This is a genomic window from Sporosarcina sp. P7 (assembly GCF_002743425.1).
Lineage (GTDB): Bacteria > Bacillota > Bacilli > Bacillales_A > Planococcaceae > Sporosarcina.
Map to the genome: position 1 here is coordinate 1 of NZ_PDZF01000013.1, position 57671 is coordinate 57671.

50 protein-coding genes, 1 pseudogene and 1 riboswitch (1 of these 52 running past the window's edge) are annotated in these 57671 nt (G+C 40.8%); of the genes and pseudogenes, 13 read left to right on the top strand and 38 right to left on the bottom strand.

Annotated features, from left to right (window positions below; translation table 11 throughout):
* Window positions 1-141 precede the first annotated feature (141 nt).
* Entirely contained in the window at window positions 142-528 is a 387-nt protein-coding gene (locus tag CSV60_RS12370; RefSeq protein ID WP_099627268.1) for an HsmA family protein, read from the bottom strand.
* Window positions 529-819: 291 nt separating this feature from the next.
* Window positions 820-2202: an aspartate aminotransferase family protein gene (locus CSV60_RS12375; RefSeq protein ID WP_099627267.1), complete on the bottom strand. Its 1383-nt coding sequence runs from the start codon at window positions 2200-2202 to the stop codon at window positions 820-822.
* A gap of 252 nt (window positions 2203-2454) precedes the next feature.
* Here CSV60_RS12375 and glnH point away from each other — a divergent pair, with 252 nt between their 5' ends.
* From glnH to CSV60_RS16260, 6 genes are all read left to right on the top strand, one after another.
* Window positions 2455-3261 carry a glutamine ABC transporter substrate-binding protein GlnH gene (gene glnH, locus CSV60_RS12380; protein ID WP_099627266.1) on the top strand — a complete coding sequence of 269 codons (807 nt, stop codon included), beginning with the start codon at window positions 2455-2457 and terminating at the stop codon, window positions 3259-3261.
* 74 nt (window positions 3262-3335) lie between these two features.
* Complete coding sequence (locus CSV60_RS12385) at window positions 3336-4004, top strand: amino acid ABC transporter permease (RefSeq protein WP_085132774.1); 669 nt, start codon at window positions 3336-3338, stop codon at window positions 4002-4004.
* On the top strand, window positions 4001-4723 hold the full coding sequence (locus CSV60_RS12390; RefSeq protein WP_099627265.1) for an amino acid ABC transporter ATP-binding protein: 723 nt from the start codon (window positions 4001-4003) through the stop codon (window positions 4721-4723). The genes CSV60_RS12385 and CSV60_RS12390 overlap by 4 nt, the downstream gene beginning before the upstream one ends.
* A 35-nt stretch (window positions 4724-4758) precedes the next feature.
* Window positions 4759-5547, top strand: coding sequence for a nitrilase-related carbon-nitrogen hydrolase (locus CSV60_RS12395; protein ID WP_233189623.1), 789 nt, complete (start codon window positions 4759-4761; stop codon window positions 5545-5547).
* A 26-nt stretch (window positions 5548-5573) separates the two neighbouring features.
* Window positions 5574-6446, top strand: coding sequence for a MurR/RpiR family transcriptional regulator (locus tag CSV60_RS12400; RefSeq protein ID WP_099627264.1), 873 nt, complete (start codon window positions 5574-5576; stop codon window positions 6444-6446).
* Between the two features lie 265 nt (window positions 6447-6711).
* Window positions 6712-6999 carry a BCCT family transporter gene (locus tag CSV60_RS16260; RefSeq protein WP_099627263.1) on the top strand — a complete coding sequence of 96 codons (288 nt, stop codon included), beginning with the start codon at window positions 6712-6714 and terminating at the stop codon, window positions 6997-6999.
* A gap of 68 nt (window positions 7000-7067) precedes the next feature.
* On the opposite strand, the gene CSV60_RS12410 is transcribed toward CSV60_RS16260, so the two are convergent.
* From CSV60_RS12410 to CSV60_RS12440, 7 genes are all read right to left on the bottom strand, one after another.
* Window positions 7068-7289 (bottom strand): hypothetical protein, encoded by a 222-nt coding sequence (locus CSV60_RS12410; RefSeq protein WP_099627262.1) that lies wholly within the window; start codon window positions 7287-7289, stop codon window positions 7068-7070.
* Window positions 7290-8053: 764 nt separating this feature from the next.
* Window positions 8054-8611 (bottom strand): competence protein ComK, encoded by a 558-nt coding sequence (locus CSV60_RS12415; protein WP_099627261.1) that lies wholly within the window; start codon window positions 8609-8611, stop codon window positions 8054-8056.
* A gap of 146 nt (window positions 8612-8757) precedes the next feature.
* Window positions 8758-9801 (bottom strand): DNA sulfur modification protein DndB, encoded by a 1044-nt coding sequence (locus tag CSV60_RS12420; protein WP_099637207.1) that lies wholly within the window; start codon window positions 9799-9801, stop codon window positions 8758-8760.
* The gene (locus CSV60_RS12425) at window positions 9791-10897 is read right to left on the bottom strand and encodes a DNA sulfur modification protein DndB (protein WP_099637208.1); all 1107 of its coding nucleotides are present in this window, start codon (window positions 10895-10897) and stop codon (window positions 9791-9793) included. Before CSV60_RS12425 ends, CSV60_RS12420 begins: the two co-directional genes overlap by 11 nt.
* Before the next feature lie 389 nt (window positions 10898-11286).
* Window positions 11287-11538: a hypothetical protein gene (locus tag CSV60_RS12430; RefSeq protein ID WP_099637209.1), complete on the bottom strand. Its 252-nt coding sequence runs from the start codon at window positions 11536-11538 to the stop codon at window positions 11287-11289.
* Window positions 11539-11824: 286 nt separating this feature from the next.
* Window positions 11825-13105 (bottom strand): nucleotide sugar dehydrogenase, encoded by a 1281-nt coding sequence (locus tag CSV60_RS12435; RefSeq protein WP_099637210.1) that lies wholly within the window; start codon window positions 13103-13105, stop codon window positions 11825-11827.
* Between the two features lie 148 nt (window positions 13106-13253).
* Entirely contained in the window at window positions 13254-14387 is a 1134-nt protein-coding gene (locus tag CSV60_RS12440) for an O-antigen ligase family protein (RefSeq protein WP_099637211.1), read from the bottom strand.
* Window positions 14388-15656: 1269 nt separating this feature from the next.
* Here CSV60_RS12440 and CSV60_RS12445 point away from each other — a divergent pair.
* Window positions 15657-16794 (top strand): annotated as a pseudogene (locus tag CSV60_RS12445) (IS3 family transposase).
* 139 nt (window positions 16795-16933) lie between these two features.
* Here CSV60_RS12445 and CSV60_RS12450 read toward each other — a convergent pair.
* The 9 genes from CSV60_RS12450 to CSV60_RS12490 form a co-directional block, all read right to left on the bottom strand.
* Window positions 16934-18151, bottom strand: a complete 1218-nt coding sequence (locus CSV60_RS12450; RefSeq protein WP_099637212.1) for a polysaccharide biosynthesis protein — start codon at window positions 18149-18151, stop codon at window positions 16934-16936.
* 47 nt (window positions 18152-18198) lie between these two features.
* A complete protein-coding gene (locus tag CSV60_RS12455; protein ID WP_099637213.1) occupies window positions 18199-19470 on the bottom strand; it encodes a glycosyltransferase family 4 protein in 1272 nt (423 codons plus the stop codon).
* The gene (locus CSV60_RS12460; protein WP_099637214.1) at window positions 19463-20458 is read right to left on the bottom strand and encodes an ATP-grasp domain-containing protein; all 996 of its coding nucleotides are present in this window, start codon (window positions 20456-20458) and stop codon (window positions 19463-19465) included. Before CSV60_RS12460 ends, CSV60_RS12455 begins: the two co-directional genes overlap by 8 nt.
* 62 nt (window positions 20459-20520) lie before the next feature.
* The gene (locus CSV60_RS12465) at window positions 20521-21696 is read right to left on the bottom strand and encodes a GNAT family N-acetyltransferase (protein ID WP_099637215.1); all 1176 of its coding nucleotides are present in this window, start codon (window positions 21694-21696) and stop codon (window positions 20521-20523) included.
* A gap of 3 nt (window positions 21697-21699) precedes the next feature.
* A complete protein-coding gene (locus CSV60_RS12470; RefSeq protein ID WP_099637216.1) occupies window positions 21700-22827 on the bottom strand; it encodes a DegT/DnrJ/EryC1/StrS family aminotransferase in 1128 nt (375 codons plus the stop codon).
* Between the two features lie 91 nt (window positions 22828-22918).
* A complete protein-coding gene (locus CSV60_RS12475) occupies window positions 22919-24751 on the bottom strand; it encodes a polysaccharide biosynthesis protein (RefSeq protein ID WP_099637217.1) in 1833 nt (610 codons plus the stop codon).
* A gap of 81 nt (window positions 24752-24832) precedes the next feature.
* Window positions 24833-25600, bottom strand: coding sequence for a tyrosine-protein phosphatase (locus tag CSV60_RS12480; protein ID WP_099637218.1), 768 nt, complete (start codon window positions 25598-25600; stop codon window positions 24833-24835).
* A gap of 57 nt (window positions 25601-25657) precedes the next feature.
* Window positions 25658-26377 carry a CpsD/CapB family tyrosine-protein kinase gene (locus CSV60_RS12485; protein WP_199175287.1) on the bottom strand — a complete coding sequence of 240 codons (720 nt, stop codon included), beginning with the start codon at window positions 26375-26377 and terminating at the stop codon, window positions 25658-25660.
* Entirely contained in the window at window positions 26355-27101 is a 747-nt protein-coding gene (locus CSV60_RS12490; RefSeq protein WP_099637219.1) for a YveK family protein, read from the bottom strand. The genes CSV60_RS12485 and CSV60_RS12490 overlap by 23 nt, the downstream gene beginning before the upstream one ends.
* A 118-nt stretch (window positions 27102-27219) precedes the next feature.
* On the opposite strand from CSV60_RS12490, the gene CSV60_RS12495 reads away from it, so the two are divergent.
* The gene (locus CSV60_RS12495) at window positions 27220-27699 is read left to right on the top strand and encodes a VanZ family protein (protein ID WP_099637220.1); all 480 of its coding nucleotides are present in this window, start codon (window positions 27220-27222) and stop codon (window positions 27697-27699) included.
* Window positions 27700-27736: 37 nt separating this feature from the next.
* Here CSV60_RS12495 and CSV60_RS12500 read toward each other — a convergent pair whose 3' ends face one another.
* From CSV60_RS12500 to CSV60_RS12570, 14 genes are all read right to left on the bottom strand, one after another.
* The gene (locus CSV60_RS12500; RefSeq protein WP_099637221.1) at window positions 27737-28609 is read right to left on the bottom strand and encodes a hypothetical protein; all 873 of its coding nucleotides are present in this window, start codon (window positions 28607-28609) and stop codon (window positions 27737-27739) included.
* A 238-nt stretch (window positions 28610-28847) separates the two neighbouring features.
* A complete protein-coding gene (locus tag CSV60_RS12505; RefSeq protein WP_099637222.1) occupies window positions 28848-30062 on the bottom strand; it encodes an S-layer homology domain-containing protein in 1215 nt (404 codons plus the stop codon).
* Window positions 30063-30337: 275 nt separating this feature from the next.
* Window positions 30338-30628 carry an S-layer homology domain-containing protein gene (locus tag CSV60_RS12510; RefSeq protein ID WP_099637223.1) on the bottom strand — a complete coding sequence of 97 codons (291 nt, stop codon included), beginning with the start codon at window positions 30626-30628 and terminating at the stop codon, window positions 30338-30340.
* A 50-nt stretch (window positions 30629-30678) separates the two neighbouring features.
* Window positions 30679-30860, bottom strand: a riboswitch (cobalamin riboswitch).
* A 215-nt stretch (window positions 30861-31075) separates the two neighbouring features.
* Window positions 31076-32086 (bottom strand): S-layer homology domain-containing protein, encoded by a 1011-nt coding sequence (locus tag CSV60_RS12515; protein WP_158233179.1) that lies wholly within the window; start codon window positions 32084-32086, stop codon window positions 31076-31078.
* Window positions 32087-32534: 448 nt separating this feature from the next.
* Entirely contained in the window at window positions 32535-36239 is a 3705-nt protein-coding gene (locus tag CSV60_RS12520; RefSeq protein ID WP_099637225.1) for an S-layer homology domain-containing protein, read from the bottom strand.
* A gap of 859 nt (window positions 36240-37098) precedes the next feature.
* Window positions 37099-37809 (bottom strand): WecB/TagA/CpsF family glycosyltransferase, encoded by a 711-nt coding sequence (locus tag CSV60_RS12525; RefSeq protein ID WP_099637226.1) that lies wholly within the window; start codon window positions 37807-37809, stop codon window positions 37099-37101.
* A complete protein-coding gene (locus tag CSV60_RS12530; protein ID WP_099637227.1) occupies window positions 37806-39098 on the bottom strand; it encodes a nucleotide sugar dehydrogenase in 1293 nt (430 codons plus the stop codon). Before CSV60_RS12530 ends, CSV60_RS12525 begins: the two co-directional genes overlap by 4 nt.
* A gap of 654 nt (window positions 39099-39752) precedes the next feature.
* Window positions 39753-40940 (bottom strand): S41 family peptidase, encoded by a 1188-nt coding sequence (locus CSV60_RS12535; protein WP_099637228.1) that lies wholly within the window; start codon window positions 40938-40940, stop codon window positions 39753-39755.
* A gap of 89 nt (window positions 40941-41029) precedes the next feature.
* Window positions 41030-42280 carry a CAP and S-layer homology domain-containing protein gene (locus tag CSV60_RS12540; protein WP_099637229.1) on the bottom strand — a complete coding sequence of 417 codons (1251 nt, stop codon included), beginning with the start codon at window positions 42278-42280 and terminating at the stop codon, window positions 41030-41032.
* A 709-nt stretch (window positions 42281-42989) separates the two neighbouring features.
* Window positions 42990-43970 carry a nuclease-related domain-containing protein gene (locus CSV60_RS12545; protein WP_099637230.1) on the bottom strand — a complete coding sequence of 327 codons (981 nt, stop codon included), beginning with the start codon at window positions 43968-43970 and terminating at the stop codon, window positions 42990-42992.
* A 943-nt stretch (window positions 43971-44913) separates the two neighbouring features.
* A complete protein-coding gene (locus CSV60_RS12550) occupies window positions 44914-46740 on the bottom strand; it encodes a mucin-associated surface protein (RefSeq protein WP_099637231.1) in 1827 nt (608 codons plus the stop codon).
* 1 nt (window position 46741) lies between these two features.
* Window positions 46742-47464 (bottom strand): hypothetical protein, encoded by a 723-nt coding sequence (locus tag CSV60_RS12555; protein WP_099637232.1) that lies wholly within the window; start codon window positions 47462-47464, stop codon window positions 46742-46744.
* Window positions 47465-48386: 922 nt separating this feature from the next.
* Complete coding sequence (locus CSV60_RS12565; RefSeq protein ID WP_099637234.1) at window positions 48387-48836, bottom strand: transcriptional regulator; 450 nt, start codon at window positions 48834-48836, stop codon at window positions 48387-48389.
* A gap of 157 nt (window positions 48837-48993) precedes the next feature.
* A complete protein-coding gene (locus CSV60_RS12570; protein ID WP_099637235.1) occupies window positions 48994-49326 on the bottom strand; it encodes a hypothetical protein in 333 nt (110 codons plus the stop codon).
* A 166-nt stretch (window positions 49327-49492) separates the two neighbouring features.
* Here CSV60_RS12570 and CSV60_RS12575 point away from each other — a divergent pair, with 166 nt between their 5' ends.
* The 4 genes from CSV60_RS12575 (at window position 49493) to CSV60_RS16065 (ending at window position 54322) form a co-directional block, all read left to right on the top strand.
* Window positions 49493-49918 carry a helix-turn-helix domain-containing protein gene (locus CSV60_RS12575; protein ID WP_099637236.1) on the top strand — a complete coding sequence of 142 codons (426 nt, stop codon included), beginning with the start codon at window positions 49493-49495 and terminating at the stop codon, window positions 49916-49918.
* Between the two features lie 90 nt (window positions 49919-50008).
* A complete protein-coding gene (locus CSV60_RS12580; protein WP_099637237.1) occupies window positions 50009-51583 on the top strand; it encodes a hypothetical protein in 1575 nt (524 codons plus the stop codon).
* Window positions 51580-54177, top strand: coding sequence for a DEAD/DEAH box helicase (locus CSV60_RS12585; RefSeq protein ID WP_233189618.1), 2598 nt, complete (start codon window positions 51580-51582; stop codon window positions 54175-54177). The genes CSV60_RS12580 and CSV60_RS12585 overlap by 4 nt, the downstream gene beginning before the upstream one ends.
* Window positions 54113-54322, top strand: coding sequence for a DEAD/DEAH box helicase (locus CSV60_RS16065; RefSeq protein ID WP_233189619.1), 210 nt, complete (start codon window positions 54113-54115; stop codon window positions 54320-54322). Before CSV60_RS12585 ends, CSV60_RS16065 begins: the two co-directional genes overlap by 65 nt.
* Window positions 54323-54373: 51 nt before the next feature.
* Here the strand turns inward: CSV60_RS16065 and CSV60_RS15885 are convergent, their stop codons facing one another.
* The gene (locus CSV60_RS15885) at window positions 54374-54532 is read right to left on the bottom strand and encodes a hypothetical protein (RefSeq protein WP_158232908.1); all 159 of its coding nucleotides are present in this window, start codon (window positions 54530-54532) and stop codon (window positions 54374-54376) included.
* 334 nt (window positions 54533-54866) lie between these two features.
* Window positions 54867-55280: a single-stranded DNA-binding protein gene (locus CSV60_RS12590; RefSeq protein WP_099637238.1), complete on the bottom strand. Its 414-nt coding sequence runs from the start codon at window positions 55278-55280 to the stop codon at window positions 54867-54869.
* 244 nt (window positions 55281-55524) lie between these two features.
* On the opposite strand from CSV60_RS12590, the gene CSV60_RS12595 reads away from it, so the two are divergent.
* Window positions 55525-55977, top strand: a complete 453-nt coding sequence (locus tag CSV60_RS12595; RefSeq protein ID WP_099631272.1) for a YwpF family protein — start codon at window positions 55525-55527, stop codon at window positions 55975-55977.
* 8 nt (window positions 55978-55985) lie between these two features.
* Here CSV60_RS12595 and CSV60_RS15785 read toward each other — a convergent pair whose 3' ends face one another.
* From CSV60_RS15785 to fabZ, 4 genes are all read right to left on the bottom strand, one after another.
* Window positions 55986-56456: a hypothetical protein gene (locus CSV60_RS15785; RefSeq protein WP_143565345.1), complete on the bottom strand. Its 471-nt coding sequence runs from the start codon at window positions 56454-56456 to the stop codon at window positions 55986-55988.
* A gap of 30 nt (window positions 56457-56486) precedes the next feature.
* On the bottom strand, window positions 56487-56867 hold the full coding sequence (locus CSV60_RS12600; RefSeq protein ID WP_099637239.1) for a hypothetical protein: 381 nt from the start codon (window positions 56865-56867) through the stop codon (window positions 56487-56489).
* 90 nt (window positions 56868-56957) lie between these two features.
* Complete coding sequence (locus CSV60_RS12605; protein ID WP_233189620.1) at window positions 56958-57353, bottom strand: hypothetical protein; 396 nt, start codon at window positions 57351-57353, stop codon at window positions 56958-56960.
* An 81-nt stretch (window positions 57354-57434) separates the two neighbouring features.
* A protein-coding gene (gene fabZ / locus CSV60_RS12610) for a 3-hydroxyacyl-ACP dehydratase FabZ (RefSeq protein ID WP_099631269.1) crosses the window boundary here: on the bottom strand, window positions 57435-57671 show its 3' portion. It continues 201 nt past the right edge of the window; only the last 237 of its 438 coding nucleotides appear in the window; the start codon falls outside the window, past its right edge; it ends in the stop codon at window positions 57435-57437.

A 57671-nucleotide genomic window follows, 5' to 3' on the forward strand; every position in this document is an offset into this window, starting at 1 on the left:
CAAAGAAATACGTAGCCAAAAACGCTTAGGTTATTTGTCTCCCGAAGCATTCCTGGCTAGGTATTTGGAAAGTGCATAACACACACAATTGTACATAAACTTTCGTGTCCATTTTTAAGGGGCTTGACTACTGGCACCGATTCAAATAACCCCAATCCCAAGCAAAATACCCAGCACAAACGAAATAACCCAAAGCGTCCATACACCTAAACTAAACTTGTGAAATTGTCGCTTCGCTTTTTCATCGCCTTTGTTATAGACCCAAATCGCCCATACCAAGTGAAAAGCCATTAATACAAGTGCGGCACCACCCGTAATTTGATGAAGTCCAAATGTCGAACCTCCGTCTTGCGTAGCAATTCGGTTCATAAGCGTAGTGCCGATCGTATCGAATATCAGCCCACCTACAAAGAATATTAGATGTTTAAATTGAATCGTACCACTGATTTTCTCACCGAATACGCCAATACTATATAAAATGAGAGCGACTACCATTGCAGACGATGCAACCATTAATAATGTACTCATGTTCTTCATCTCCATTCATTCTGTATAGTTATATCCTATACGGCGAATATGAACAGAAGATAAACTATTTCGAAATATTGAAACTATATTTTCAACTCTATCTAATTGCCAAGTAATTGTGTGAGAATTGTGTGGGGACCTGGTACCCTGGCTGTTTCATTATAGAAAAAACTTTTAATACGAACACAGCCGCCACTTTAAAAATGGCGACTGCGTTTAATATATGTTGAATTGTAGAAAAGGCATATGCGTAAAAAACAGCCATACATGCATTCAATCCGAAATGACATATTAAAATAATTTATTCAACGTTAATTTGAACGCTTCCAACGTCTTGTCAATTTCTTTCATTCCATGAACGGTAGATAGACTATAACGATTGAGAGGCTTTGTATAAACTCCCTTAGTTAATAAGTGATAATCAATTTCCTTTCGTAATGCGAAATTAGATTCTTGTAAATCTCGATAATTATGAACGTTCTCTTTCTCTGTAATAATAATATTGAAGATTGACCCCATACCTATCGTTTGTACATTAATTCCTTTTTGTGAAAACAAGTCACAAATTCCGGATTTTAATTGTTCTGTACTTTTGAAAACATGTTGAATTTCTTCTTCAAGCACATCAATCGTCGCCAAACCGGCCGCAAGAATAGTAGGATGTCCATTGTAAGTACCACTATGGAATAGCACATCTTTTGCTCCCGATTTTTTGCTTTGACTATTATCGAAAACATCTGAAGCTGCCGTAGGTGCGCTCATTTCCATTATTTCTTTCTTACCACCGATAATTCCTACTGGGAACCCTCCACCAACAACTTTCCCCAACGTTGTCAAATCGGGTGTAATACCGTAAATCTCCTGTGCTCCACCCAGTCCCAAACGAAAGCCTGTCTTTACTTCATCGAATATTAGAAGAATGCCTAGTTTCTCAGTAATTACCCGCAAACCATCCATAAATTCCTGTTCAGCAGGAATGAATCCACCCTGTATTGGCTCTAAAATAACAGCCGCGATTTCATCTTTATGTTTCGTTAAAATTTCTGTTGTTGCTTCCAAGTCATTAAAAGGCAATATAACAGTATGTTCCTTGTGATAAGGATCTACACCTTTTGACTCCGCAATAGCATTCGGTCTCTTTGCCGGTCCCGCTTCGTTAACGGAAGGATTCACACTAAGTAAAACCTGATCATACCCTCCGTGGTAGTGACCTTCAAATTTTGCGATTTTATACTTTTCTGTATAAGCATATGCCATCCGGATGGAAAGTAAGGTTGCTTCTGTTCCTGAATTCGTATAGCGCAGCTTTTCAATACTTGGATACAATTCTTTAATTTTCTGCCCCATTTTGACTTCCAAATGGTGTGGGGTGCCAAATAGTAACGTTCCCTCTTCTTCAAGCTGGTTACGAATTCCTTCTAATACTTTAGGATGTCCGTGACCTGTCATCAATGCACCATAGGATAGAAGATAATCTATATATTCGTTTCCATCCAAGTCTGTCAGGTATGCACCAGAACCTTTTTTCATTATAAGTGGGTACGGTTCAAAAAATTTAATATTCGCAGTGACACCTCCTGGCATAACTTCCTTTGAGGTTTTCGAAAACTCCAACGACTTAGGGGTCATTTTTTTATACTCTTCAATTCCGGAAAGAACTTTATTTTGCGACATAGTTTTCACCCTTTTAGAATTTTTTATTTCATTTTTTATATAAATGAAATATTTATTTCAACTATACATAACCCAATGCATATTGTAAACAAATAAAAAGATTATTTTAACTATTTAATACAAAGAGTTTTATTAATATATTGTCAATATGAAATAAATAATTTTTACATTCTGTTTTATGAAATAAACATTGCACATTAAGCGGGATTAGAATATTATGAATACTACAACTAATTTAGAGGAGGAAATAAAATGCAAAAAAGAACTTTTATAAATGTAATAGCAGGTACAGCATTAGCTAGCAGCTTACTATTGTTTGGCTGTAGTTCAGACAAAAGCTCTTCAGAAACATCAGCAAAAGAACCATCAGAAAAAAAGGTATTGATAGTAGGGACAGACACTAGTTACGTACCTTTTGAGTTTTTAGATCAAGAATCAGGTGAGTACGTTGGATTTGATATTGACTTATTGAAAGCGGTTTCAGAAGAAGCTGGATTTGAATATGAACTTAAACCGATGGATTTCACAGGTATTATTCCCGCACTTCAAACGAAAAATTTAGACTTAGCTATCGCTGGAATTACTATAAAACCAGAACGTGAAGCGATTATTGACTTCAGCGCACCGTATTATGATGCGGGAACTGCTATTCTTGTCAGAGAAGATGAAACCGAAATACAAAGTGTAGCCGATTTAAAAGGTAAAGTTGTTGCCACAAAACAAGGAACATCCAGCTATGATTATGCATCTGAAATTGAAGGACTAAAAGACTTAGTACCCTTCCCCAACATAGACCAAGCCTATATGGAACTTGAAAAAGGTTCTGCAGATGCTGTCATTTTCGATTTACCAAACATTCAATATTACATTAAAACGAATGGACAAGGTAAAGTGAAAACAATAGGTGATTTACTTGAAGGTCAATCATTCGGAATTGCAATGCCTAAAGGCAGTGAACTAAAGGAAGATGTTGATAACGCTTTAACAACATTGATGGAAAATGGAAAGTATGAAGAATTGTATAAAGAATGGTTTGGAGAAGCACTACCTAAAAAATAAGATCGACCAACAGAGAGTATATAGTTATTTCTACATTACGTTTATACAAAGTTAGTTGAAAGGAGTGATAGTTTATGAATACTGGTTTCACACTGGACTGGTCATTTGCAATTGAAGCTTTGCCTTTTTTACTTAAAGGAATGAAATATACCGTCCTCATTGCAATTGTCGGTATTTTGATTGGTTTCATCATTGGTATAGTCGTTGGATTAGGGAGGCTTTCCAAAAGTAAAATCCTCTTTAGTTTATCCACTGTCTATGTAGAAATTATACGTGGAACCCCAATCATGGTTCAGGCACTTTATATTTATTTTGCATTACCGTTGATGTTGGGCATTAAAATTGACCCACTTGTAGCTGGTGTCGTAACTATCGCACTGAACGCAGGTGCATATATTGCAGAAATAGTTCGTGGAGCAGTTGAAGGTGTAGATAATGGACAAATAGAAGCTGGAAGATCCCTTGGTCTTACAAAACTTCAAACTTTATACCGGATTACATGGCCACAGGCATTTAGACGAATGATTCCGCCATTAGGCAATCAGTTCATCATTAGTCTCAAAGATACATCTTTACTAACAGTAATTGGAGTAGGTGAACTTACGCGTCAGGGAACGATTGTAGTTTCTTCTAACTTCCGTGCCGTTGAAGTGTATACTGCAGTTGCAGTTTTATACTTAGTGCTCACTCTCTCCATTTCAATAGGTTTACGTTTTGTTGAAAGGAGGTTGCATGTTAAATGATACAAGTGAATGATTTACATAAATACTACGGTGAATTAGAAGTATTGAAGGGTATTTCATGCGATATTAAACCTAAAGAGGTAATTTCAATAATCGGACCATCCGGCTCTGGAAAAAGTACTTTTCTTCGTTGTTTGAATTTATTAGAGGAAGTTACATCAGGTGAAATTCTGATCGAAGAGGTTTCCCTAACTGATAAAAAAACAAATATTAATAAAATACGCAGTGAGGTGGGCATGGTGTTTCAACAATTCAACCTCTTCCCCCACATGACCGTTATTGAAAATATCATATTAGCTCCCATGATCGTTAGTAAAAAAAACAAGGCAGATGCCCATGAAAATGCTATAAAACTACTTGAAAAAGTGGGTCTTGCCGACAAAGCAAATGTATACCCTGAGAAACTTTCCGGTGGTCAAAAACAGCGTGTCGCGATTGCACGCAGTCTTGCAATGAATCCGAAAATCATGTTGTTCGATGAACCGACTTCAGCCTTAGATCCTGAATTGGTAGGCGAAGTATTAGAAGTGATGAAAGATCTAGCTAAAAGTGGAATGACTATGGTGGTTGTAACACATGAAATGGATTTTGCCCGTGACGTATGTGATCGTGTTATATTCTTCGACCAGGGTATCATTATGGAGCAAGGTCCTCCTGAAAAGATATTCACTAATCCTGAAAATGAACGAACAAAATCTTTTTTACGTAAAGTGTTATAATATAATAGAAAAAGGAAGTGTTTGGATTGGTTAAAGTGGCTGCCCTGCAAATGCATTCAAAGCCCAATCTTAGGGAGGAAAATATAACTCAAGCAATGGCTATGATTTCCGAAGCTGCAAGCCAAGGAGCAAAGCTCATTGTATTGCCCGAACTATGGATAAGCGGCTATTATTTATCAACAGAAGAATTTACTGCTTTTGCTGAAACACCTCAAGGTAAGACAATATCTCTTTTCCAGGAAGCGGCAGCAGAACATAACATCTTACTCGTCGTTCCATTCGTGGAAAAAGAAGGCGGTAATATTTACATTTCCACCGCTGTAATTGAGAATACAGGCGAATTATTAACCACCTACAGGAAGTCCTTCCTCTGGGGAAGAGAAAAGAACCATTTCGCAGCAGGTGAACGAAAATACAATGTTATTCACACATCTATTGGCAATATCGGTATTCTAATCTGCGCAGATATTGAGTTCCCTGAGCCAAGTCGGATTTTAGCTTTACAAGGAACACAACTTATTATTTGCCCTTCTGTCTGGAGTATTCCAGCGCAATCTAGATGGGATATCCAATTACCAGCTCGTGCATTAGATAACACAGTGTTTGTACTTGGTGTAAATACAGTCCACGAAGGTAGCTGTGGTAAAAGTAAGCTCGTCGCACCAAATGGAGAAGTCCTAACTGAATCGCCTTCTGACGAGGAACACATCCTGATTTATGATATGGACCTTTCCCTCATCAGTCAAACGAGAAGTGTTGTCCCATATCTCGATGACTTGGATCGCAGCTTACTACCAGGCAAGGATCCAATCGTTAATTACTAAAATACAGCTCAAGGATTTGAACGAGTATGAACAAAACAAATGTTTTTCAACATGTCGCTGAAAATATTACTCAATTAAGCAAATCGCATAGAAAAATTGCGAACTATATATTAAAAAACGTTAATACTGTACCCTTTTTCAATGTAGCAGAATTGGCTGCAAAAGCTAGCGTAAGTGAAGCTACCGTTGTGAGGTTTGCCACAGCACTGGACTACTCAGGCTATCCGGAATTGCAAAAGCAAATGCAAAACTCCGTCAAGGAACAACTAACTACAACCGAACGGCTTAAGATGTCTTCCAATGTGTATGACGATAAAGAGCAGGCAATCTATGACATTTTCAATGATGATATTAATAATATAAGGGCGTCTCTAGAGTCTTTGGATATTAAATCCTTTCATAAAGCTGCCGATCTTCTTCTTAATGCAAATAAAATCTATATTTCTGCAAATAGAAGTACGGCTTCACTTGGAATATTCTTGCACTATTATTTAAATATCATTCTGGATAACTCTGAAATACTGGGTTCGTTTGAAATTATTCCTGAACAACTTCATTCACTCACTAGCAAAGATGTTGTGGTCGGGATAAGTTTTTCACGTTATTCCAGCAGTACAATTAACACTATTGCGTTTGCAAAAGAGATGGGAGCCAGTACTATTGCGATTACTGATAACTTGTTGTCTCCCCTTCTGCCCTATTCGGATATTACATTGACTGCTTCCAGTGATATGCCATCGTTCATCGATTCTTTCACAGCACCTTTAAGCTTGATTAATGCTCTAATTGTCTATTTAGGTAAAGAACGTGAAGAGAATGTTGAACAACGGCTCAATCAAATGGAAGACATATGGGGTAAGTTCGGAGTCTTTTATAAAAGAGATTTGTCGAATGATTAACATGAGCGCAGGAATAAACAAGAACGTACAAAGGTTTGGTGTACAGGCATCTTGAAACTACTTAATTACTTAGTGCGAATGTACAAATTCTTAGTAAAGCAAAAAGAGTCTTCTGATGATGAGTTTCTCAGTCATCAGAAGACTTTTCTTTTTGCAACTCATTAAGTGCATACATGAGCCATTTCGTTTCCATAAGCTCAGGTATAGGGCCTTTGCAAATAATGCGCTGAATATGTTTATATTACTTAAATAACTGCCATTTACGATGTTTATGAGTATCATAAACATTATTTTATTTGCTTTGCTCTTCATTACGAATACAGAGACAGTTACATTTGTATTGGCAATACTGAGCAAAAATGGAGACTTGTATCCCGACAAAAAAGTTAAAGCAACGTGGGGAATTTATATGGCCATAGTGATAAGTCTTCTACTAGTAACAGGCGATTTGTCCATTATTCTAACGTTGGCGATCATCACCTTGTTCCCACTAACTATATGTGGCAACATGGTACCTACTTTTGCCGCCAGTATCGACAAACCTTCCAAGTAGACTAGCAATCAAAAAAACCCATGTCCATGAAGACATAGGCTGCACATAATTTAGTTTATTTACCCATCTTAGAAACGAATGTCTGCAAAACCTGTGAAGTCTACGTCTACAGGAATAGAATCCTCCACCATCAAGTCACGTAATGCAGTTAATGTAATGGATACATCAACATCTAATAGCTCTTCATCGTCATAGTCAGCTTTTAAAGAAGGGACATTCCTAACAACATATAAACTATCCTCAATTTGCCAATGAATGTCTTTCTTTAGCAAAGTTGTTTCCCGGTCCATTGACTGAACCTCCCTGTTTATGATTAGCATGTGAAGTCTCCCCTTTCATTAAAACTGCCCTTACGTCTATGATTTTAATCATCTACAATTACTTATCCAGCAATTCTTGGTTCATTTAACTTACTTCTTATTTTGTTTTTGCACTATTTTACGTCGAAGTTCAGCCATTTGATCTGTTTAATTTTCATCCTGGCAAAGACTTTGAGTAAGGGATAATAGATATCTTCTTCCGCGTACAAATCTAAAGCTGATTGGCAGTACAATCGTGCGTTTCCTTCGTGCCGTTAATGGGTATGCTAGTGAACTATGCCCTATAAACTGGGCTTTCAAAACATTGTCTGTGTCCGTTAGCCATTGAATGGTCTCTATTACTTTGGGCAATTTGTTAGAACCTGTCTTTTCTAGCATTCTTTCATGAGAATGCATTGTGATTACTACTTTTCTATGCTTATAAATTCATCGGCAGTTTTGCCAAAGATAATCCTAGCTTTAAATAGTAATACCCTGCTCATCTGTGTAGTTGTAAGATCAGATAGATCAATGCCTACACGATCTTCTTTCATCAACTTATATCTAGTACATACAGAAGCTATCTCATTAATCTCCACTATTTGATGATTTTCAAGTGAGAGTATCTAAAAAACTCTATACTATTAGAAAGAACTACTAGGCTCAGAAAATGCCAGTACTTGCGATACATCCTTACCGGTTACCCGGTAATCAGATCTCTCATGTTCATGCGCATACTTCTTGAACTACTCCATTCAATCCAGTTCCATACTATAGTTCCTGTCACTCGTATCCCGATTAATCAAATACGTCGCAGACTGCGGACTCTCACATACCATCAGTGACTCTGTCCTTCTGTCCATTGCGTGCTTCAGCCTGCAAGCCCGTACGTATTTGCCTTCAAAATTTGTATACGAAATGTTTGCAATAAAGTATTCACCATTATCGAACATAACACGTGTTTGTTTTTTATTCAGACGATGATAGCTGTGGATTCGTTGCAATGCAAACCATGCGCAATCTGGTCGAGACGGTGAGTAAAGGGGAAACCAATACATATTCAGCTTCTCACTGACTATAACGGGTATCATGGCGAATCTTCCGCCTAAAATGACACGTGATCCATCCCACGCACCGCGCAAACTGGATCCATGGTAACGAATGTTTTGGTCCACTAAATCTGTTGGCTTGAAATCAACCTGTATCAACTCTTTGTTTTCCATCACCACTGACTGCAGTTTACCTACCTCATTGTACATAGGATAAATCATGCATGTTGCTTTTGTCATCATAAAGTTCGTTTCGACTTTCATTGTGTTGCCTCCTTTTTTCTTAATTGCTTTTGTAATCAATAAAAAAAGAGTATACTATCTATAGATTGGTAGCATACTCCAATCGGTAATCCCCGAGTGAGTCTGAGGAGACTAGCTAACACTCGGGGATTTTTTCCTGCCAGTACCTACTCACCTCCTTCAAGGCGCAACCAGTTAATCAATGCCTGATTGTTTTTCTTATTGTGTGTAAGATAATAAAATTTGTCCTTACCTCTCACATCGCCATCGAATTTCTTCCAAATATCTTGCTTTGGTGACCAGTTTACATGGGACAGCTTTCGCATACGCTCCTGAATCGTTTGCTGTTTCACTGCGTACGTTTCGTTTTCCACTCCACTGTAGGCATACTGAGTTATTGCTGACAATACTGAATAGCTTGCCAACATAGATACCGTATAGTCTCCTATCGTTTTCGCATCTTGCAAATTGAACAATTCGTCAAACCATGTCATCAGTAGTTCGTAAGTTTCTTCCACTTCTCCTGTATTCTCACTGTGCATCGCAATCTTTCCGCTCACTACTTTACCTGTCATAAAATAGCCAACCAATCGTCTCAATTGCGACAACGAAACCAAATTCGTATTACGCGGTCTCATGACGGCAGCCTTCTCCAGCTCCACTCCCGCTTTTCGAAGCAACTGATGGCTCTTAAGTAGCCTATTCGTAAGCGAGTTCACTTCATTACGTGAGTCATAAGAAATCCGCTTAGACAAAGACACCTTTTTTCCTTTTGTGTTGAGATCTATGTATAGTTGATCCATTTCTTTTGGCGACAGCCCTTCAAACACTTGCACTGCTACTTCGATTTGATTCAGCATATAATGTAACGTAAAACCTTTCTTCTGCTCCGCTACATCATCACTACTCGTCATGCGAGAGACTGCCGATTCAAGTTGTGTTAGCGCCTTCATACGCTGCGTACCATCAATTATTATCAATGAATCCGGCCGGCCATCTGCAAGACTTCCCGACTCAATTGCCGCAACGATAGGTGGTAGATAAATTTGTTCTTGAATGACATTGTCAAGTATATACCGTCGAATCATCCGAGCCTGCCCCGCATTGACTTCCCTAAGTACCAAACGTTGATCGTCCAGCATTTTCGTCAACTCTTTCACCGTATAGATCACCATGGTCTGTCTTTTGGAAAATATCTCATTAACGATCATTCAAACGCTCCCTTTCCTCACGAATGATCAGTAAAAACTCTAACATCGTCCGCTTAACGGCTGTAGAATTCGAATGATTCCGCACTTGTTTGGATTGCTTATTGTACATATGATCAAAAACCGGATCATCATGTTTCCACGTGCATCTCTTCTTCAACAGTTGCAGTTGCTGAATGGCTTCCATATACGTCAATGACTGCTCTCGCCTTAGCGTAAAGACGGTATAAGCAAGCGCTACTTGAACGCCCGTCACACCACACGCATAGTTCTTCCGGTCCGCCATGCGTTTAGGAAATAGTTGCAACCACGAGGAAAAGAATGCTTCAGCAATAGCCGGTACTTCACTCGCTTTACAACCTTTGTAATACGGATTACCGGTTTTCACCGTCAAGCACCCTTCAAATAACGCAAGCAGACACTTCTTCATCGTAATCAAAGAAGTAATAGACGTGTTCGCTTCCGTGAGCCGCGAACGCACTTGATCGATATCCAGCCGCGTCTTCATTTGCTCTGCTATAGTACGTGTCAGCTCGGTATAGGCGTCTCGTTGATCATACAACAACATGAATCCTGGATGCGCTTCACGTCGTTCGGTATTATAATCCGTAAACAACTGCCGTTCTTCCTGCTGATTCAAATCTAAATAGATTTGCATCGACACAGGATATCCCGCTAGAATTTGAATGAACTTCCGCGACTCCTCAGCTTCCGCCTGATTCCCCGTCTCTTCCGCTGCTTCTTTCTTCGATTTCAACTGACTAATAGCAGAAGCAATCGCAGACATGCGGTGTTGTGCATCCAGGACATAAATACTACATCCCGGCTTCAACACGAAGCCACCATCTATTTCTTGTATATTTCCTCGACTAGAGAACACAAAAGGTGAAAAGTAAAACGGCTCCCCTTTTTCCAAACTATCGAGTATGAAATCTCGAATATCCCTACGCTTCTTCGGGTCCAATTGCCTTTGCACTTCATGGTCTACTTCGAACATTGCCTCCAGCATGGAAAAGTGTATTTGAGTGCAAAGAACTTCTTTTCCGAACTGTTTATAACTACTACCACTCATCCGGGTAGTAAGACCTGCATCCAACATGAGTCTTCCTCCCCGTGCCATTTTGATTAGTATAGCGCAAAAATAATGCTTAGTCCACATAATATTCTAACTAGTCGTTTATTTTAGTATGAAATTTATTTTAACTACACATTTTTCTTAGCTCTTGACGAAAAATAGATATCGTGATAAGTCATGTTTTCTTGATTTAAAAAACACTCTACTCAACAGGTTTAATCTGTTGAGTAGAGTGTTGGGGTTTGACACATTGTTTTATTTTATATTTAAATTGAACCACGTGTTAATGTACTATATAATTTCGTGGGTACTGGCTTCCTATTATACTGTCAGTCTTCGTGTAGATCAGTAGCTTCTTTCGTTCTTCTGTTGCTGTAATAGCGTTGATGACTCGTACCATAAAGCCCTGTCGATCACAATACTCTGACCAAGTCTTCATAGTAATGAACAGTGGTCTCAATCCCTAAGAATACACGTGTTAATTGAAACGCTTCAAGCATCAACTCAATTTCCTTCTTCAACAATCGAAACCCTGTTTTAGATCCATCAAATTCGAACGGCCCTCTTAAAATATCTCCAAAGATCGTACAGATCATCACGGTATTCACATACTTAGCAGCATCAACAGCTACAATACAGTACTGGTCAGCCTCCGCGCTTCTCATTTAGCAACTCTAATTACTTCCGTTTCTTCACTGAATATGCTTAAGTGAAGATATAACTATTTTTTAATTCATCTTTTACTGGTGAGGAAAATTTGAAAGTTCTGTGATTGGTACTATCCTATTTCCTGAAAACGATAGTTCCATTATGTTTTCTCAATCTATTTTAAATAATAGGTACGCCTTTTTACAATAATCATAATTGCGTTTAGGTACTTAACTGCATCCACTGCTACGTACAAAACCAATCATCTTCCAACTAACATTTTCACATATTTTGATTGTCTGATTAAGATTCAACAGTAATAAATTTGTTTTTCTCCGCTAAATTCCCGAAATTAACATAAGTAATCTCTTCACTTTTAATAATTAAGCAATTTTTCGTATCCAAAATTCGAGGATATTTCATATTATCTATAATAACTTTCTCATCTAATTCTTTAAACTCATTATGATCAGTTAACACAAGAATACACTCAGCATCTTCAATAGCTTCCGCAAATGAAGAATTTTTAATCTTTAAATTTTCTTGACTGACATGTGGATCATGAATGCCTAGGGAAAATCCAACATCCAATAACTTTTCAACTATATCCATCGCTGGGCTTTCTCGAATATCATCAATATTCCCTTTATAGGTAAGCCCTAAAATAGCGATCTTAGATTTTTGGCTTTCTACGAGTTTCATTACTTGTTCTACCACAAAGTCTGGCATCGAGTTGTTAATTGACCTTGCATTTGATATCAACTGAGATTCAACTGGCGCTTTTTCCATGATGAAATACGGATCAACTGCCAAACAATGGCCACCTACCCCAGGTCCAGGTAAATGAAGGTTTACGCGAGGATGATGATTAGCAAGCCCTATAACTTCCAAGGCGTCTATTCCTAACTTATTAGATATTTTAACTAGTTCATTTGCCAATGCTATATTAACATCACGATATGTGTTCTCCATTAATTTAGACATTTCAGCACTTAATGCTGATGTCTTTAATAACTTACCCGTAACAAATGTTGCATATATTTCCGCTGCGGCATCTGTTGAAGCTTTATTTATACCGCCGATAATACGATCATTTTCAACTACTTCAATTACAATACGTCCAGGCAAAACTCTTTCAGGACAATGTGCCAAATAGATATCTTCACCTACTTGAAATTTACTGGAAGCAAATATAGGTGCAATCACATCATCCATAGTTCGTGGCGGTATGGTTGATTCCACAATAACAGTATCTCCGTTTTTGATAACTCCAAGAATTGTTTCACATGCGTTTTTAACATACTCTAAATTTGCCTTATGTTCATCATTAATCGGAGTTGGAACCGAAATAATAAAGCAATCTGCTTGCTTTACTTTTTCAGATGCTTTTAAATTCCCTTCCTCAACTGCTTTACTTACTAGACTTTCAAGACCAACCTCTTCAATATGGATTGTTCCCTTATTAATTGCATCTACAGCACTTGGATTAATATCCACACCTTGAACATCCCATCCATTATTAGCGAAGACTGCGGCCGTTGGCAATCCAATATAACCAAGCCCAACAACACATATTTTCCTCATTTTCACTCAACCTTTTTAGTTTTTCTAAGATTATTTTAGTCTGTATCTCTTTATTAAAAGTTTCTTAACAACAGTATAACCATTCCCACCTAATTTTGTTTCATTAATTCTATTTCTTTAGTTTTCTTCCCCTATTATTGTAGTTGAATCATTTATACTTTTCACTTTTAAAATTAATTAATAGTGAAATAGTAAACCAATATTCTGGTCTCAACCATACATCTGAACTTACAAGTAATCTTCCTAATGCCAACGCAATTAGTAATGCTACTAATCTAAAGTATTCAACTTTAAAGTTATTATTAATCGCAATAACTTTCTTTATACAGTAAACCCAAATTAAAGACCATATTATTAGCCCAACAATACCTGATTCTAATAGTACTTGAAGAAATATATTATGTGCAGTAAAATCTAAAGTTTTTTGAGCATACCCTATTCCATAACCATATACAGGGTTTTTCGATATTAGTGTCATCAAAGAGCTATATATCCCATCCCTTCCAGAACTAGCTTCTAATAGACTTGTGTCTAGTGTTAAGCGCAGTTTTGCTAATGAATATGATTTTATTCCCATATCAAAATATAGAAAATCTACTACCCTCGAAATGAAATTAAATTTTCCTATAATGTATACTATCAAACCTATAATGACTAAAGTAGATACTTTCTTAATTACCGATATCTTTTTATTAAACACCAAAACTATTAAGACAAATATTAAGACAGCTATAAATGTACCTCTACTACCATAAAGCGACATTAATAAAAATGAAGTTGCAAACAATAGTGTCCAAAACCATTTGTATTTCCCTTTATTCAGCGCAAGCATATAAAATATCAACACTGACGGAATTAGCGCATAACCAAATCGCATATAATTCATTGAATCCAAGAAATTCATAAATGGGAATGGAGCTACCATACAAAAGTTAAAAATCGCCACTTTTATAAATGCATTATTTAAGTTTTTCCAATCTGTGTCTAAACTCCCTAGAATTAGACCAGCAAAACCTTTGGATACAAATCCTAAGTAAATCGCAAGAATTATTAAAGAACTTTCTTGATAGACTAAAGCATTTAGAAAGAAGTATATAGTGAGTATAACAAAAGTATATAAAACATATCTCTTCATTTTAAAACCATTTTTCAGAACAGAAAATATTAATAAACTAAGAGTAAAGACAGCAATTGGCCATTGCGAGTTTACAATAGATGCTATAGGTTGCAGAAAACCAAATTGAAATATGAAAAGGGCCATAATATACGCATTAATTCTCATGGTGTTAGTTGCACTCCTCCTTTCTCTATTTGGATTTATTTACAAATCTATTTCGACTTTTCTTTCATTATCTACTAGTCTTTTTCTGAAATCTTATTTGATTAATGTCTATACTTTAGATTACAACCTATTAAAACGCATGATATCTTCAGACTCTCTTAAAGATATCTGGTCTATTATCACATATGACGTCAGTACTTATTTAGTAGGTACAACTGTTATTTTATACGTCATTCAACTCTTCATTCCATTGATTAACTTTGTATAAAACCGCAAATAAGTGTAAGGATACAACCGATTTAAGCCTATCTCCAATAGTTAGTTAGCAATAATATTTATCAACAATACTAAAGTGCAGTAGAATATTTTCCGGCAAGGTGAGCTAATTCCTTTTGGAGCAATTTAAGAATGAATTGAAGTACATCCGTGGCATAGTAATTTAAATAGGAACTTGAATGGTTTAATGATTCAGAATCTATCAATGATATGATATGATGAATTTTCCAATATCTTCGAAAATCTCCCTACAAACTAAGGGGTAAATCCTTTTGAGTATTTTTCAAGACCCGCTTTCACTTCATAAATTTTTCGTTCTTAAATGATATCAAAAAATTGAGCCTATCCTGTTCTTTTTAAACCACAAAATCATTTATTTCCTAAAGAAGAATTTGGTGATTAAATGCATTTTTTATCAAAACATGACGATAATGTGCTAGATTAGTCGTTTTCCAAGCGTGATTTATATTTGCACAGTAGAGAAATGGGTGTTTCAGCTACGCGTGCAATATGACTATTCCCCATAAATGTCTTGTTTTAAAATGCAGCTACCAATGTTTTTGTATATCACTTTTCAGTGGCGATGAAAAGGTCTTACAAAAAGAATTTCATCGCACATTCCTTATGAGAAATATGGACAATAGGTAACCTCGAGTAAAGATGGTAACCAGACGGAATTAAATGACTGATAATTTAAGTATCCTCACTATGTTTTCAGCATATACGATGTTAAAATTAGACGCGGCAAAGCTGTATATAGTCAACTAATATTATTCTAATGAGAAACCTCTACCCTTCTTTTTTCAGTCATAATAATTCTAACTATAGTAAATAAAGAAATCTTTATAGAATATTAATCCAGTTTTACACCTCACTGTATTATTTGATTATTTACGTAATCCTAACCGATACAGTTACTTTGGAGCTAGTATAGATGTATGGACACAAGTTAGTTAAGTCTCTATCCTAATAAATAAAGAGGATGTGTCCGGAATGAAACAAAAACGTTATAATCAAGAATTTAAAAAACAATTGTCGAACTTTACAGATCTGGCACATCTGTAAGTAATCTCAACCGTGAATACGGTGTATCTGAAATGACCATCTATAAATCGATCAAAGCATATTCCCCTATTATAGATGGAGGCGGTTTGACCTCCGCTGAAATTGTAGAAATCCAAAAGGAAAATTTCCGCCCTCAACAGGAGGTAGAATTCCTAAAAAAGCTATGACCATATTCAAGAAAAAGTGACCGATCAAGAGATTATCAACCAAATCGAACAGGAGAAAGAGAACCATCCTGTTCAAGTTTTGTGTGACGTGCTAGACATACCAAGAAGTACGTACTATCAATCCTTCCATAAAGTGAAATCAACGCACGCAATTGAAAACGAAGCGATTTTAGAGCGCATAAAAATCCTTCATGCGAAGAGTAAAGGCCGCTACGGTGCGCCTAAAATCCATCAAATTCTCAAAAAGGAAGGCTTCACTGTCAGTTTGAAACGTGTTCAGCGCATCATGGAAGCAGAGGGGAATCCGATCTATCATCACGAAGAAATATCGCCCTGCTTCACCAGCTAGCCAAATAGAAGAGCGTGACAACCTATTGGAACAGGATTTTAAAACCACTACAATCAATGAGAAATGGATCGCGGATATCATCTATATCCATACGCTAAATAATGGTTGGTGCTACCTAGCTTCTGTCCTTGACTTACATACGAAGAAAATTGGCGGTTATTCTTTTTCCAAGTCCATGACAACTGAACTCGTCTTACAAGCAGTAACGAACGCAATTGAGGTCCAGAAGTCTGAAGAGGGGCTGATTCTTCACACTGATTTAGGCAGTCAATATACAAGCGAAGACTTTGAAAAAGCAGTAGAAGCAGCGAAAATTGAACACTCTTTCAGTCGAAAAGGCTGCCCTTATGACAACGCCTGCATTGAGTCTTTTCATGCCACATTAAAATAGGAAGAAGTCTATCAAACGACCTATATCGACTTCGAAGCAGCACGAATTGCCCTCTTTCAGTACATTGAATCCTGGTACAACAGAAAACGGATTCATGGGGCGATTGATTACTTAACGCCGCAACAATTAGAGGATCTTTGCAGACAGGTAGCTGCTTGATCGGAGGAAAACACTAGGACTTCGATTCACCCTACCTACACATTTTATGTCCAGGATATTGACATAGATCCACTTTTTTATAATGCTTTTTCCTCAAGTACAGATCTTTTATAGAGACTAAATCTAAATTACATGGATTTTAACTGCCATTAACCCTTAATTTATTAAAATGTGATTTTCTCACTAAACTTCTTATTAAAAGAATAAGTAGAAATAAACTAGATATAACTTTTGCACTTGCTAACCCTAATAAGTTGAATTTAATACACAATATAAAAGATAAACTAATTAGTACTACAGAATAATAAGCAAAATAAATATTGTACTTTTTCACCCCACTAAATCTCATTGTTACAGGCTTCAAAACACTTACTCCTGCCATTATAGCTCCCCCTAAACATACAGGTAAGATTAATTTATCAATTTCTGAGAGATAGTTTGGATATAATATTTTCACCATTACAGGTGTAATGATCAAACTCACAAAAAAGTAAATTAATGTAATAATAAATGTCCCTGTCAGAGAGAAACGACGTAATTTTTCTCTATTATAATTTGAGTTTGACATCTTCCCTAAGATAAAATTTGAGAGTGGGTTTAATATCAATGTTCCTACTCTAGAAGACACTGATACAGCATAAAACAAACTAACACTCGCTGCGCCTAAAAGGGGATAAATGATAAATCTATCACATTGAGATAAAGAGTATGATGATCCATTGTTTAACATGAGATGAAATATATTACTTTTACTTAAAAAACTGTGATCTTTAAAAGTCTTAAAAAAGGACCTTTTAATTAAGTAAATAACAGAATTTAAGCAAGAAAATATTTCTGCAATTAAAAATATGTATAGCCAATTCGTTTGGAAATAAAAAAGAACTGTACCAATTACAATCCCGATAGAATACCAAATGTTTTGTTTAAACAGTTGATTGTGAGAATTTGTTATACGAAATTCAGATATTACAAAGTTTCTCATGCAACCTAGTAATACAATAGTGACAAAAATTATACCATCAATATAATAACCCGAAAATAACATAATAAATATAATATAACTTAGAAGCATTGCGACTACGTTACTTTTATAAAATATTTGTAAATAATAAATATTATAGTATTTTGTATCCAAGAGCCTAGCATTTCCAATACTTGTTCCAAATATCGACACTAATATATTACATATGCCAAAAACCAATATTATTTTTCCGAATTCCTGGATATCATAATGTCTCGATATCATAGGTAATGCTAGTATCTGTTGGGACAAAATTAGTAAAGAAAAAGAGAAAACATTTATTATTAGTTCCTTTATAACTTTTATGTATTTAGCTATTTTCTTTGGGAATTCCAAACCTTTATCCCCCTGATTTTTAATTAAAATATTACAATAAACTTTTTTTAAAATTTAAGCGCATTTATTAATACTTTTTCTAATCGCTCACTTAGTACTTTAAAGTCAAAATCGCTTGCTCCGTCACTTGCATTTTGTCCTAATACATTATAACTCTCACATGAGATTTCTTTCATTTCAAGAATTGCTTTAGCTAAATCTTTACCAGAAGCATCTGATAATTCATATCCACATTGATACTTTTCTATAATTGAATACCCCATTTTGACTGTTGATATGACGGGTTTCCCGGAGGCCATATACTCAAAAAGCTTGTTCGAGCTATTTCCCCTTGACCAATTATATTGAGTTTGGGAATAGTTTAGGATATTAACAGAAGACCTACTTAAAATGTATGGAATATACTTCTTTTCAACATTTCCTTTAAACTTTACATTAGTTAAATTTTTTTGAATAGTCTTGTTCTCAAGACTCGCTTTTTGATTTCCATCGCCATAGATTAAAAATTGAATATCTTTATTTTCTTTCAATAAGGAAGCAGCTTCAATAATTTTATCCACATCGTTTACAGGTCGTATTGAGCCTGCATAAACAACTTTAAATTTATCAGAGTTCAGATCTTCATCCTCAAGAGTTTGTTCAGTCATTAATTTATAAAAGCTGTCTAAATCTACACCATTATTAATGTAATGACACTTCTCCAAGTCAATATCCCCACCACTATCTAGATCCCATTTCTTTTCTTTAATATAATCAGTATCACCTTCCTTGGTAAAAATTAAGGCATCTGCCTTCTTATATATCCAATGTTCACCCGCTATGAGTGCCTTGCCTATAAGACTGCGCTCTTTTAGCTTTTCAAATGCAAATATTGCCTCAGGCCATAAATCCCTTATCTCACAAACACAAGGTATATTTAACTTTTCGGCTATTTTCAGACCTGCTACCATTGTCAATGGATGTACACTTGAAGCCAAAATAATATCAGGTTTCCCATATAATTTTACATAATCGTCAGTTACTTTAAATATATTCAAGTAAAATAAAACCATATTTTTTATTCTATCAATACCGTTTCCAGTTGTCGGTATAGTCTTAACAAAGACATGCGGTATTCCACCTGAACTTATCACTTTATACTTCTTTTTCCTCGGTATCTCTATGACATCATTAGTACTATGTCTAGTATTCGCACAAAATATTACTACCTCATATCCTTTGTTAATTAAGTTTTTTGCAAACCAATAATGACGTCCTCCTTTATTATAAAAACTATTAGTAGCATAGTGATTCATAATCCAAATCTTTTTTTTATGCATTACTATGCCTCCCGCTATTCCACAATAACTTCACCTCATTAAACTTCACCAAATGACTTCCTTCTTTATATTCTTCTATTACATTTCTGTTTATTTCACCTTGTAAATTACTAATAATCATATTTGGTATATTAATTCCACTTTCATATGCATGAGGATAACCTCCACCGAATCTAGGGTTTACCTCAGAAAAATAAAATTTTCCATCTACTTTAAAAATATCAATATCGATAACACCTTTAAGTCCAGCCTTCTTTACAAACCTTTTTATTAAACCAACTAATTTATCATCTTTTATTGAAACTGACTTATCAGTTTCACCAGCCCGCATCTTGATCTTTTCTTTGATAAATATTGCGACTGGCTCTCCTGAAATCATATCAATATAGACATCAGTACCATATTCAATTCCATCCATAAACTTCTGGATCATTAAATTATCGAACTTGCTAAACAATAGTTCAACTTCCTCTTTAGACATAACCTTGCTTATATTAATACTTGCACTGCCCTTTACAGGCTTAACAAACACTGGATAGTTAATAATTCCAGCTTCCACGTCCATATAAAACTGTTCTTTATCAATATAACTTTTTACAGTTTGAAATCCATTTTGCACTAGAAACTCAAACATCTTATACTTATCTAAGCATAGATTGACTACGTCTGGATCAGATACGATAGGTATCGTACCAATACTTATGAATGCTTGTTTGTGTTCTGCGAGAAGACTAAGTTCTGGATCTATCAATGATAAGACCGCTTTAATATTATTCTTTTTGCAAATTGAAAGAATAACATCTAGGTATCCTTCATCTTCCATTCTTGGAACAATAAAATATTTGTCAGCATCATATAAAGCTGGGGCTAAGTCGCTACAGTCGGTAGCAACAACAAGCCCCTTGCCGTCTAGCTCTTTTTTAAAATACTGTACAATTTTATTTCTTGTCCCGCAGCTTAATATTAGTATATTAAAATCGTTATCCATATGTGAGATCCTCCCAAATACAACTTTGTTAAAAACTGATTTTATTAGCTACATTGTTATAATTAAATGAACTTCTCCATTAATACTAAATCCTTATATTCACCTTTAATAAATCGTTCTTCTTTAAATTCGCCTATTTTCTCATAACCTAAAGATTGCCACAAATACGTAGCTGATTCATTATCACATACAACATTTAACTTTATTTTTCTTAGATTTAAATATTCTTTCGCAAATCGCTCTATTAATCTACATGATTCTTTTCCATATCCTTTACCTTTGGTTTGTTTGTTACCGATGTAAAGGCCTATTTCACAGGTACGGTTAATCCAATTAATACTATATAATCCTATCATTCCAAGAGGTGAATTCTCATTGTCACAAATGACAAATCGCTTATTATTACCTGTAGTATCTATTAAAGAGTCCATCCACTTTTCTTGCTGATCTATAGATACCGGCATAAATCCTCCACCTAGATATCGGTATGTTTCTTCATCATTTTTCCATTCATTTAGGAACGTAATATCTTTCTTAAGAATAGGTCTAAGATATACTTTCTCTCCCTTAATCACACTCTCACCACTTTCGTTACTAATCACTAATACCTTACACAGATTTTTTTTGTGTGTATTATCTGTTTTCATATAAATGTTTTCAGTTTTTAAAAGCGTAATTATTGTTTTAAACAAAATCTTAATATCGAACCAAACATTAAATGCATCAATGTATTTATTATCTACAACTATTCGATCATCCCAACTAACTGAGTTTCTAACGGTTACTTGCGCCAACCCTGTTACTCCAGGGCGCACTGTGAATCGTCTTTTAGCCCAATCAGGATAATTTCCAAATCCATCATACGGGAAATAAGTTACTGGAGGTCGAGGCCCTACAAGGCTCATTTGACCAACTATAATATTAAATAATTGTGGAAGTTCATCAAGGCTTGTTGCACGGAGAATTTTACCTACCTTAGTTATTCGATTATCAGTATTACTTTTTACTGTCAAACCATCACCAAGTTTTTCAGCATTAACAACCATCGTTCTAAATTTAATGATTTTAAACACTTTACCATTCTTTCCTAATCGCTCTTGTGTAAAAAACACAGGACCTTTGGAGGTCAACTTAATAGAGAACGCAATAATAAGGAGAATTGGGGAAATAATAATTACACCTATGACGCTTCCTAGAAAATCTATTATACGTTTAATAAATAAATTTAAAGTTTTCATAGTTTATTTCCACAACCCTTTAATAACTTCTACAACTCTCTGCAATTCTTCTTTCGTCATCTTCGTATCCGACGGCAAACAAACACCATTCGCAAACAATTTCTCTGAAACCCCTTCACCCACAAAATCATACTTCTCAAAGTACGGCTGCAAATGCATCGGTTTCCATACTGGACGTGATTCAATATTTTCTTCTTCTAGTGCTTCAAATATATGTTGCGGTCTCACTTTGCCTGTTAAGATCATGGAACTTAACCAGTAGTTTGGCTCACCCCAGTTATTATCCGGCATGAAGTAGACTCCTTCTAAACCTTCTAATTCACGTTTATAAAAGTTGAAGATTTCTCTTTTCTGGTCCACTCGCTGATCCAATACTTTTAACTGTCCTCTGCCGATTCCCGCTGACACATTACTCATTCGGTAGTTGTACCCGAGTTCACTATGTTGATAATGTCTCGCCTGATCTCTTGATTGAGTCGCCCAAAATCTGGACTTTGCGACCTTTTCCACATTATCCGAAACTAGCATACCGCCACCTGAAGTCGTAATGATTTTATTGCCGTTGAATGAAAATGCACCATAATGGCCGATCGTGCCTGTATGTTTACCTTTATAGTATGTACCTAATGATTCTGCTGCATCCTCTATGACACGTACACCGTGTTTGTCGCAAAGTTCCATAATCTTGTCCATATCCGCAGAAAGTCCATATAGATGTACGACGATGACCGCTTTCACTTCCGGATATTGTTCGAATGCTTTTTCTAAAGCTTTCGGGCACATATTCCACGTCTCGTAATCACTATCTATAAAGACTGGTGTCGCATGTTGATAGATGATTGGATTCGCGGTTGCTGAAAACGTTAATGTTGGACAGAAAACAATGTCCCCTTCTCCCACTTCAGCGGCTTTCAATGCTAAGTGAATAGCAGCGGTACCTGAAGACAATGCAGCTGCATCTGTAGAACCGATTTTAGTAGCGAATTCTACTTCAAATTGATTGACGTTCTCTCCAAGCGGGGCAATCCAGTTCGTATTAAATGCTTCTTTTATGTACTCCATCTCGTACCCTTCATCACTCATGTGGGGGGATGCAAGAAATACTTTTTCACGTGTCTTTGTTGACTTCATTTTACTGACTTCCTTCCTTTACTGCATTTCATAAAAGAGTCTGTACCGTGGTTTGTTCATTATGCAATGATAGTGTTGTGTATGTAGAGCCTTATATCACACTGTTAGTCTGTTGTGGCGCCTCCACAAACTTCCGATTCGCCAACCCAACCAGTGTTTCTTTTAACTCTCCATCATCCATACTAGGTAATTTATCGAGTACATACAACTGCTCCGTCTCCGAAATCGGTGTAGCTTTCCCGATATAAATCTTTGGAAACACATGTTCACTCTGTCGTTCGTCTTCATTCAATAATTCTTCGTATAATTTCTCACCAGGACGTATGCCTGAGTAGTTGATTTCGATTTCATCTTCTTCATATCCAGACAGCTTGATCAAGTTCTTTGCTAAATCGACAATCTTGACCGGCTCACCCATATCGAGAACAAACACTTCGCCGCCTTGCGCAAGTGTTCCTGCTTGAATGACTAGGCGTGATGCTTCGGGAATCGTCATGAAGTATCTGGTCATTTCTGGATCAGTAATCGTGACAGGTCCACCTTTAGCAATTTGTTGTTTGAATAACGGCACGACGCTGCCTCGTGAACCTAGGACGTTGCCGAATCGTACAGCGGCGAATTTTGTTTCACTGTCTTTCGCTAAATTTTGCACAATCATTTCAGCAAAGCGCTTCGTCGCCCCCATGATGTTCGGTGGGTTGACTGCTTTGTCTGTCGATACGAGCACGAAGTGTTTTACGCCAAAGAATCTAGCGGCTTCTGCTACGTTTTTTGTACCGAAGATATTATTTTTGACGGCTTCCATCGGGTTGCCTTCCATGAGTGGTACGTGTTTATGTGCGGCTGCATGATAGATGACATCTGGTTTTAGTTCGCTCATTAAGTCAAAGATACGCGTACGATCTTGCACGTCTGCGATCACTGGACAGATTTCTGTTTCAGCTGAAACTTTTTGGCGCAGTTCCATGTCTATAGTATAGATCGAGTTTTCACCATGACCGAGTAGTATCAATTTCTTTGGTCGGAACTCCACTACTTGTCTGCAAATTTCAGAACCAATTGAACCACCAGCTCCTGTAATGAGGATCGTTTTACCGGTCAGCTTCTTTTCGATAGCGTGCATATCGAGCTGTACTTCGTCACGTCCAAGTAGATCTTCTATTTTGACGTCACGCATATCTTTAACGGATACTTTTCCTGTCATCAAGTCTTCGATGCGTGGAATCGTTTGCGTTTTGACGCCTGTCTCGATACAACGTTTCATTAACTCTGTCATTTGCTGTTTTCCCATCGAAGGTATAGCGATGATGATTTTATCTATGTAATGCATATCCACTAATTGCTGGATGTTCTTTGTTCCTCTATAGACACGCATTCCGTAAATATCTAGACCTTGCTTCATTTTGTCGTCATCTACAAAAATGACAGGTTTCATGCCGTATTCTGGGTTACCCAGTACTTGTCTTGCGATCATCGTGCCTGCTTGTCCGGCTCCTAGAATCATCGTGCGTTTCATATCGATGCTTTTATCACGCACTACTACATCTCGTACTAGACGCCAAGACAGACGGGATCCTCCTATTAGCAGAACGTGCAACATCCATGTGATGGCCAATGCGCGGACGTAGACATCCTGTGTGAGCGTGAATTGAACAACGACAACTGCGAGGATGGTGAATGTGACGGCTTTAACAATGGACTTCAGTTCACCGATAGATGCGTACGACCACGCTTTTCGATACAGGCCGTAATACCATGCAAAGAAGTGATGCGCAATTTGTATGGTAATGGCGCTGACTAGCAACATTTTATTGAAGATAATCGAAGTGAATGGATGAAGCATGAAGTACCCGATATAGATCGACAATAAGACGATAATGGAATCGGCTGCAATTAACATGGTCATTCGTTTGCGTACAGTCAAAGGAGCTCCTCCTTTCAAGTTGTGTTTCTATTGCCTATTCACTAGTTACTTTAAAATATCAACCTTTTCAACACTAACAATCTATCCAATTAATTTCCACCATTTTCTAGTAACGGGGGTTTCCGGTTCGTAGATGGTGAGTAATTTATTCTGGATAATTTGTTGATTATTTAACAGCAACATATCCACTGTGTCCATATCCACTTTCTTTCCAAGGACTTCTAATCCTCTATTGAATAAAAATGGACGGTTATCCGTATTATGTGCATCTGAACCGTACGCATGGATCAAGTTCGCTTCTATTAATTGAATAGATAACTTCTGAATATTTTTCCCGAAGTGACCTGCTACACTGCCCGCTGTCACTTGTGCAAGCGCACCGTGACGTACTAGTCGCTCAAGTCGTTCAGGTTTCTCCGCTATCCCTTTATTGCGTTCGGGATGAGCAATAATCGGCACGATGCCTTCTTCTAGTAAAGACTGAATGATTTTAATGGTGTAGGCCGGCACATGTTGAGTAGGTAGCTCCAATAGTAAATAACGAGAGTTTGCTAATGTGACTATTTCTTTGTTCAATAAATTCTCGATAATATGTTCATGTAGCCGGACTTCTTGACCAACTGATAAAGTCAGATCAATGCCAGCCGCCTGAATAATATCCCGTAACATTCGAACTTGGCTTTCTACTTCTGTCACGGGCACGTGGTATTGCGGGCTATAAGCATGCGGTGTAACGACTAGATGTGTAATTCCTTCTGACGCTGCCTCTTCCACCATCCGCATGGTCCCTTCGATTGTGTCCGGGCCATCATCCACTCCGAATAGTAGATGGCTATGTATATCAATCATATATGTCCTCCTAGCACTTTGCTGTATTCAAGAAAAGTGAAAAGGCGCAAGGCCCTTTCACTCGTCGTTTCCATAATACTGATAGTAATAATGATCCTTCTGCAGTATGAAGTTATTTAAGATCGTTCCTAGAATATTTGCTTGAGAAGAGACCAATGCCTCTTTCGCTTTCAGTACACTTTCTTTTTCCGTAGTGCCTGCATTCAGAACTAGAATCGTACCTTCTGCTTTATTGGACAAGATCTGTGCATCTGTTACGGATAAAACCGGTGGCGCATCAAAAATGATCATGTCATACTTTTCTTTCAGTCTATCTATGAGTACGTCCATTGTCTTCGATCCTAATAGTTCCGCGGGATTTGGGGGAATCGGTCCGCTTGTGATGAGATCGAGTCCTTCTGTATCTGTCTGCTGGATAATATCCTCGAGTTCCCATTGACGAGTCAATAAGTTCGATAGGCCTGTCGCATTCATTCGAGAAAATGTATAATGCGTAGTCGGTTTTCGCATATCCGCATCAACCAACAGCACTTTCTTTCCTTCTTGCGCAAAGACTACCGCTGTATTGGCTGATGCTGTAGACTTACCTTCCCCTGGCGTTGCTGATGTGAACAGAATGGACTTCAGATCATGATCCGGCATGGAGAAGTTGATATTCGTCCGTATGGTACGGAATTGCTCGGACACAACCGATTTCGGACTCGTTTCCGTAACTAGTTTACGCGCAACGGATTGTTTAGACTGTTTCTTCTTTTTAAATATGCGCTTTTTTAACATGTGCACTTGACCCTTTCTTTGGCGCATCGGTCACCGTGTTGACTTCCTTATCTGAAATTGGACTGACTAGCCCAAGCACTGGTAAACCGAGCAATTCTTCAATATCTTGTTCTGTTTTCACTGTAGTATCCAAGTATTCTAGTAAAAATGCAATGCCCACTCCGATCATAAGCCCGATGACTGCGGCGATCACTACGTTAAGCTCTTTATTTGGCTTAACTGGTTTCGGATTTTCCGCGTAGAAAGCAGGCGATAAAATATTTACGTTATCCACTTTCATCAAATTGACAATTTCCTTCTGGAACACTTCCGCAGTGGTATTCGCAATATCCACTGCTTTATGCGCTTCCGGATCTTGTACAGTGACATTCACAACTTGCGAATTTTGCTCGCTGTTCACTGTAAGCTGCGCGTTTAGTGCTACCGGTGTTATGTCAAGGTCCAATTGTTCTATCACTTGTGATAAGATGACTGGACTTTTAATAATGACATTATATGTATTGATAAGTTGTAAGTTCGTCTGAATGTCTTGGGAATCAAATGATTGTTGCTCCGTTTTTTGTTGATTGACTAGTATTTGTGTAGAAGCTTGATAGATAGGTGTTAAAAAGAAATAGCTGATGATCGCCGCAAGTACAGCTGCAGCTACTGTCGTTCCTATAATCAAACCTAAACGCTTCTTTAATGTGGAGAATAGTTCCTGTAAACTGATCGTTTCTTCCATAATGTAATATTGCTCCTTTTCGGCAAACTTGCTACTAGTATAGCATATAAGCATAGCGAAAAATATCGAATTTCCACTTAAAAATAGGATTTTTGATTAATTATGCTATAATACGCACATGAGAAAAGTCATAGCTATTATACTTGTTCTATGTATTATCAGTAGTTTACTTGTATCTTCTAGTCAAACGTATGAACAGCAATCCTTGATCCCTACACTACAAAATTTATTACCCACCAAACCTTTTGAATCCGCACTATCGACTTTATCCATCCACTACTGGAACACGACGATTTCCGTAGAAGAACGCGGGTATTATCACTTCGTAGAATTTTTATTACGTAAAAGCGCACATTTTATACTATTCGGTTTGCTTGCGGCTGGAATTTTCTTATCCCTACCATCTCGTTTCCCTAGATTCTTGATTGCAAGCATCCTCACATTACTACTTGCATGCGGGGATGAAACCCATCAATATTTCACAGGAGGACGAACCGCCACCATTCGCGACGTCATACTCGATATGTCCGGAGCGTTGACGTTCTTGCTCTTTTTGCAAATCACCGTCTGGTTGCGTCGCAGAAAAAAGAACGACTAGCTTAAAAGGAATCCTTTTAGACTAGTCGTTTTTCCATTTACCTACCCATCGCTTTACTCAGTATACTATCACGACGCGCCTTCTTTTGTGCTGCGTACTCATCGCGAATGCTTTGTGAATACGATTTATCATATCCATTGGACTGCAAATCTTTTTCAAGCGAGCTAACGACTCCATTAAATACTGCATCCGTCTGCGCCTCTAGACTATTGGCTGCAGACATATATTTATTGTAGAAATAACCATAATCGATACTTTCACCATTCGCTTTTTTCGTACTGTATTCATTCTTCGCACGACTGATTAACGAGTTGATTTTGCCATCGACTTGTCCTTGTAGATCGTTAACGGTTGGTTCATATTTTTGTTTGATCGCCGCTACAGAATCCTTTTTAGCTGGCTGATTGGATCCTGCATTTCCTGATACGGGTTTGCTAACGGCAGGATCTTTTTTACCTGATTGATCACTAGTAGAAGAAGTGGTACCTGTCGTGTTCCCTGCGTTCTCTTTAGCTGGTTGTTTTACACCGTCTACTTGACTGGTAGATGATTGGTTTTTATCAGTAGCAGATGTGCCTCCTCCTGTAGTGCTAGAGGTTGTTATTTTATCACCTGTTGAAATGGATGTTGAACCGCCTGCTGTTTGCTGACTATCTGGGTTTTTACCGCCATTATCAGACTTACTATCCGATGTTTGTTCATTATTCTTCTCGTCGTTTTGTTCTTCGCCGTCAAGAACAAGTTTGCTTCCATTAGGCAATGTAATGTCATATGGATTTTCTATAATTTCATCTACTTCTTCATCAGCAACTTCATACTCTTTGAATTGGAATAGATACAAAATATAGCTACTACCTATAACGATAACTGCTAATGCCGTTAGTAAGAATATCTTAAGTTTTTTATTCATATTACTCTCCTTTGTTCTTTACTTATGTATAGTTTACCAGTTTACCAACTCTTCTGCCTAATATAATATGGAAATTAAAAGTGAGCTACCACTATGAGTCTGAGTTTTCGACTTTTAGTGGTAGCTCTTTCAACTTTGTCAAATCTATTAAATACACATAACCTCATATTATCGATAGTGCGTACATCTTTTCACAAAATACATATAGAAACGGAAATTCTCTCCGCTCAGTTACTGATCAAATTCCAAATACGAATGAATATGTGCTGTTAAAAGGTGTGCCATCGATTGTGCCTACTACGTTCACTGAAACGGTTTTACCTCGTAAAGCACTTAGATTTGTCGTGCTACTAGCGCCTACTTTTGCCAATGCTTTATCAACTACGGTCTCGAAGTCTTGATTATTATCAATGTTTGTTTGGCTAATGACAACACTTTGATTATCAATAACTAAGGATACGGTAACTGAATTGAGTGTGGTATTTGTCTTAAATGCATTGAAAATCGGTTTTGCTACACTTTTAAAATCATTGACTGTAGTCGTTGGTTGTTTAATATCTACAGTAAATGTGTTACCTGACAATGAAACTGCGACAGCATCAGTTGAATTATTGCCTTGTGCTAATGCAGTCCCGATTTTACTATTTAACATTTGGTTACCATCTACCACTACCGGAGGATTTGGCGTTGGATTACCCGGTTGTTCTGTAGGTGGTGTTGTAGGTGGTGTTGTAGGTGGTGTCGTAGGTGGTGTCGGATCCGGTTTTTCTGGTTGCTCAGGCACTTCTGGTTTTTCTACTTTTAACGCTGTTTCTGTACGAACTACGAATGTCGCCATTTGACCTCTTGTCACCAATCCATTAGGTGAGAAAGTAGTCGGTGTGGTACCCGTTGTAATATTAAGTGCTAGTAATGCAGCTACATAACCCGCGTATGCATCTTTTGGTTTCACATCTTTGAAACGATTAGCAGCTAATGGCTCTTCTTTCAAATCAAAACCTAAAGTTAGAATTTTAGCCATTTGAGAGCGTGTCAAATTATTGTTCGGTTTGAATGTTTTAACACCTTTCTCTTCATATCCCTTGATATATCCAGCATTAGCTAATGCTGCGATAGGACCATAATACGGCGTGCCTTTTTTAACATCCTTAAATCCAGGATCTTTCACATTCACTGTGTCCAAGTCTAGTACATGTGCTAGAATCTTAGCGGATTGTGCACGTGTTACAGAAGCATTTGGACGGTATGTACCATCATCGTACCCTTTCACTACACCACGCCCTGCCAATTCCAACACAGGTTTATAGTAGTGCACTGCCGGATTCGTTACATCTTTGAAGCTAATTGCTGCATTTGTTTCTGCTGGAACAGCCGCAACGAATGCCCCAGTTGCTACTGTTGTTGCTAAAGCCGCTTTAAATAATTTGTGTGAAGCCATTGAAGTCTTTTTCAATAAATTTACCCCCCGAGTAATTAGTTAGTTCAAGACTAGTTTACCATATCCCTACATGAATGTATTACCAATTATTATTTTATTTTGATTTAAAGTTAAAGTAAGTTAGAGAAAGAGGCATTAAATAGTTCTGAAGCCTTTTCTTATTAGTTGTTTTTTCTATTTCCGCTAGCTTTATTAATCTTTATATACTGAATAGAATTATGACAGATTAAATACCCCCTTCTCCTATAATGTCAGGTTGAAGGGGGTATTAAGTAACTGTGCTATTTGATTCATTTTACCTCCGAAAATTCTATTATCATTTTCGCTGCATGAGTTCCCGTTGTGGAAATCCCCTGCATATAATGACCATTTTCTCCTGTTGCCATTTCTAAATAATATAACATGCCGATTGCTTTTTGTGATTCCCCGTCGTATTTCTTAATGTCTGGAAACGGCACTTTCGTTTCCCCATTATATTTTGTGCCGTTTTGAATTTCATACGCATGATAAAACATTAAAGCCATTTGAGCACGTGTCACTTTAGCTGCTGGCATGAACTTACCATCTTTCCCTTTGACCAAACCATGATGCTAAGCAGCTTCCATTTCCGCAATCGTTTTATCTGCATAATTTACTGTATTTCTAATTGGCAAGTCTCCTGACTTATGGGTAATCGTTTCTTCCTTCCTAGTTTTCCAACCAGTGGCTATATAGAAGTCGCTTCCCATATACAGTGGCCGAACCGTTCAGGATTCTCACCTGATTCCTTTTCATCTCTGTGATAAACAGAGAACCAATATATTATTATTTAGTTAACACTATCGTTGTTATCAATCTGGCAGTATGCAATAGCACGAAACATTATATTACTTGAATGTACATATAAATTCGACTGTTTCTTTTGATGATGCATGATAGTCAGCGAATTGCATTAAACCAATATCTTTGAATAAAGGCAATAGATTTAGTTAATCATCCTCTATAAAAAGCACCCGCCAAGTTCATATCAACAGGTGCTTGCCATCTATTTACGTAATCGATTCTACTACAAATTCTTCATCATCTTCAATAGGTGACGGGGGAGCTATGTTCACGGTGATGATTAAATCTTTCGCTCTGTTCCCCGCTTCATCTATCGCGCTATACGTAATTGTATAAGTGCCACTGTTAGATGTATTGAGCTCCTTAATAATATTTCCTGCATCATCCGTAATGACAGTCTGAAGCGCAATCTGTTTACCTGAATAGTCAGTTGCCTGAACTACTGGAAGTGTAAATTGCGCCCCATTTTTCACGTGCAACTGCTTCTCGCCTTTGTATTGCCAAACAGGAGATTTATCAGTTGGTTGCTGTGGCTTGTTCTGTTCAGGTTCTACTGGAACAGAAGCTGTTTTATATAAAAAGGATGCGAATTGTCCGCGTGTTGTGGTATTTTTCGGATTAAATGATAAAACAACAGGATTGGTAATATCAAAAAAGTCGAGCACATCAATAAATGGTTGTGCTTCTAATTTCGCCTTCCCCAAATCTTTTACATCTCTTGTAAATGTCTGCTTCGCAACAAATCCTACAAGATCCGTTTTGTGAATGGCATTATACGCACGAACTAGAACAATCGCCATATTTTCACGAGTTATTTCTCCAGACGGATTAAGTGATCCATTAGACTGGCCATTGAAAACGCCCTGATCTTTTACTAACGCTGCATATTTCAGTAGTTCGTCATTAGCGATTTGTTTACTATCAGTGAATCGAGGCTTCGTTCGATAATCTTCTGGAATATCGTACCCCAAAGACACAAGCCATTTGCCCATCATTTTCACTACGTCAGAACGTGTCAATGTTTTATTCGGCTTAAATGTCCCATCCGTATATCCTGTAATGACCTCTTGTTGAACGAGGGCAGTAATAGCGACCTCATGTGAACTATTTTTAGTATCGAGAAATCCTTTAGCACTTGTAGTAATCGGTGCGGCGATTAGAACGATTATAGCCACCAATGCGATGAATAGTTGGTAGTGTTTGGAACGTATGGACATGTTGTTGTTTCCTCCTTTGTAATACCGAATAGGCTTTATGATGTTATTATAGCAGTGATTACTAGCATGTCGGCATTCTTTAAATAGATTACTACTATTGCATATTAGTAGAGCGCGCATTCATGGGAAGATTAACATTGTTCATTTTCTTCTTTCTTTTAAGTAGCAAACGTATAGTTTACTTTGTTGGCTATAGAAGCACAGTTATTACTGTATTATAAGTCAACCGTCCGATTCTTGATTCCGTAGATTCCTTTTTCGGCTCTTCACACAGCCAACAGGTTACAAGTTTCTTTTACGTTTAGTGTATAAGTACAGTAAGGAGCATTCTCAGATTAGAAAAAAACCCCGTAGAGATTTCTCTCTACAGGATCTTGTTTCTTCAGTTACTAGACTATATTATTATCAGAATAATGTATGAATTGTGCAATGCACAGGTATCATTACTTTAGTTTACAGAAATAACTGGCGCACTTGCTCCATCAGTATTAGCATCGTCTAAAGTAATTGTGTTTGTAGATGCTGCAGACGTTGCTGCAAAGCGTGAATCGTTTGCTTTTATAGCATTAACTAAATCTGTAGCAGTGTTAAAAGTTTTGTTAGCAGGAACTGCTGCTCCACTTACAACTTTTGTATAAGTAATATTATTTACTGTAACTTTGTCACCAGTAATTAATGTTGGATATAGAGTGAATTTATACTGACCAGCTTGAGCAGGTATTCCTGTGACGCCATTATCTAAAGTTGTTGATGTTGGCGTGATTACAGCACCCGTAAGTGAATCTGTACCCGCTGCAGCAATAACAATATCCTTCAAATCAATTGACTTACCATTAAATGTAACTACGCCAGCTACACCTAATGTGTCTAATGCTGTGTCAATAGCAGATGAGTTTGTTGGAGATGTGTTTGGTAATAATACACTTACAACACCTGCATTATAAGTAACTGATAATGTATTTGCAGGGTTTTGTGCAAAGTTAAATTTCAAACCATTGAAATCAGCAGCTGAATTGGCAGCTAGAACGGAAATATCTAAAGTTGTTCCGTCAATAGTAACAGTTGGCGCTACTGCATTTACACCCGTTACAAGTTCAGTATTTGGAGTCACTGTATTTAATTTACTCACTTTCTGACCTGCTTTAACAGGTAGTGCAGTTACTAAAGCATTTCCTGAACCATCAGTGAAACCGATTTGATCAGCATTTGTTGTAATTGTTTCTGCGGTTGCAGTTGCTTCTGTTACTGCAGAAGTTAAAGTATACTTAACTGTCTTTCCAGATACAGTCGGTGAACCAGCTAACGTAAATCCTCCAGAAATATTAAAATCAGAAGTTGCTAGAGTACTAGCGTCTACATCTTTATCAAATGTAAATGTAATTGTATCTACTAGACCTGCTGCATCTGCTACTTCATCAGTAACCGTTGCCGAAACTAACTTACCTTCAGCAGCGCTTGGTGCAGATGTAATAGTTTCTATTTCAAGTGTATACGTGTTATCAGCATTCTTAGTAGCTGTAACTTTTACAATATCGCCTGCTGACAAAGCAGAATTCACTTTAGATTCAAAAGCAGCTTCATCTATAACAACGCCATTCTCATTCTTGAATGATGCAGTAGAGTAAGTGATTGCGTCATATCCAACAAATTTCAACTTATTGTCAACTGTGTTGATATTATCTACTTGACCTGTATAAACTGCAGGTACCTGAGATCCTTTTGTGAATGCAATTGAAGCTGTCTTGTTCGGTAGGCTCACTTGTGAAGCAGAAGCGTTCACAGTTACGTTAGATGCAACGTTAGCTGAATCTACAATTAGTACAGCCTTACCAGCTATTGCGTTAACTTTTACAGTTTCAGTTGTACCAGCTTTAACTGTCTTCGGAGCTAATCCGTTACCTGAAACAATTACATTTGCAAAGTTTGCAGTTACTTCATAAGAAACTTCGTAAGCACCAGTTCCTTTGTAGTAATCGAAACCGTTTTGGTCTACCGAATTATAGTTAAAGTATGCTTTTTGTGTGCTTGGAAGTGTTGTAACTTCTTTGTTATCATCATTAACAACTTTCAATTCTGCATTGTTAAATACTGCATTAACGAAGTAAGTCATTTCGCCAACTGTTTGTAAATCAGCTTTATCCAATCCAAATTCTTTACCGTTTTCTAGGTATACTGTTGGTGCTGCAAACGCATCACGATCACCCACGATAGTGAAAGTCGCTTCGCCTTTGTTGTCAGTTACTTCAATTTCATAACGAGCTGCTTTATTAGCAGTTACAAGGCTGTTGTTAGCGCCTTTAATGTATGCTAATTTATCAGTGCTATAGTTACCTTCTTCAAAAGTAACATATGCTTTTGTTCCAGCTGGAGCAATTTTACCGTCTTTATCAGTAACAGTTACAGTGTACTTACGTCCACCTTCACCGATACCGTCAGCATTCCGTGCAGCTGCATTTTGAACACCTTCAGCTTTAACAGTTAAACCTAATGTGTGGTTCAATTCGAATTTAACAGTCGGTGCTACAGCTTGTAGTTCGTCTGCATTCCACTTGCCACGATCAGCGCTGTTAGTCCACTTGTCAACAAATACAACTGGTGTAACTGAAGCATTATTACCTGTAACTGTGAATGTAGCTTCGCCTTTTGCGTCAACTTTCACACGTACCTCTTGTACGCCACCTGTTGTAACTTGTGAAGGATATAGTGCGTTTGTAGATACACCAGTATCGATTACACTTGCACCACGGACTAATTTATCAGGAGATACATCAACGTTTTCAGCAAATGCTACGTTCACATAATTATATGCTGCCGCTCCAGTACCTTCTGTATTCCAAGTATCTGTTTTAATTTTATATACTTTTTTAGATCCGTTTGCTAACACGTTACCAATAGTTTCTTCAGTAACAGTGATGCTTGAATCCCAGTAAACTTTCGCAGATGAACGAACATTTGGAGCTCCCGTAGGATAAGCCGTTACAGTATCAGTAGTACCTGCATAACGTGTATATGAGTAAGTTGCAATACCATCAGCATTAGTAACTGCTTCGCCTGCCATTTGTGGATTCAATGTAGTATCTGTTCCAGCGCTTACGTTGAAAGTTACAGGGACGCCTGCTTCTTTAACGCCGATGTCAGCAGAAAGAATTACTTGTTGTCCAACTTTACCTTGTAAAGACTTTTGAGTAAGGCTGATTTTTTCAGGAACTACTGCAGAAACACCAGTGAATGAACCAATTGCTTTGTCATTCAAAGTAACTGTGTACTTTTCTCCGCCTTTTTGAACAGCAGTTGTTAATACAACAGTTTTGTCGTCAGTTTGTTTTACAGCAGCGTTAGCTACAGTCAAACCATCGATTGAGAAGTTTAGGGAGTTGATGTTTTCAACTTTGTCCTTCATTGTTACTTCTACTGTAGTAGCGTTGATGCCTTTAACTGAAGCAACTCCAGGAGCTACAACTCCGCCACCAATTTGACCGAAGTCTACTAGAGTAGTCTTGTAAAGGAATGAAGCGAATTGTCCACGAGTTGTTGTTGATTTAGGGTTGAATTCTGGTGCAGCTGGGTTTGTGATGTCGAAGAAGTCTAGAACGTCGATAGCAGGACGAGCTTCAGCTTTCGCTTTACCTAGATCTGTAACGTCTTTCTTGAAATCTTGGTCTTTCACGTAAGATGTTAGGTCAACGTCATGTACGCGGTCGAATGCACGAACAAGAACGATTGCCATGTTTTCACGAGTGATGTCGCCTGCTGGATCAAGTGAACCGTCTGGTTTACCAACGAATACTCCGTTGTCATAAACTAGTGCAGACATTTGTAGAAGCTCATCGTTAGATGTAGTCTTCAAGTCTGAGAAACGTGGTTTAGTTTTGTAGTCTGTAGGCACTTTATAACCTTCAGATACTAACCATTTACCCATCAATTTTACTACGTCAGAACGAGTAAGTGTTTTGTTAGGTTTGAATGTTCCGTCTTCATAACCTGAAATTACACCTGCATTAGAAAGAGCGTCGATTGCCTCTTTGTGTGAGTTGTTGTCTTTTACATCCGTGAAAGTTGCAGCCATTGCTACTGGTGCTACTGCTGATGCTACTAGTGCAGCTGAAGCAGCCCCTACTACAAACTTACGGTATTTCGTTGGTTGGTTAGCCATTAAATAATTTCCTCCTCGTAATATCTCTTGTTTTTGCCAGTTACTACCTATGTATGAAAGTAGTAGGCATTACAACTTAAAGTATAGATAAGAAAGTGCTAAAAGTCAATTGAATCTTGGATAATATACTAGTCTAATAGCACGGTGCGACAAAATATTTATGTCCCGTCTACTATTGTATCGAAAGAATAGTAAAATACAAGTATTTTCCAAAGCGTTTTAAAAAGAGAGTATCTTGGGCATGCAAGGGATTTTTGCCAAACAAAAAGGCTTGAACAGATGGGAACTGTTCAAGCCTTTTTGTTTGCGGTCAACCAACCGTAACGCTTTGCACGTACTGTGCTATATACTAAAGAGAAAATTACCCTTACAACTTCGTATTCTACCACCTAATCTACTAGATTACAAGATAGTAACTAACTAGTAGAAAATTTCTTAATTAACTTTTGTTAGTAGGTTAAAGTTATTAGTAGATTTGCTTTGGAATAGTAGAGAGAGAGGTTTGAGGTTTAGGATGGAAGCTCCAGCGGGGGAAGCGCTCTTGAACGCCTTAACTGGTGCTTCTAACCTATGTTGAGAGTGGAGGTACATGAACCACTTACTGCAGATAGTGTGTTATTTATTGTGATCTTCGGGCTTGGTTACGTTCAAGTTCAAATTCTAGTACAATACTAATCCTAAATTCAATGAAGATCGATAAGTATCACCCACTCACGTTGCAAGGGATTGGCGCGTAGGAGGGGCGACTCCCAGAGGATCAGCTCGACAGGTGAAACAACCAAAAGGGAGCTTGCGACCTGGTTGGCTCACCGCGAGCCCTCAGGAAAGCGTCCCCTCCGAAGCGCCAATCCCCAACCCCTTACTTCTTCCGATACACCTCCACCAAAAACTTCGGCAAATTCATTTGACGCTTAATCCGGCTCGGTTCAAGCAATAATCGATACAACCATTCCGCCCCTGCCTTTTGGAACACTGCCGGGGCTCGTTTGATATTGCCCGCCAGTACGTCGAATGATCCGCCTACTCCTTGAAACAACATCGGATGTAGCTGATCGCGGTGTTGTTCAATCCACTGCTCTTGCTTCGGTGAACCCATCGCCACAAATAATATATCCGGTTTTGCTTGATTAATCGTGTCGAGCACGACTTGTACGTCTTTTTCATAGCCGTGCTGGACGCCAGCGATTTGAATGTTCGGATGCATGACTTGCAATCTCGCCGCGGCTTCTTGCGCCACGCCAGGTTTCGCGCCATAGAGGAAAATGCGCTTTCCGCGTGTAGCGGCTTCCTGTACGACGCGATCCATCATGTCGATTCCAGTAACACGGGAACGAATCTGACCTTTTTTCAGCTTGGATGCCAATATGACACCGATGCCATCCGGGATTTGGAATTCCGCACGATTTAGCAATGCCTTCAGTTCTGGATCTTCTTTAGCTTTCATGAGCTTTTCCGGATTGATCGCGACGATGAGTGATTTCTTTCCTTCTTCGATATTCTCAAAGATTTTTGGAATGAGATCATCATAGTTCTCGGTATTGACGGAGACGCCTAGTATTTCTTCTTTCATTTGTATAGTTGCCCCTCTTTTTTGCCATCTCCTAATTTGAAGAAGCGATATTCCGCTTCTTCCCATGCATCTGCCGGGAGAGCGTTCTTCGTATCCAAGATAATCGGTCTTGGCTGTTTCGTCTGCAAGTCTGCCGGATTCAGTTGTTTGAATTGGTCATGGTCCGTAGTTAATAGAAGAAGATCCGCTGTGCCGATTGCTTCTTCAAGCGTTGCCACTTGCGTCGAATGCTGTAATTCTTTGATATGTGGATCGAATGAAACGACGTCTAGACCTAAGTCTTGCAACGAATCAATTACTTTCGTTGACGGGCTTTCGCGCATGTCGTCGACGTTCCCTTTAAATGCCAAACCTAGAACCGCTACTTTACCGTTTTCGATATTATATTCCTGAAGCAAACGCTGTACGCGTTTCGCTGTATACATCGGCATGCCATCGTTTGTTAGACGTGCTTTTTTGATAATATCTGCTTTTTCAGGTGCCAACTCCACTAAGAACCATGGATCGACTGCGATACAGTGACCACCGACGCCTGGACCTGGCGTATGGATATTGACACGTGGATGGAAGTTTGCAAACTTGATTGCTTCCCAAATGTCCACGTCGATACCTTCCGCAATTTTTGCGAGTTCATTGGCAAAGGCAATATTGACATCACGGTACGTATTTTCCATTACTTTAACCAATTCCGCTGTTGTAGCGTCTGTTAAGTGGATCGTTCCTTTGACGAACACTTCATAAAGCTCTTTTGTCATTTCAGCTGATTTCGCATTGATACCGCCAACGATGCGGTCGTTTTGTACTAGCTCTTCGAAGATCTTACCTGGAATCACGCGTTCCGGTGAGTGAGAGACGAATAGTTCTTCTCCGATAATCAGATCCGTTTTACGTAATTCAGGCAACATAACGTTCTCGACAGTCTTTGGTGGAACTGTTGATTCCAAAATCACCAGTGCGCCTTTCTTGACGAACGGCACAATCGATGCGGTCGCCGCACGGATGAATTCCAAGTTCGCTGTATTGTCCGGATTGATCGGTGACGGGACTGCGATGATATAGACTTCCGCTTCTACTGGTGTAGTAGAGGCTTGGAAATGTCCATCGTCTACCGCCTTCTCCAAACGCTCTTGTAAACCGTTTTCTTCTATATGTAATTGTTTATTGTTGATCAGTTGAACGACGTGTTCATTACGGTCGACGCCGTGTACTTGCAAGCCGCTGTTTGCGAACATCACGGCAGTTGGAAGACCGATATAACCTAGGCCTACTACGCATAATTTCTTTTCCATAGTGTATAATACCTTCGCTTTCTTGTTTTAGGTTGTGGTTGGTAAAAGTTTGGCTGGACTTTGGGTTGGGGTTGGGATCTGCACTCTAGGCGGACGCTTTCCCGAGGGCGTGGCTTGAGCTTCCTCGTGCGCTTCGCTTCTGCGGGATCTCAAGGCGCACGCTGATCCTCCGGGAGTCGCCGCCTGCCGTTCCGATCCTAATTAATGGTGTGGTGGCACAAAGCTACCACTTTTATCTTTATGTTGAGATCGTAAGTTTCAGACTTTAGAATTCAAGAGCCCAACATATTTAAATTCAAAGAGAAAGGATGAATCTCTTCATCCTTTGTTCTATATAGATAGATTATATAATAATTAGTACTTTTGTTTTGGCACTTCCGCACAATCTCCAGAAAGAAACACAGTGGATCGTAAGCGGAAGGCGGCGAGTGCAAAGATGTGCTCCTAACGCTGCGCTTTTACTCGCAAAAGCCGTTCTTCGTAACGGCTCTTCCCGATGGATCAGCGAAAGCCTTGAGACCCTGGACGAAGCGAAGCGTAGGAAGCGGCTCAAGCCGAGCCCATGGGAAAGCGTCCGCCTGCAGCGTCGATCCACGTTGCCCCCACCCCTACTCCATCTATACAGTATACCAACTTCTCTTCCTCATCACCAATTTATTTAGCTCGTACCAGCGCCCGTGCTTGCACAGTAAAAGGCGTATACGTCCCTTTCACCACACTCAACCCGTTAGCCCCTGCTATGCCCGGGTGAACAATGAGCATATACTCCGCTCCAAGCGCCATAGGTTTCGCTGGCTGAATCGTCATCGTTTTATCATTACTAGCCTTTTTAGCCGTTTGTATAGAGACGCTTCCAAACTTCACAAGTTCCATCTTATTGAAATCTTTCGCTGGCCCAAAGTTCATTTTCTGCGTGAACTCGACGTTGAACACTTTTGACTGCGCTACGCCTGTTGGTCCTTTGGTAAACTGGTAGCCTCGCGCGGCCAAGTCAGACGTGACAAGGCGTTTGTGCATGCCTGCGTGCTCCGTGCCTGATTTCATTTTAATATTCGGCTCGACGCCTATATGTTGCACCGGTGTTCCTTTAGGTCCTGTATAGTGACCCGTCGTGAGTTTCAGTGCGCCGCCGTTTTCTAATTCAAATAACGACTGAACGCTACCTTTTCCTTTTGTCGTCTCCCCTACTATGTTCGCCGCGCTTTGGTCTTTGAGGCTGACTGCCACAATTTCAGAAGCGGAAGCCGAGTATCGGTTGACCAGTACGTACGTGTCTACCGGGAATTGATTTTTCGCTGGGACGACTTTGCCTGCCTGTGTCCCCATGCGCGTTTGCAGTTTATACGCTTCTTTTACTCTCGGGAAGAAGCCTAGTAATTGTTCGGCGCTGTCTACGTAGCCACCACCGTTAAAACGTAAATCAAGAATCAATCTCTTCGCTCCCGCCGCTTTCAAACGTGACCAATGAGCATTGACGTCTTCTTGTAAATGCGCAGAGAATGCCTTGATTTTCAAATATCCGACATTTCCGTACATCATATTCGAACTCACATTGTCCGGATTGTGCGGCGCCGCAAGAGTAGCGACTTGTGCCGGTGCTTTAGCGCTTGCGTATTGATTGAGATAGTCACTATATTCAGCGGGCGTCATGTACACCGAGTATTCATCGAGCTGACGTACGACTTCTGTAACGTTTCTCGCATTATGAAGATTCGTAGGCTTCTCGCCATAATAGTACAATTCAACAATTTCTTTCACTTCGTCAAGAGTCGCGGCTTCGGTGGCGGGTGTTAAGCAGAGCCAAGCGAAAACAGCTACTACTGCAATAAGGGTTTGTTTCATTGCGCTTCCTCCTTTATTCGGTGGGGTTGGTAAAAGTATGTATGTTTCCACTATACCCTATACGCCAGCGGTTAAGCGGCTACCTATAGTTATTTTTTCGAATATAGTGTAACCCAATAGATTTTACCATTTGAATCGGGTGCCGTGCCTGCTCCCATATGCGTAAATATTGGGCTTAATAGATTTTCCTTATGCGCAGGAGACGCTAACCAGGCGTTCGTAATTTCAAGCGCATCATGAAAACCAGCTCCAATGTTTTCACCATATGCCGTCCATTTATAATCAAATTTCTCAAGCATCTCTACAGCTGTGCCATACGTCGGCGTGATATGCGATAGTTCCCCGAGCTTCGCCAAGTCTTCCGCTCTTGCGCTAGCAATTCGGTTAAGTGCTGGATCCGCTCGTAGATTGCCAATTTTAGAATTTTGTCGTTTAACGTTCACGTTGATAATCACCTGTGCCGCTAATGAAGGCTGTTCAGGTTCAGGTTTTGGCGGTACAGGTGCAGGCTTCGGTGGCTCCGGTTTTGATGCTGGCGGTACCGGTGCTGGCTTTGGCGGTGCCGGTGCCGGTTTCGGTGGTACTGGTTTTGGCTTTTCAGGTGCTGGCTTCTGATTATCAGGGTTCGGCTTAATCAATTTTTGATCTTGATCGACATAGCCTTTCTTTTGATTATCATATGTAATCAGACCATTTTTGCGATTTTCATCGAATTGCATCGTGCGGTACAAGAAAGCTGCCATTTGGCCCCGTGTAACAGGTTCATTCGGATTAAACTTCCCACCCGGACGCGTCGTGGTGATATTGAGTTCGGCAATCGTAATAATGTATGCATATGCCCCACTGCTCTTCTGGACATCATCAAAGATAATGAAATCATTGTCGTCCGTGACAATATGGTAGCCAAGGACTAGTAGTTTCGCCATCTGTCCGCGTGTTAGTGGTTTATTCGGATTAAATTGATCCGCATTCTTGAACAGCCCTCGCTGCGTCAACGCACGAATATGATCATACGACCCGTTGTCCTTCGTTACATCTTTGAAGTCCATTTTATATGCATGGCTCGGTTTCGCCCCAATAGAAACCGCGATCATCTTAGCCGCCTGAGCCCGCGTGACCGGTTTATTCAGACGATACGTATTGTCGGCATAACCTTTGATAATTTCATTGGCCGCCATATACATGACCGCATCGTAAGCATAATGTTTCTCCGGCACATCCTTAAACGCCTTCGGTTTCGCAGCTTCCACCGGCACCGGTACCGATACTCCCACCGCAGACACCGCCACGGCCATCGCCATAGTACTTAAGAATATTTTTTTGTCGCGAGATAGATTCATATAAACGTCCCCCTTTTGTTAGAGTATACGGGATTTGGCCTGTGCTTTGGTAGAGGTATTGTTGAAATTTGTTAGATCATTTTGTTTTTTCGGGGTTGGGGGTGGATTATGGGAGATTATGGGCGGTTGAGTGGTGAGGATTGGGCGGATATTGGTCTATATAGAGCGGAGCACTGGCTGGATTGAGCGGTTATTGGGGCAGATCGAGCGCTGCACGGGGTTTATAGAGCGGTTGCGCGTGAGGATTGATCGGATAGTTCGAAACATTGAGCGTGCAGAGGTTTTGGGTAGCAGGGAACTTCTTATGGGCGGTTCGGCCTTGGGGATAGAGCGGGTATTGGTCTACATAGAGCGGAGCATTGGCTCGATTGAGCAGTTATTGGGGCAGATAGAGCGCTGAACGAGGTAGATAGAGCAGTTGAGCATGGAGATTGAGCGGATAGCACGAAACATTGAGCACGCAGAATTTTTGGGTAGCAGGGAACTTCTTATGCGTAGTTCGACTGTGGGTATGAGCGGATATTGGACTACATAGAGCGGGGCATTAGCTTGATTGAGCGGTTATTGGGGCAGATTGAGCGCTGCACGAGGTTTATAGAGCGGCGGCCCGTGAAGATTGAGCGGATAGCTCGAAACATTGAGCGGGCGCGTTATTCGATTTCATTAAGAAACCAGCGCATGAAGAGCTTATGCGCTGGTTTGGTTGCTTTTACAAATTTTGATTTTCCGTTTTGAGAAGTTGCGGGGAGAGTTGGTAGATGGCGTTGCGCTTTTTGCCGGACATTTCGGTGAAGGGGTTGGCTAGCATTCGTTTCGCTACGTGGCGGGAGTGGATATTGGTAAAGTGGCGAAATTGCCGGTTGGTGAGTTGCGCGCCGCCGATGCAGTACCATTCCGCTAGCGTGGCATGATGGGCATGGCGGTCGATATGGCCACACGCTCGGCACTGCCAACTTCGAGTCCGCCACACCATCGTCAGTTGTTCGCAATTCGGGCACGCGACACCGGTTGCCAGATCTTTTATGGAAAGTGCATATTTTTCGATTAGCGGAAATGGATCATAGTGGCGGTGTGTGTTTAGAAGTTCATTCGCCAATTTCTTGATCTGATTTGCACTCAAAATTACATCCTTCATTTCCATGTTCCTAAGGCGGTTCGGGATTTCATAGGAAAATACGAGCCGGTGGGACGATGTGTTTTCAATGGTGAGTTCGTTTTGGTAGGCGAAGACGATGTAGTCGACGAGCGGGATGTCGATGTGACGCGCTCGCAGCCAGCTAGCGAAGTAGTGTTTTTTGCGTTCCATTTCCTCGATTGGGCTTCTCAGAACGGTGCGTTCTCCGTTAATTGATTCACGGATAAATTGGGTCGGATTTTGCTTAATGTGTAGTTTACCTGCGATGTTCTTGATTTCGAACAGGATAATGACGCTCGGGGTAATCAAAATAGAATCAATTTGGAAATAGGCATGCTCGTGTTTCAGGAAAATGTCGTGAAGGATTGCGTGCGGATACGGCGGGATGAAGTCTCGTAATTGGTAGTCGAATTCCCTCTCCCCACCGTAGCCGGCTTTGCCATTGTAAAAGTCAGTTCGGATTTTTTCATACTTGTCGTGATTAACTGGTAAGCGTTTTAGAAGCGCCTGTTGGCCGAGGATCAGTTTGGGGATTGTGCGAGTTTTGTAGAGTATATGGTTTCACCTCCTAGTATGGGTTGTTGTGGCGTATATACATTGTAGCAAGAGGGTTAGGAATTGGGAAGTATTAGGAGAAATTCGATTTCGAGTAGTTTTTCGGGGGTGAAATTGAATTTTGCGATGGATTTGTTAGGGAGAATTCAATTTTGCGGGGTTAAAAAGTGAGATATGCTTTAATTTTGTTTAAAAATATGTCTTTAGTCATGTGGATGTTACGGGTTATGAGCGCTTGATGGGCTTGATAGAGCGCTTGTCGACCGTGATAGAGCGGATAGCTGGACGGATAGAGCGCTCGAGCGTAGACAGTGATCGGTTAGCCAAGACGATAGAGCGCTTAAACAGATAGTATGAGCGGCGCGGCCCTGCCTTGCCTTATTTCATAATGTAATAAGTCGTATGAGCGCTTGAGTGGCTAGATAGAGCGCTTGTCGGCCGTGATAGAGCGGAGGGATGGACGGATAGAGCGCTCGAGGGTAGACATTGATCGGTTAGCCAAGGCGATTGAGCGCTTAAACAGATAGTATGAGCGGCGCGGCTCTGCCTTGCCTTATTTCAGAATGTAACAAGACATATGAGCGCTTGATGGGTTGGATAGAGCGCTTGTCGGCCGTGATAGAGCGGAGAGATGGATGGATAGAGCGCTCGAGCGTAGACATTGATCGGTTAGCCAAGGCGATAGAGCGCTTAACCAGATAGTATGAGCGGCGCGGCCCTGCCTTGCCTTATTTCAGAATGTAATAAGGCGTATGAGCGCTTGATTGGCTGGATAGAGCGCTTGTCGGTCGCAATAGAGCGGACAAATGGCCTTATAGAGCTTTTGTGCGTGGACATTGAGCGTTTTAGCGTGGATATAGAGCGGTTACGCAGGAAGATAGAGCGACTAAGTACTTTCATAGAGCGCCACCACGAAAAAAACTGCCCAATGAAGGGCAGTTTTTTATCGTTTAATCAAATACCGTACATAGTTTTGCCAAGGCGTAGTTTTCCACTTTTCCCATTCCGGTAAATACAGTGGAAGTGGGTGGAAGACGGCTTGGTGCTCGAGGCTGCTGTCTAGATCATCGTTGTGTAGTGCGATCACTCCTGGTTCGACGCCCGTTGTGAGGACTGTTCGATCGAGTGAAGTGAATGGCGCTTCGACGGTATTTTGGACTGCTCGTCCATTGGTGTCTAGCGTCCAAACTTTTGCACTGTTTTGGTATTTATCTGTCAGCCAGTTCGTTTTGACGCTGACCACTTGGTTGGCTTCATTCGTTTGAATGAATGTGTTGACGTTCGTGCCGAATGGCAAGTCCATTTGCTCGTCGTACGGTGCAACGCGTACTTCGTAATAAGCTAGTGGATTGTCTTTTTGTGTGTTGCCAAGTGCTTTATACGCTTCTAGCCATTCGTCCTCTTTCGCAGGAACTTTGGATACCGATACGACGACTCCGTTAATCGTGGAGATGTCATTTGGATAGTCTGGCGCGATACGTTCCTGGATTTCAGCGAGTTTCTTTTCTTTATTCGTTAATTCAGGCTTACCTTCAGGTGAATCATTGACTTCTGGATTAGAAATCGTTCCGTCCGGATTTGTTGTATCATCTGGATTCGGTGTTGCTTCAGGTGTTGTATCGGGATTGGTTGTGCTATCCGTATTCGGAGTGCTTGTGGATGGCGGTGTCTCCGTGTTCGGTTTGTTTTCCGTACCTGAATTATTATTGTTCGAACTATCGATGCTCTTGTCCGGTGAAGATACCGGTGTGTCCGGTTGGTCGAGCGAACCGTCCGGGTTGCCGGAAGTGCCGTCGAAGTTTTCTTCAGGAGCGTTCGAATTCACAGCTGGTGATTCCGAATCCGTCCCATCGATTTCCGTTTTCGGATCGTAGTAAGGTACGGTACTCGGTGGTACTCCGTCAGCAGATAGAGACGCGACTGATTTACCTTTTCCACTGCCAACTCCATCTTCCATAGATTCAGGTTGTTGATTTGGATCGACTTTCGGTGTGAACGGTGTGTGAATCGAGTCATGCTGGATCGTTACCGGTGCGCCCGTTTCCACGTGTGACCATTCATTGTCGAGTACATACGTGACAATCGTTTGGTCGGTGCTGTAAATATCGATCGACGGTGACTCGCTATCGCGTTTGATTGCGACGACATAGCCGCTTACTGGACTCGTCAACGCGGATTCATTCGGCAATTCTGCGAGCTGTGATTCGACTATTTCCGTTTTCCGTTGCACTTCTGCGAGATCCCGTTCTGCTGCCGCAATCGCTTGCGCAAACGCTCCGTCTTCTCTCACTTCAATGCCCACATTCAAATTGACACGCACTTTTTTCTCGTCGTTCGTATCATAATAATCACTGTCGTTTTTCGAACCGCCCGCTGAGGACTGTTCATACTCCAAATTACTGATCGTTTGTGAAATCGAAGACGACTGATTTTGCAACGCGGTCAGTTCGGATTCTAATTCATTGCGTTTGGAATCGATGTGATCCACTTTCAATGAAGCGAGTTCCGTTCCAAAATCCACTGTCTCTCCTTCTTGAACGAGCCATGATTCAATTGTCTGGTCGTCTTTTAGGTAGATAGTATGCAAATCTTTCGGTGAAATGAATCCTTCTTTATCGAGCTCTTTCTTGTAATCATCCGCAGATAACCGTTCGTACTCACTGACGTACTGCGCTTTCGGGATGACACTTTTTTCAGCAAACACCAAATACGTGTTCAATGCTAGGAACGCTGTTACGAGGACCGTCACGATGATGTTTTGTACTTTCATCTTATAGTCCCCCAATCATTAACAAGTTCAACATTTTTTCGATCGGAGCAAAGCCGACTGCCGCAGTGATCAATGCAAAGACCACATGCAATGCGATCAACATCCACAACGCATGCTTGCGAATACCTTTATGCTCTATAACTTCTCCACCGACAAGTGACGTTTCCACTTTCGAGAAGCTGATGAAGCGATACTGAACCGCCACGATCAATGCAGAGATAATCGTCAATTGATTGACGAAAAGAATGATATACCAATTATCCAGGAACGTTACCGCGAGGGGTCCGAATGAAAGAATCGAAACCGCTGCTGTTTTTCCAGCAACCGCGAAGATCAGGAAATTGATGAGTTTTTCGATTAGTAATAATCCCGTGACCACTAGCTGTAACTTCAGCAATGGCTTAAATGGAATTTTCGTCAGCATGCTTAAGATCCATGCGACACCCCAAAAATGAAACGACATGTAGATGATGGCCCAGAGTATGGCGCCGACTAATGCGGTGATGCGGCCGATGGTGAATTCATCGAGCGAACCGTTCGCCAAGAGATACGTCATCGTCCCCGTGTTCATGCCCCACATATCGCGGAGGACGAACAGGATGATGCCCAAGATGAATACGCTAAACACACGGCGTTTGAATCCAGTGACAGTTCCTTGCCCAATATCAACAGCAAGTCGGTCAGGATAAACTAGTGAACGCCAGTAACCGTAAGTAGAATACATATGTACTTCTCCTTTGCCTCCAACTTATTCGACTGATTATATCAGTTTCTATCTCTCTTACTTTATCAAAAAATGACGAATTTGCAACGAATGTCTTGTATTGTTGAGGAAATTGGTAGTGTCGTTGAAGAAAAATAGAGAGCGAAGATGTGTAGTGCATGGGATTTCCGCTGCAGATGGGGGACGCTTTCTGGAGGGCGCGGCCCGAGCCTCCTCGTCCGCTACGCTCCCTGCGGGGTCTCGAACTCGCGCTGATCCTCCCAGAGTCGCCCCCATCTTCCGCTCCAATCCTACTTTTATGGTGGATGTATGTAGATGACTCACTGGAAATAGTGGGTGAACTAGTGTTGCCTATGAACATAGTTCAAGTTCTAGTTCAATTCAAATTCAATTAAAAATCTAACTTCAACGACTGCAATAACTATCACCCACACACATTGCAAGGGATTTGCGCGTAGGAGGGGCGACTCTGGGAGGATCAGCGTGACAGGTGAAACACCCGGCGAAGCAAAGCGGAGCGGTGTGGTTCACCGCACGCCCTCCAGAACGCGTCCCCTCCGAAGCGCAAATCCCTACCCCAACACCCCGTCATCCCTTAACCACTTAAAAATCCCCTAGTTCATAAGATTCATTTAATTGTCTGAATGTTTTTAATCTAAAGAAATAGGATATAATAGGAAGTAATAGGGTCAGATGGCTCTTATTACATAAAGGAGTGATGAGCGATGAACTTGGACAAAACGATTGAGTTTACATGGCAGGACTTTGCACTAGGCCTGGGCGGATCGGGACTATTCGTAGTGGCGCTCCATTTCCTTACATTATGAGAAAACGCATAACACAACGCACATAAAAACACCTCAACGTCGACGCACATAGATGTGCTTCCAATTGAGGTGTTTTTATCGTTTTAGTGTGATGATCAAATCACTCGCAGTCCTTCCATCAACTCCTTGAACAAGAGCTGGTTTTTCGTTTCTAGTGCATAATCTACCATTCGTTCCCAATTATCTTGCTCCAACTTCTCCACCAAACCGTCCGCTTCACGCATGTACTCTTCCTGTAGATGGCCTTCCAATTCCATCGCTCCTTCGAGTATAGTCGACAAATGCAAATGTAAATCGGAAACTAGTAATAATTGATAAAGTGGGATTCGTATAAATCTGTTACCTCGCTGAAAGACGAATACTTCTCCTAAGTTTTCAATCTGCAAACTTTTCGTATTTACAACGATTTCCTTCCCTTCTGCGGGGATAAACTGGAACACCTCGTCATTTCGCTTAATAGAGAAATATTGATAAGCGAATACAAGGCGTAAGTTAAATTCTTCTTTACTGGTGAAAAATGGCTTGATCCGCTGTATGACTAGCATTTCTTCCCCCTCCTCTTCATTAATTTGAATTTTCCGATTATTATTAATATATCACATCGAAGAGGATTTTGTGCATGATATGAGTCGGAAACCATCTAATATACCAAGAGAATTTTTCAGAAAACGGTCATAGCGGTGAATCACGCTGCCTTTTGGGTTATTCATCACGCCCCACTAGAAAAGTTTTGGACACCGGCTGATACTCGATGTTTCTTTCTTTCAATTGTTCCAGTAATTGTTCGCTTGCATCGACATTCGTTTTCTCGTAAGAAAAAATCATTTGGCTATTTGCGTACGAGATGATGACTTGTTCGAATACCATCTCCTCATGCATGACATTATATAAATATGAAACTTTCCCATTTGGATCATGGACGGATTTTTCGGAGTACTGTTCGAGAGATTCGAAGAAACGTGGTTCACTTGTGCTAACGGGTTCCGCCTTTTGTAAACGGTGCCGCAATTGGGGAAAGTGTAAAATCAACTGCACTTTTTCTATCGCTTTCGCCTACTTTCTCTTTTTTACCACAATCTTCTCACAATATTGTAGAAAAGCCTCGAAGTTGCTATTTTGTCAATTTGCATTGCCTAAATGACAATTTCACGAAATACAGGATTATTTTCTTATACGATGGCGAGAAAAACGGGTGATGAAAATGAGTTTTGGAACACAATTACGAGAATACCGCGATGAGTATTTACATATTTCACAAAAACAAATGGCTGAGGATCTTGGAGTCGATGGTGCGACAATGTCTAGATACGAATCGAGTGAACGAGTTTTCCCGATTGATTTGGTGCCGCTCATTAAGAAAATCTATAACATACCGGATGATGTATTACTTGCCATGATTCTGGACAAACCGTTAAAGACAGTGCGTCCTTTTTCGAGCCAGACACTCGACAGTACCGCCACATACGAAAAAGGGTTTCTAACGCAGTACGGCCCGCTAATTGAAAACGAACCACTGTTGAAAGAATTTATTTTACGGGCAAATTCATTGGACTACGAAAACCGCCAGTTGTTGCTATCAGGCATGTTGAACTTCATGCAGTTATTCGAAAATCAAACAGGTAAATGAAAACTGATTGTTTTTCTGCTCCTCAAGTTGTGGTAAAGGACCAATAAAAACGGTATAATAGGAGGAATGCTTAAGTAAGGAGTGGATTCGGTGGCCATCACTATTGAACGAATCGCAAATATGCACGACTCACAAATTGAAGAATTCATGAATCATATTAAACATACATTTCAGCCGTCTGACCCTGCACAGGCGGAAATAATACGCAAAGCCGCTTCACTTGTACGTATGAACGCAATCGGTGCGTATCGCTACACCGAAACCGAGAAATCCTTAATGGCAAATATTTCGGGTACAGAGTCGGAATTCGCACGTCTTTCTTTCATGACGATGGAGCCGTACTGCACATGTGCCGACGGAGACTGGTGTGCGCATCAGATCTCGGTCGTCTTTCATTTGTACTCGCAGTTTCATTCATTGTCCGATTGGCTGAATACGTGGCGCCAGTCAGGAACTGTGCAGACACAATTGTCGATCAATGAACGAACACCGGAAGCTTGGTTAAACGCATTATCCGTATTAGTGAAGCCGCTTAGCGAGTTGAATGCGAGTGACGGACCGACTGGATTCTTGCATTACGCTTCCAAAATTGAACACCAGAAGACGCGGCTTTCTCCTTTTGAATGGGAATGGAAGCCGCTCTTTTCGCTGTATTATCAACTAACCTTATTGCGAGCAGCATGGCCTTTCCTTAAAAACGAACTATCGGCGAACGATTCCTATCATTACGGCAAATGGCAGCTGACGATTTGGCTTAATGAGCAGATGTCCGAAATGAAAGCTAGCATCAAACAGTTGAGTTCGAAATCACGTCTATTTGAGACGGACGCCTTTCACACGAAGCTCAAAGATTTGATTCATTCGTTCGCAATGGACGAAGATGGTTTATTCTCGAAGCGTTTTGAAGCGTTCCGTCTTGTCTATACTGAGCTGTATTCCGATGAAGCCGAATTGACAGAGGAGATTGAACGCCTGCAAATGGAAACGGCAGCAGACGCGCCATTATTCCGTGCATTTCTTTATTTGACGTCGGGACGTTTTGACGAGCTCGATGAGGAACTGAATACTCTAGATGCTACCGCTGTTCCCCAGTGGTTGGCATTTGCGCTCTATGCGAAAGAAGATGAGGATTTTGATATCGTGCAGTCGATTATGCTGCAATTGCTTCCTCATTTAGCCGAGCATTATCAGCAACTTGCGACGCGTAACCGTTCGGCTTTTGCCGAAGATATCGACGAGTTGCTGGCGCTGTCCGATGTTTCAGAAGAACAGCGCGACCAACTATTTCAATCGTATGGACCGGAAGCCAGTCGTGCGTATGGCAAGTTTTTATTCGAGCGCAATCGTTATGCTGAATGGGCTGCGCTTATGCATTTGACTCGCGGGTCAGTCGACATGATCGACAGTTCGGCGATGAAAACAGCACTTGCGGAAGATTCGCAAGCGGTGTTCCCTCTCATGCATGCTGAAGCTTTGAAATTAGTCAAAGAGAAAAATCGAGATAGCTATCGCCGTGCAGTGCGTTTATGGAAGCAAATGAAGACGGCTGCGAAGCGCGATGGCCGCAATGAATTTTGGAACCGCTATGTCCATACAGTCCGCGAGCAATTTCCACGTCTGCGTGCACTGATGGAAGAGATGGAGAAAGGAAATCTACTTCTATGACCGATTCGAACATCTTACAACTTTCATTAGAGTTAACATTACAAGAAGGACAAGATGGTATGTTCATCGTGTCTGCAAACGTCGCAGGTGAAACGCGCAAGATCGATGCGGATATGCTGGTGTCGTATTTATTTTATTCGGATGAACCTACGATGTACGGCATGTTGGTGGAGCAGCGTGATAATTGGCTCAATGTATCAATTGATATATTGCTGCGCTTGTTCTCGGCTGGTAGCCATCCGTACGTGCAATACTCTGGTGCGACTTCTAACGATCAACAAATACTTACAGACATTCGCGAAGCAGCGACGTTATGGAAAGACCCTGCGCTGTTTTCATATGTTGAAGCGAGTGAGTCTGGATTGTCGTTTAATCTCGACAAGACCCATTTATCCGAGCAGGCGGGACGGTATATCTCGCTTGCGATGCGTGGACAGTTGGCGACGCTCGGTGTCTCGATGGCAGACTTCCCTGCTTTGTTGCCGCACTTTCAGCAGTATGGATGGCCGAATACCGAAAAATCGAAGTTACCGTTCCGCGTAGCACTTCGTTTGACGGAGCCGGATATCGATGAGACGGATTGGTTGCTTGAGACGATTCTAATTAGTGATCGCGGTGCACAGTGGTCGCCAGCGATCGGCAAAATAGCAGGATCGATCGAAAATGCTTTACCTGCAAAACGTAAGCCGTACGCGGAGGATATTGAAGAGCGTCAATCCGAAATGGTCGGGATTTTCCGTTCCGTCGAATGGTATGAACCGCGGCAGTTCATGCATGTGCCGCTAAATGATGCGCAAGTGCGGATTTTCATTCAGGAAGATCTGCCACTATGTCAGGCGTTTGATTATCCGGTTATACTACCGGCTTGGTTAAAGACCGTGACAGAGACGAAGTTGAAGATTCGGACGTCTGCCGGTATGCAGTCGTATCGTTCGTCAGCGAGTCTCGATCAAGTGTTGTCGTTTGATTGGCAGTTTTCACTTGCTGGGGAAAAGATCGACAAGGATCAGTTCCAGAAGATGGTCGATGAGAACCGCGAGTACATTCGCGCAGGCGATGAGTGGTTCCATTTGGATCCGGCATGGCTCAAACGGATTCGTGAGTTGATGGAGCAAGTAGACGATGGTGAATGGACAGTGAAGGATTTGCTGTTCAATGAAGTGCCGGAAGAAATTGTGCCTGTCTATGATGAAGAGGAAGAAGACGATCCATTAGTAGCATTTTCGATGCAGCAATCTTTGCGTAACGTGATGAATATGCTGCATGACAAGAAAGGTTTGCCGCCCGTTCCGGTACCTGGGACATTGCATGCCGAGTTGCGTCCGTATCAGCAAGAAGGTTTCGAGTGGCTCCATTTCATGCGCGACAATAAATTCGGTGCAGTGCTGGCGGATGATATGGGACTTGGTAAAACCGTACAGCTCATCACGTATTTGCTATATGTGCATAATTTACCCGAAACCGACTCCCCTTCGCTGATCATTTGCCCGACAAGTGTTATGGGGAACTGGCAGAAGGAGCTTGAACGTTTCGCACCTTCTCTGACGGTACATGTACATTACGGGACGAATCGTGCGCGTGAGGAACAGTTTGCGGATATTATGAGCAAGCGTCAAGCGGATATCGTTTTAACGACGTATGGTACCGCCACGCAAGATGGCGAGATGCTGTCGATGTATGAGTTTGCGAATGTAACTATTGACGAAGCACAAAATATTAAGAACTTGCAGACGAAGCAGTCACGGGCGATCCGGAAGTTACGCGGTGTGCATCATATCGCATTGACCGGTACACCGATCGAGAACCGTTTATCGGAGTTATGGGCCATTTTTGATTTCATTCATAAAGGATATCTCGGCAGCTTCCGTAAATTTAACGATGAATTCATCGTGCCGATTGAGCGTGATGATCTTGAAGCGGAGAAACGGAAATTGCGTGCTCGAATTCAGCCTTTCATGATGCGCCGGACGAAAAATGATCCGGAATTGCGTCTGAACTTACCTGAGAAGCTCGAGCAAAATGAATATGTCCCACTGACTCCTGAGCAAGCGGCATTGTATGAGAGTTTTGTTTCGGAGACGAAATTCAAACTCGAAACTCTGACAGGATTTGAGCGCAAAGGCTTGATTTTGAAGATGCTCAGTCGTTTAAAACAATTATGTAATCATCCGGCATTATTCCTGAAAGAACCGCCAGCCCCTGCTGCCGAGTTGACGAAGCGATCCAATAAAATGGCGCGAATCGTTTCGATGGCAGCGGAGATTGCGGTGAACGGTGAGCAATGCTTGATCTTCACGCAGTATATTGGCATGGGGCAGATGATCCGTCAGTGTTTGTCCGAGCTACACGGGATTGACGTGCCATTCTTGACGGGTAGTATGCCGAAAGGACAACGTGATGCATTGGTCGAGGCGTTCCAAAACGGAGAGTTCCCGATATTCATCTTGTCATTAAAAGCTGGGGGCACCGGCTTAAATTTGACGCAGGCGAATCACGTATTGCACCGCAGACCGTTGGTGGAATCCGGCTGTGGAGAACCAGGCAACGGATCGTGCGTACCGTATCGGGCAAACCAAATTCGTGCATGTGCATAAATTTGTAACGGTTGGGACGATCGAGGAAAAGATTGACGAGATGCTCGTCGAGAAAGCAGCGTTGTCAGCTGATTTGATTCATTCGAGTCAATGGTTGACCGAGCTCAATGATCGAGAGCTCGAGGATTTGCTGACGTTTAATTAACATAGTAATCACTGGGACCTGTATCGAAATGTGATGCAGGTCTTTTTGCGTTCATTGTACATCGGAGGGAATGAGAAAGGGGTTTGTTTTGATCGTTTCCAGGTAATTGATGCGCTCGTTCAGGTTGGCAATAATGCGGATCAGCTGGCCAATCTGGTCTTCGAGACGCTGAATATCTTGTTTCTGCGCGACTGTAGGTGTGCTGTGCATGTGGGCTTCATCCTTTCTATGAGCGGGTATGTATTCCGTCAGCCCGCCAAGTGGAAGTGGTCTCCGACAAAAACGGGCGACGGATGAGTTGGCGTAAAATTGATTCAGTTCCTATGCTGAATGTACTCCCGGCATCACAGAGGATCGAGTCCCCACCCGCTCTTGCTTCTGCCGAGTCATGCTAGTTGGCGAATATGCTTGTAGTGTCGTGTGATTTTCTCTTTTTTCATATCTCTTCAATTGTGTGTCATCCATCTCTTTTCAGGAATTGATCAGCAACGGATGTGTGACGGCGGATCTGCCTTTGTAACTTCCCCTTTCATTTTAGATATTGTTAGAAAATAGGTAGTGCCGTTTCGGTTGATTTCGCTTCTTCAAAACGTTCGGGCTCAGTAGATGACTGCGTTTTCATTTCTGACTGTTGAGGTTTGGATGACTTCGAAAGAAAGCGGATGTCGTTGCACATGACTTCCATGATATACACTTTCGATCGGTCTTCCCGTTCGTAGTTCCGGGTCTGAATGCTTCCACTGACGCCTACGAGCGATCCTTTGCCGCAGTGACGGACTAGGTTTTCGGCGGATCGTCCCCAGACGGAGCACGGCACGAAGTCGGTTGCTATTTCCCCGTTTGCGTTTTTGAAGCTGCGATTGACTGCGAGGGCGAACGTAGTATTGACACGTCCTGACGAGTGTTCTTTTAATACGAGGTCTTTGGTGATGCGCCCTACTAAAGCCACTTGGTTCACGAGTTTGTTCCTCCTTTCTTTGTGCTGCCCTTATCGTAATCTACATGGGATCATTATGGCAAAGTGGCAAAATTGAATTTTAATGCGATTTTCGGCGTAGTTTTTCAATTTTCATTCGAAGGGATTTTTAGACTTTCGCGGTAGTAAGCGATTTCTATGTAACGAGGTAAATGGCATTATTGAATTCTCGAGTATTTTAAGATTTTTATGCTATACTTGGGAAAATTGTACCGAGGTGATGGGATTGAAGACGTTTAAGATGATTTCGGTGGAAGTGGTTCAAGAGAGCGGCGTGCTTGCATTTCCACTGTTTGACGGCATTATCATCAACCAGGAGAACAGTCACCGTTTGTGGGTGCTTGAGCTGTTCATTGATGCCAAGTACAAGGATATTATGGAAAAGTGGAAAGCCGAGGAGACGTTGCTGACCGTACGCGTTGTCATTTCGTACCCTGGTAATGAGCCCGCTTCGTTCGACGTAGCGGTGGAAAACTGGCGTCAGATTGGTGACCGGATTTCCGTGTTGATGAAAGGACGTCTGAAGCGCGTCCGCTCGAAGTATCCGGAATATCTGCTTGAGGAGTTGTTGGATGAAGGTTTGGAGGGCGATGCGTTGCTCGAGCAATTCCAAACGGCCATGTGGGATCGACCGAAGTTGAAGCGCGATATGGAGATGGATGAGAAGACGAAGTTGTGATGGTTGGGCTACCCTTTTTTGGGTGGCTTTTTTTGTGTTTGGTGGATATAGAGCGGGTGTACGGACTCATAGAGCGGATAACGCGCTTCATTGAGCGGATAAGCCAGCATATAGAGCGCGCGCGGACTTATGTAGAGCGAATAGCGCGAGCGATAGAGCGGGTAACATGACATATTGAGCGCGCGCGGACCTGCATAGAGCGGATAGCGCGCGTTGAGCGGATAAGCCAGCATATTGAGCGCGCGCGGACCTACATAGAGCGAATAGCGCGAGCGATAGAGCGAGTAAACCAGCACATCGAGCGCACGCGGACTTACATAGAGCGAACAGCGCGAGCGATAGAGCGAGTAAACCAGCACATCGAGCGCTCGCGGACCTACATAGAGCGGATAGCGCGGGACATTGAGCAGGTGAAACACATTGAGCGCGTGCAGACTTGCATTGAACACAACCCATATAAAAACGGCCCAAGCATTCAATATGCAGGGCCGTTTCTATAAAGGTGGGAATCATCGTACTTTACGATTTTCATCGCGCAATACGCCGTCTGGAGCCGCGTCGTTACCGTTCATGTTGCCGTCGAGATTTTTGTCGTCGCGAGCGCCATTGATATCGTTGTTGTCATCGATCATTTCATCACGGGTTCGATCTAGACTTTCGCGCGTGTCCTCCATGATGCCATCACCGTTGCCGTTTATGATGCCACGGTCATTGTTGTCGTCAAGACCGTCGAGATTTGGGCCCATGCGTTCGTCACCGTTAGGCGTGTTGTTACGTTCCGTCTCCTGCATCGGCGTTTCGTTATTGCTTGGTAGTGCACCGTTGTTTGTGTTACATGCGGTTAGAACGAGTGCGGAAGCAAAAACTACGGGCAGAGCTTTTCTAATCATAAAAAAATTCCCTCCTTTTTTACGAGCTGTGAACCATACGTTTTGGTATGTTCATCGATAGCTTGTGCGGAAAGGAGAGAACTATTCGTTTTAATTATTCGTATGACCTGATGTGGTTTCCAATACGTTTTGAACGTATACGGCTTCCGCTTTGCAGCCATAATCATAATAGGTGTCGAGATTTTGTTGTAAAATTTCAATTTGCGCGATCTGCTCTTCCGTTGGTGGATCGTTGAGGATGCGAATTAGTACTTCCTCCACGCGCTCCGCTAACTCTTTATGGAAATCGGGATCTACTTTGACGTCGTCAGGAATCTTGTCGTACCAAAGTGCTTTGGTCGTAATGTATTCCCGCCAGTTCGCGTAAAATTGTTCGATGTTATATTCTTCTGCAGACCAGCCGATTTCACTCATATATTGTTCGAATGATTGAGAAATGGAACGAGTGATGCTGCTCTTAATATTTGGAGAAAGCTTTTTTAACATGCTGTAGTATACCCTCCCACTGTATGCCCATACTGGCATTCCAATGATTATTATATCAATATTTAGTACGGCATCATGATGTTATTGCTCTTGGACGGGTCCGAGTGCGAACGTAATATCTGCTTCACATGCCACTTCGCCTTCGACGGTTGCGATGGCTTTTCCTTTACCAATTGTTCCACGCAGGCGGACAATTTCTACTTCGAGACGAAGCGTGTCGCCTGGTATAACTTGACGCTTGAAACGGCAGTTGTCGATGCCGGCAAAAAACGCTAGACGGCCTTTGTTTTCTTCTTTTTTGAGTAAAGCGACCGCGCC

Coding starts and splice junctions, on each gene's coding strand:
- CSV60_RS15885 (WP_158232908.1), bottom strand. CDS start 54,532: ATGCACAGCACACCTACAGTCGCGCAGAAACAAGATATTCAGCGTCTC.
- CSV60_RS12515 (WP_158233179.1), bottom strand. CDS start 32,086: ATGTCCATACGTTCCAAACACTACCAACTATTCATCGCATTGGTGGCT.
- CSV60_RS12530 (WP_099637227.1), bottom strand. CDS start 39,098: ATGGAAAAGAAATTATGCGTAGTAGGCCTAGGTTATATCGGTCTTCCA.
- CSV60_RS12490 (WP_099637219.1), bottom strand. CDS start 27,101: ATGGAAGAAACGATCAGTTTACAGGAACTATTCTCCACATTAAAGAAG.
- CSV60_RS12375 (WP_099627267.1), bottom strand. CDS start 2,202: ATGTCGCAAAATAAAGTTCTTTCCGGAATTGAAGAGTATAAAAAAATG.
- CSV60_RS12585 (WP_233189618.1), top strand. CDS start 51,580: ATGACCGATTCGAACATCTTACAACTTTCATTAGAGTTAACATTACAA.
- CSV60_RS12385 (WP_085132774.1), top strand. CDS start 3,336: ATGAATACTGGTTTCACACTGGACTGGTCATTTGCAATTGAAGCTTTG.
- CSV60_RS12495 (WP_099637220.1), top strand. CDS start 27,220: ATGAGAAAAGTCATAGCTATTATACTTGTTCTATGTATTATCAGTAGT.
- CSV60_RS12540 (WP_099637229.1), bottom strand. CDS start 42,280: ATGAATCTATCTCGCGACAAAAAAATATTCTTAAGTACTATGGCGATG.
- CSV60_RS12600 (WP_099637239.1), bottom strand. CDS start 56,867: ATGATTAGAAAAGCTCTGCCCGTAGTTTTTGCTTCCGCACTCGTTCTA.
- CSV60_RS12460 (WP_099637214.1), bottom strand. CDS start 20,458: ATGGATAACGATTTTAATATACTAATATTAAGCTGCGGGACAAGAAAT.
- CSV60_RS12535 (WP_099637228.1), bottom strand. CDS start 40,940: ATGAAACAAACCCTTATTGCAGTAGTAGCTGTTTTCGCTTGGCTCTGC.
- CSV60_RS12465 (WP_099637215.1), bottom strand. CDS start 21,696: ATGAAAACTTTAAATTTATTTATTAAACGTATAATAGATTTTCTAGGA.
- CSV60_RS12455 (WP_099637213.1), bottom strand. CDS start 19,470: ATGCATAAAAAAAAGATTTGGATTATGAATCACTATGCTACTAATAGT.
- CSV60_RS12605 (WP_233189620.1), bottom strand. CDS start 57,353: ATGTTAAAAAAGCTTTCTCCAAATATTAAGAGCAGCATCACTCGTTCC.
- CSV60_RS12390 (WP_099627265.1), top strand. CDS start 4,001: ATGATACAAGTGAATGATTTACATAAATACTACGGTGAATTAGAAGTA.
- CSV60_RS12470 (WP_099637216.1), bottom strand. CDS start 22,827: ATGAAGTCAACAAAGACACGTGAAAAAGTATTTCTTGCATCCCCCCAC.
- CSV60_RS12410 (WP_099627262.1), bottom strand. CDS start 7,289: ATGGACCGGGAAACAACTTTGCTAAAGAAAGACATTCATTGGCAAATT.
- CSV60_RS12425 (WP_099637208.1), bottom strand. CDS start 10,897: ATGTTGGATGCAGGTCTTACTACCCGGATGAGTGGTAGTAGTTATAAA.
- CSV60_RS12435 (WP_099637210.1), bottom strand. CDS start 13,105: ATGAGGAAAATATGTGTTGTTGGGCTTGGTTATATTGGATTGCCAACG.
- CSV60_RS12520 (WP_099637225.1), bottom strand. CDS start 36,239: ATGGCTAACCAACCAACGAAATACCGTAAGTTTGTAGTAGGGGCTGCT.
- CSV60_RS12575 (WP_099637236.1), top strand. CDS start 49,493: ATGAGTTTTGGAACACAATTACGAGAATACCGCGATGAGTATTTACAT.
- CSV60_RS12565 (WP_099637234.1), bottom strand. CDS start 48,836: ATGCTAGTCATACAGCGGATCAAGCCATTTTTCACCAGTAAAGAAGAA.
- CSV60_RS16260 (WP_099627263.1), top strand. CDS start 6,712: ATGTTTATGAGTATCATAAACATTATTTTATTTGCTTTGCTCTTCATT.
- CSV60_RS12550 (WP_099637231.1), bottom strand. CDS start 46,740: ATGAAAGTACAAAACATCATCGTGACGGTCCTCGTAACAGCGTTCCTA.
- CSV60_RS12555 (WP_099637232.1), bottom strand. CDS start 47,464: ATGTATTCTACTTACGGTTACTGGCGTTCACTAGTTTATCCTGACCGA.
- CSV60_RS12485 (WP_199175287.1), bottom strand. CDS start 26,377: ATGTTAAAAAAGCGCATATTTAAAAAGAAGAAACAGTCTAAACAATCC.
- CSV60_RS12440 (WP_099637211.1), bottom strand. CDS start 14,387: ATGAGAATTAATGCGTATATTATGGCCCTTTTCATATTTCAATTTGGT.
- CSV60_RS12525 (WP_099637226.1), bottom strand. CDS start 37,809: ATGAAAGAAGAAATACTAGGCGTCTCCGTCAATACCGAGAACTATGAT.
- CSV60_RS12370 (WP_099627268.1), bottom strand. CDS start 528: ATGAGTACATTATTAATGGTTGCATCGTCTGCAATGGTAGTCGCTCTC.
- CSV60_RS12430 (WP_099637209.1), bottom strand. CDS start 11,538: ATGAGAAGCGCGGAGGCTGACCAGTACTGTATTGTAGCTGTTGATGCT.
- CSV60_RS12480 (WP_099637218.1), bottom strand. CDS start 25,600: ATGATTGATATACATAGCCATCTACTATTCGGAGTGGATGATGGCCCG.
- CSV60_RS12500 (WP_099637221.1), bottom strand. CDS start 28,609: ATGAATAAAAAACTTAAGATATTCTTACTAACGGCATTAGCAGTTATC.
- CSV60_RS12400 (WP_099627264.1), top strand. CDS start 5,574: ATGAACAAAACAAATGTTTTTCAACATGTCGCTGAAAATATTACTCAA.
- CSV60_RS12420 (WP_099637207.1), bottom strand. CDS start 9,801: ATGATCGTTAATGAGATATTTTCCAAAAGACAGACCATGGTGATCTAT.
- glnH (WP_099627266.1), top strand. CDS start 2,455: ATGCAAAAAAGAACTTTTATAAATGTAATAGCAGGTACAGCATTAGCT.
- CSV60_RS12415 (WP_099627261.1), bottom strand. CDS start 8,611: ATGAAAGTCGAAACGAACTTTATGATGACAAAAGCAACATGCATGATT.